The sequence below is a fragment of the Gordonia hirsuta DSM 44140 = NBRC 16056 genome, assembly GCF_000333015.1.
Taxonomy (GTDB): Bacteria; Actinomycetota; Actinomycetes; order Mycobacteriales; family Mycobacteriaceae; genus Gordonia; species Gordonia hirsuta.
The window spans coordinates 111,549-167,992 of sequence record NZ_BANT01000014.1; the positions used below are offsets into that span (position 1 = coordinate 111,549).

57 protein-coding genes (2 of these 57 cut by a window edge) are annotated in these 56,444 nt (G+C 68.1%); 38 read left to right on the forward strand and 19 right to left on the reverse strand.

The features are described from left to right. The 12 genes from GOHSU_RS05625 to GOHSU_RS05680 all read left to right on the forward strand — a co-directional run. Positions 1-37 carry the 3' end of a carboxymuconolactone decarboxylase family protein gene (locus GOHSU_RS05625; protein ID WP_005938159.1) on the forward strand. Its footprint begins 497 nt before the window's first position, so only the last 37 of its 534 coding nucleotides appear in the window; its start codon lies off the left edge, out of view; it ends in the stop codon at positions 35-37. Positions 38-49: 12 nt separating this feature from the next. Then, positions 50-697 carry a class I SAM-dependent methyltransferase gene (locus tag GOHSU_RS05630; RefSeq protein ID WP_005938161.1) on the forward strand — a complete coding sequence of 216 codons (648 nt, stop codon included), beginning with the start codon at positions 50-52 and terminating at the stop codon, positions 695-697. Positions 698-923: 226 nt separating this feature from the next. Beyond that, positions 924-1,736, forward strand: a complete 813-nt coding sequence (locus tag GOHSU_RS05635) for a methyltransferase domain-containing protein (protein ID WP_005938164.1) — start codon at positions 924-926, stop codon at positions 1,734-1,736. Between the two features lie 72 nt (positions 1,737-1,808). Further along, positions 1,809-2,054 (forward strand): cupin domain-containing protein, encoded by a 246-nt coding sequence (locus tag GOHSU_RS05640; protein WP_005938166.1) that lies wholly within the window; start codon positions 1,809-1,811, stop codon positions 2,052-2,054. Beyond that, complete coding sequence (locus GOHSU_RS05645; RefSeq protein ID WP_005938168.1) at positions 2,051-2,710, forward strand: helix-turn-helix domain-containing protein; 660 nt, start codon at positions 2,051-2,053, stop codon at positions 2,708-2,710. The genes GOHSU_RS05640 and GOHSU_RS05645 overlap by 4 nt, the downstream gene beginning before the upstream one ends. 39 nt (positions 2,711-2,749) lie before the next feature. Then, a complete protein-coding gene (locus GOHSU_RS05650; RefSeq protein WP_005938170.1) occupies positions 2,750-3,223 on the forward strand; it encodes an MTB12 C-terminal domain-containing protein in 474 nt (157 codons plus the stop codon). Positions 3,224-3,242: 19 nt separating this feature from the next. Further along, entirely contained in the window at positions 3,243-3,989 is a 747-nt protein-coding gene (locus GOHSU_RS05655; RefSeq protein WP_005938172.1) for an ABC transporter ATP-binding protein, read from the forward strand. Beyond that, positions 3,986-4,807 carry a hypothetical protein gene (locus tag GOHSU_RS05660; protein ID WP_005938174.1) on the forward strand — a complete coding sequence of 274 codons (822 nt, stop codon included), beginning with the start codon at positions 3,986-3,988 and terminating at the stop codon, positions 4,805-4,807. Before GOHSU_RS05655 ends, GOHSU_RS05660 begins: the two co-directional genes overlap by 4 nt. A 12-nt stretch (positions 4,808-4,819) precedes the next feature. Further along, a complete protein-coding gene (locus tag GOHSU_RS16225) occupies positions 4,820-5,452 on the forward strand; it encodes a hypothetical protein (protein WP_005938176.1) in 633 nt (210 codons plus the stop codon). A 23-nt stretch (positions 5,453-5,475) separates the two neighbouring features. Further along, a complete protein-coding gene (locus tag GOHSU_RS05670; RefSeq protein WP_005938178.1) occupies positions 5,476-6,846 on the forward strand; it encodes an FAD-binding oxidoreductase in 1,371 nt (456 codons plus the stop codon). 176 nt (positions 6,847-7,022) lie between these two features. After that, positions 7,023-8,141: a linear amide C-N hydrolase gene (locus GOHSU_RS05675; RefSeq protein WP_005938180.1), complete on the forward strand. Its 1,119-nt coding sequence runs from the start codon at positions 7,023-7,025 to the stop codon at positions 8,139-8,141. Positions 8,142-8,267: 126 nt separating this feature from the next. Next, a complete protein-coding gene (locus GOHSU_RS05680) occupies positions 8,268-9,515 on the forward strand; it encodes a threonine/serine exporter family protein (protein ID WP_005938182.1) in 1,248 nt (415 codons plus the stop codon). A 7-nt stretch (positions 9,516-9,522) separates the two neighbouring features. On the opposite strand, the gene GOHSU_RS05685 is transcribed toward GOHSU_RS05680, so the two are convergent. Both GOHSU_RS05685 and lpdA read right to left on the reverse strand, forming a co-directional pair. Then, positions 9,523-10,824 (reverse strand): wax ester/triacylglycerol synthase family O-acyltransferase, encoded by a 1,302-nt coding sequence (locus GOHSU_RS05685; RefSeq protein ID WP_005938185.1) that lies wholly within the window; start codon positions 10,822-10,824, stop codon positions 9,523-9,525. Positions 10,825-11,015: 191 nt separating this feature from the next. Continuing rightward, positions 11,016-12,401 carry a dihydrolipoyl dehydrogenase gene (gene lpdA / locus GOHSU_RS05690; RefSeq protein WP_005938187.1) on the reverse strand — a complete coding sequence of 462 codons (1,386 nt, stop codon included), beginning with the start codon at positions 12,399-12,401 and terminating at the stop codon, positions 11,016-11,018. Between the two features lie 312 nt (positions 12,402-12,713). Between lpdA and GOHSU_RS05695 the strand changes: the two genes are divergently transcribed. The 4 genes from GOHSU_RS05695 to GOHSU_RS05710 all read left to right on the forward strand — a co-directional run bounded on the left by GOHSU_RS05695 (position 12,714) and on the right by GOHSU_RS05710 (position 18,176). Beyond that, on the forward strand, positions 12,714-14,090 hold the full coding sequence (locus tag GOHSU_RS05695) for an MFS transporter (RefSeq protein ID WP_051139542.1): 1,377 nt from the start codon (positions 12,714-12,716) through the stop codon (positions 14,088-14,090). A gap of 86 nt (positions 14,091-14,176) precedes the next feature. After that, a complete protein-coding gene (locus GOHSU_RS05700; protein ID WP_345917303.1) occupies positions 14,177-14,830 on the forward strand; it encodes a TetR/AcrR family transcriptional regulator in 654 nt (217 codons plus the stop codon). After that, positions 14,827-16,080, forward strand: coding sequence for an NADH:flavin oxidoreductase (locus GOHSU_RS05705; RefSeq protein WP_005938196.1), 1,254 nt, complete (start codon positions 14,827-14,829; stop codon positions 16,078-16,080). The genes GOHSU_RS05700 and GOHSU_RS05705 overlap by 4 nt, the downstream gene beginning before the upstream one ends. A 17-nt stretch (positions 16,081-16,097) precedes the next feature. Further along, positions 16,098-18,176 carry a prolyl oligopeptidase family serine peptidase gene (locus GOHSU_RS05710; protein WP_005938199.1) on the forward strand — a complete coding sequence of 693 codons (2,079 nt, stop codon included), beginning with the start codon at positions 16,098-16,100 and terminating at the stop codon, positions 18,174-18,176. On the opposite strand, the gene GOHSU_RS05715 is transcribed toward GOHSU_RS05710, so the two are convergent. From GOHSU_RS05715 to GOHSU_RS05760, 10 genes are all read right to left on the reverse strand, one after another. After that, complete coding sequence (locus GOHSU_RS05715; RefSeq protein WP_005938202.1) at positions 18,131-19,087, reverse strand: DMT family transporter; 957 nt, start codon at positions 19,085-19,087, stop codon at positions 18,131-18,133. The two genes, GOHSU_RS05710 and GOHSU_RS05715, sit on opposite strands and share 46 nt — an antisense overlap. A gap of 2 nt (positions 19,088-19,089) precedes the next feature. Next, on the reverse strand, positions 19,090-20,043 hold the full coding sequence (ppk2, locus tag GOHSU_RS05720) for a polyphosphate kinase 2 (protein WP_005938205.1): 954 nt from the start codon (positions 20,041-20,043) through the stop codon (positions 19,090-19,092). Positions 20,044-20,112: 69 nt separating this feature from the next. Continuing rightward, the gene (locus tag GOHSU_RS05725) at positions 20,113-20,556 is read right to left on the reverse strand and encodes an SRPBCC family protein (protein WP_005938208.1); all 444 of its coding nucleotides are present in this window, start codon (positions 20,554-20,556) and stop codon (positions 20,113-20,115) included. A gap of 25 nt (positions 20,557-20,581) precedes the next feature. Then, positions 20,582-21,394 (reverse strand): tyrosine-protein phosphatase, encoded by an 813-nt coding sequence (locus GOHSU_RS05730; protein ID WP_005938211.1) that lies wholly within the window; start codon positions 21,392-21,394, stop codon positions 20,582-20,584. Beyond that, a complete protein-coding gene (locus GOHSU_RS05735; protein ID WP_005938214.1) occupies positions 21,391-22,200 on the reverse strand; it encodes a tyrosine-protein phosphatase in 810 nt (269 codons plus the stop codon). The genes GOHSU_RS05730 and GOHSU_RS05735 overlap by 4 nt, the downstream gene beginning before the upstream one ends. 100 nt (positions 22,201-22,300) lie before the next feature. Next, positions 22,301-23,923: a chaperonin GroEL gene (gene groL / locus GOHSU_RS05740; protein ID WP_005938217.1), complete on the reverse strand. Its 1,623-nt coding sequence runs from the start codon at positions 23,921-23,923 to the stop codon at positions 22,301-22,303. Positions 23,924-24,169: 246 nt separating this feature from the next. Further along, positions 24,170-25,060, reverse strand: a complete 891-nt coding sequence (locus GOHSU_RS05745; RefSeq protein ID WP_005938220.1) for a polyphosphate kinase 2 family protein — start codon at positions 25,058-25,060, stop codon at positions 24,170-24,172. 188 nt (positions 25,061-25,248) lie between these two features. After that, positions 25,249-26,919 (reverse strand): class I adenylate-forming enzyme family protein, encoded by a 1,671-nt coding sequence (locus GOHSU_RS05750; protein ID WP_005938223.1) that lies wholly within the window; start codon positions 26,917-26,919, stop codon positions 25,249-25,251. Further along, positions 26,916-27,872, reverse strand: coding sequence for a cyclase family protein (locus GOHSU_RS05755; protein ID WP_005938226.1), 957 nt, complete (start codon positions 27,870-27,872; stop codon positions 26,916-26,918). Before GOHSU_RS05755 ends, GOHSU_RS05750 begins: the two co-directional genes overlap by 4 nt. A 163-nt stretch (positions 27,873-28,035) precedes the next feature. After that, entirely contained in the window at positions 28,036-28,875 is an 840-nt protein-coding gene (locus GOHSU_RS05760; RefSeq protein ID WP_005938228.1) for a TetR family transcriptional regulator, read from the reverse strand. A 53-nt stretch (positions 28,876-28,928) separates the two neighbouring features. Between GOHSU_RS05760 and GOHSU_RS05765 the strand changes: the two genes are divergently transcribed. The 9 genes from GOHSU_RS05765 to GOHSU_RS05805 all read left to right on the forward strand — a co-directional run bounded on the left by GOHSU_RS05765 (position 28,929) and on the right by GOHSU_RS05805 (position 38,562). Then, positions 28,929-30,593, forward strand: coding sequence for a class I adenylate-forming enzyme family protein (locus GOHSU_RS05765; RefSeq protein ID WP_005938230.1), 1,665 nt, complete (start codon positions 28,929-28,931; stop codon positions 30,591-30,593). An 85-nt stretch (positions 30,594-30,678) separates the two neighbouring features. Continuing rightward, complete coding sequence (locus GOHSU_RS05770; RefSeq protein WP_005938232.1) at positions 30,679-31,908, forward strand: sensor histidine kinase; 1,230 nt, start codon at positions 30,679-30,681, stop codon at positions 31,906-31,908. Further along, on the forward strand, positions 31,905-32,705 hold the full coding sequence (locus tag GOHSU_RS05775) for a LytR/AlgR family response regulator transcription factor (RefSeq protein ID WP_005938234.1): 801 nt from the start codon (positions 31,905-31,907) through the stop codon (positions 32,703-32,705). Before GOHSU_RS05770 ends, GOHSU_RS05775 begins: the two co-directional genes overlap by 4 nt. A gap of 15 nt (positions 32,706-32,720) precedes the next feature. Further along, positions 32,721-33,104: a hypothetical protein gene (locus tag GOHSU_RS05780; protein WP_005938236.1), complete on the forward strand. Its 384-nt coding sequence runs from the start codon at positions 32,721-32,723 to the stop codon at positions 33,102-33,104. Then, the gene (locus GOHSU_RS05785) at positions 33,098-34,831 is read left to right on the forward strand and encodes a sodium/solute symporter (RefSeq protein ID WP_005938239.1); all 1,734 of its coding nucleotides are present in this window, start codon (positions 33,098-33,100) and stop codon (positions 34,829-34,831) included. The genes GOHSU_RS05780 and GOHSU_RS05785 overlap by 7 nt, the downstream gene beginning before the upstream one ends. A 56-nt stretch (positions 34,832-34,887) precedes the next feature. Beyond that, positions 34,888-35,502, forward strand: a complete 615-nt coding sequence (locus tag GOHSU_RS16230) for a DivIVA domain-containing protein (protein WP_005938242.1) — start codon at positions 34,888-34,890, stop codon at positions 35,500-35,502. A 237-nt stretch (positions 35,503-35,739) separates the two neighbouring features. Continuing rightward, on the forward strand, positions 35,740-36,120 hold the full coding sequence (locus GOHSU_RS05795) for a DUF485 domain-containing protein (protein ID WP_029759992.1): 381 nt from the start codon (positions 35,740-35,742) through the stop codon (positions 36,118-36,120). 59 nt (positions 36,121-36,179) lie between these two features. Next, positions 36,180-37,808 carry a monocarboxylic acid transporter gene (locus GOHSU_RS05800; RefSeq protein WP_081597730.1) on the forward strand — a complete coding sequence of 543 codons (1,629 nt, stop codon included), beginning with the start codon at positions 36,180-36,182 and terminating at the stop codon, positions 37,806-37,808. 439 nt (positions 37,809-38,247) lie between these two features. Beyond that, positions 38,248-38,562, forward strand: coding sequence for a hypothetical protein (locus tag GOHSU_RS05805; RefSeq protein ID WP_005938251.1), 315 nt, complete (start codon positions 38,248-38,250; stop codon positions 38,560-38,562). Positions 38,563-38,589: 27 nt separating this feature from the next. Here GOHSU_RS05805 and GOHSU_RS05810 read toward each other — a convergent pair whose 3' ends face one another. Next, positions 38,590-39,996, reverse strand: a complete 1,407-nt coding sequence (locus GOHSU_RS05810; protein WP_024332820.1) for an amidase — start codon at positions 39,994-39,996, stop codon at positions 38,590-38,592. Positions 39,997-40,054: 58 nt separating this feature from the next. On the opposite strand from GOHSU_RS05810, the gene GOHSU_RS05815 reads away from it, so the two are divergent. The 6 genes from GOHSU_RS05815 (at position 40,055) to GOHSU_RS05840 (ending at position 45,155) form a co-directional block, all read left to right on the forward strand. After that, complete coding sequence (locus GOHSU_RS05815; protein WP_005938258.1) at positions 40,055-41,218, forward strand: acyl-CoA dehydrogenase family protein; 1,164 nt, start codon at positions 40,055-40,057, stop codon at positions 41,216-41,218. Between the two features lie 32 nt (positions 41,219-41,250). After that, on the forward strand, positions 41,251-42,369 hold the full coding sequence (locus tag GOHSU_RS05820) for an acyl-CoA dehydrogenase family protein (RefSeq protein WP_005938261.1): 1,119 nt from the start codon (positions 41,251-41,253) through the stop codon (positions 42,367-42,369). 62 nt (positions 42,370-42,431) lie between these two features. Further along, complete coding sequence (locus tag GOHSU_RS05825; protein ID WP_005938263.1) at positions 42,432-42,887, forward strand: DUF350 domain-containing protein; 456 nt, start codon at positions 42,432-42,434, stop codon at positions 42,885-42,887. 102 nt (positions 42,888-42,989) lie between these two features. Beyond that, positions 42,990-43,448, forward strand: a complete 459-nt coding sequence (locus GOHSU_RS05830) for an SRPBCC family protein (RefSeq protein WP_005938266.1) — start codon at positions 42,990-42,992, stop codon at positions 43,446-43,448. A gap of 7 nt (positions 43,449-43,455) precedes the next feature. Next, a complete protein-coding gene (locus GOHSU_RS05835; RefSeq protein WP_005938269.1) occupies positions 43,456-44,166 on the forward strand; it encodes a phosphatidylserine decarboxylase in 711 nt (236 codons plus the stop codon). After that, positions 44,163-45,155: a CDP-alcohol phosphatidyltransferase family protein gene (locus GOHSU_RS05840; RefSeq protein ID WP_005938273.1), complete on the forward strand. Its 993-nt coding sequence runs from the start codon at positions 44,163-44,165 to the stop codon at positions 45,153-45,155. Before GOHSU_RS05835 ends, GOHSU_RS05840 begins: the two co-directional genes overlap by 4 nt. 36 nt (positions 45,156-45,191) lie before the next feature. On the opposite strand, the gene GOHSU_RS05845 is transcribed toward GOHSU_RS05840, so the two are convergent. Together GOHSU_RS05845 and GOHSU_RS05850 are read right to left on the reverse strand one after the other, a co-directional pair. Next, a complete protein-coding gene (locus GOHSU_RS05845) occupies positions 45,192-45,554 on the reverse strand; it encodes a hypothetical protein (RefSeq protein WP_005938276.1) in 363 nt (120 codons plus the stop codon). Positions 45,555-45,810: 256 nt separating this feature from the next. Beyond that, the gene (locus tag GOHSU_RS05850) at positions 45,811-46,215 is read right to left on the reverse strand and encodes a hypothetical protein (protein WP_005938280.1); all 405 of its coding nucleotides are present in this window, start codon (positions 46,213-46,215) and stop codon (positions 45,811-45,813) included. Between the two features lie 93 nt (positions 46,216-46,308). Between GOHSU_RS05850 and GOHSU_RS05855 the strand changes: the two genes are divergently transcribed. From GOHSU_RS05855 to mnhG, 6 genes are read left to right on the forward strand one after another with little or no spacing between them, the layout of a single operon-like run. Beyond that, on the forward strand, positions 46,309-49,215 hold the full coding sequence (locus GOHSU_RS05855) for a Na+/H+ antiporter subunit A (protein ID WP_005938283.1): 2,907 nt from the start codon (positions 46,309-46,311) through the stop codon (positions 49,213-49,215). Continuing rightward, positions 49,212-50,141, forward strand: a complete 930-nt coding sequence (locus tag GOHSU_RS17410) for a Na(+)/H(+) antiporter subunit C (protein ID WP_005938286.1) — start codon at positions 49,212-49,214, stop codon at positions 50,139-50,141. Before GOHSU_RS05855 ends, GOHSU_RS17410 begins: the two co-directional genes overlap by 4 nt. Continuing rightward, entirely contained in the window at positions 50,138-51,760 is a 1,623-nt protein-coding gene (locus GOHSU_RS05865) for a Na+/H+ antiporter subunit D (RefSeq protein WP_005938289.1), read from the forward strand. The genes GOHSU_RS17410 and GOHSU_RS05865 overlap by 4 nt, the downstream gene beginning before the upstream one ends. Continuing rightward, positions 51,757-52,569 carry a Na+/H+ antiporter subunit E gene (locus tag GOHSU_RS05870; protein ID WP_005938293.1) on the forward strand — a complete coding sequence of 271 codons (813 nt, stop codon included), beginning with the start codon at positions 51,757-51,759 and terminating at the stop codon, positions 52,567-52,569. The genes GOHSU_RS05865 and GOHSU_RS05870 overlap by 4 nt, the downstream gene beginning before the upstream one ends. Beyond that, the gene (locus GOHSU_RS05875) at positions 52,566-52,826 is read left to right on the forward strand and encodes a monovalent cation/H+ antiporter complex subunit F (RefSeq protein ID WP_005938296.1); all 261 of its coding nucleotides are present in this window, start codon (positions 52,566-52,568) and stop codon (positions 52,824-52,826) included. Before GOHSU_RS05870 ends, GOHSU_RS05875 begins: the two co-directional genes overlap by 4 nt. Further along, positions 52,823-53,173: a monovalent cation/H(+) antiporter subunit G gene (gene mnhG, locus GOHSU_RS05880; protein WP_005938299.1), complete on the forward strand. Its 351-nt coding sequence runs from the start codon at positions 52,823-52,825 to the stop codon at positions 53,171-53,173. Before GOHSU_RS05875 ends, mnhG begins: the two co-directional genes overlap by 4 nt. A 35-nt stretch (positions 53,174-53,208) precedes the next feature. Here mnhG and GOHSU_RS05885 read toward each other — a convergent pair whose 3' ends face one another. From GOHSU_RS05885 to napA, 4 genes are all read right to left on the reverse strand, one after another. Continuing rightward, positions 53,209-54,348: a glutamate--cysteine ligase gene (locus GOHSU_RS05885; RefSeq protein WP_005938302.1), complete on the reverse strand. Its 1,140-nt coding sequence runs from the start codon at positions 54,346-54,348 to the stop codon at positions 53,209-53,211. A gap of 14 nt (positions 54,349-54,362) precedes the next feature. Beyond that, a complete protein-coding gene (locus tag GOHSU_RS05890) occupies positions 54,363-54,965 on the reverse strand; it encodes a hypothetical protein (RefSeq protein WP_005938305.1) in 603 nt (200 codons plus the stop codon). A 63-nt stretch (positions 54,966-55,028) separates the two neighbouring features. Further along, positions 55,029-55,544, reverse strand: a complete 516-nt coding sequence (locus GOHSU_RS05895; protein ID WP_005938309.1) for a LytR C-terminal domain-containing protein — start codon at positions 55,542-55,544, stop codon at positions 55,029-55,031. Between the two features lie 45 nt (positions 55,545-55,589). Further along, positions 55,590-55,907, reverse strand: coding sequence for a nucleoid-associated protein NapA (gene napA / locus GOHSU_RS05900; RefSeq protein WP_005938312.1), 318 nt, complete (start codon positions 55,905-55,907; stop codon positions 55,590-55,592). A 194-nt stretch (positions 55,908-56,101) separates the two neighbouring features. Between napA and GOHSU_RS05905 the strand changes: the two genes are divergently transcribed. After that, positions 56,102-56,444, forward strand: partial view of a peptide deformylase gene (locus GOHSU_RS05905; RefSeq protein ID WP_005938314.1) — the 5' portion only. 248 nt of this gene lie beyond the right edge of the window; the window shows 343 of its 591 coding nt (coding positions 1-343); the start codon lies at positions 56,102-56,104; the stop codon falls past the right edge of the window.

The following is a 56,444-nucleotide window of genomic DNA, read 5'->3' on the forward strand; positions in this document are numbered from 1 at the left end:
GATCTCGACCTTGCGTGTCGAGCGCGACACCTTCTAGGACGCCGCCGCCATGGCCTCGATCGCCGAACAGCTGATGCACAACCGACACTTCTCGCAGGTCTACCAACACCTGTGGCGCCCGGTGTTCACCCGGGGCTTCAGTCTCGGCGCCTCGGAAACCGTCGACTACGACCGTGCTCTGCGCGCCTATCTGCGTCGTCCCGGCGCCCGGCGAATACTCGACGTGGCCTGCGGTCCGGGCAACTACGCCGCCGACGCCGCCGCCGGCCTGACCGGCGACGGCTGCTATGTGGGCCTGGACTTCTCGCAGGCGATGCTCGCCCAGGCCGATCGCAGCAACCGCGTCGAACGCGCTACCTTCGTCCGGGGCGATGCCCACCACCTGCCGTTCCGGTCGGGATCGTTCGACACCGTCACCTGTCTGGCCGCGCTCTACCTGATCCCCGACCCGCTGTCGGCGATCGACGAGATGGTGCGCGTCCTGGCTCCCGGCGGGGAACTGATCCTCTTCACCTCGGTGCGCGCGAGCATCGCGGCCCTGCCCGGAGCCGCCGGGCTGGCCGGCCTGGCCGGCCTGCGGCTGTTCGGCCGCACCGAACTGACCCGCCATCTGCAGGCGCACGATCTGATCGAGGTGGAGCAGACCATTACCGGCGTCGGTCAGTACGTGCACGCCCGCAGGGCCCGGCCGCGCTGAGAGACTCCAGCTGCACTGGGCACGTCCCGCCCGCATCCACCGCCGCGAAAATCCGGCCGCACCCCGGCCGCGCAATCCCCGCTGCGGTATCGACCGCCACCGGCCCGTCACGACGATTCGGGTCCATGGGCCCTGCCGGCAACAATTTAGGTAAGGGTAGGCTATTTTAGGGACCGGGTTTGAACGGAACTCGATCCGCCCGATCCGCCCACCGAATGGAGTCGCCATGTCCGAACCCGCCACCGCCGACCTACCTCTGGCCGCCCGCAAAGACCAGGACCTGCCCGGCCACTGGCTGCTGGCCCGGATGGGCAAGCGCGTCCTGCGACCCGGTGGCCTGGAGCTGACCAACCAGATGCTCGCCGACGCCGCACTGCCCGGCGCCGATGTCGTCGAACTGGCACCGGGCCTGGGCAAGACCGCCGCCGACATCCTGGCCACCGGCCCGAAGAGCTACGTGGGCGTGGAAGCCGATCCCGATGCGGTCACGCTGACCCAGAAGGTCGTCGGCAGCCGCGGACGTCTGGTCGAGGCCGATGCGGCCGCCACCGGACTGGCGGCCGACAGCGGTGATGTGGTGGTCGGCGAGGCGATGCTGACCATGCAGTCCGAACGCGGTAAGGACGCCATCATCAGCGAAGCCTTCCGCGTGCTGCGCCCCGGTGGCCGCTACGCGATCCACGAGTTGGCCCTGGAGCCCGACAGCCTGAGCGACGAGCAGAAGACCGAGATCCGGCAGGCCCTGGCGCGCTCCATCAAGGTGAACGCCCGCCCACTGACCGAGGCCGAGTGGCGCGAACGACTCACCGCCAACGGCTTCGAGATCGAGAAGGTCGGCTTCGCCCGCATGGCACTGCTGGAGCCGCGCCGGGTGATCGCCGACGAGGGGGCGCTGCGCGCCCTGAAGATCGTCGGCAACGTCCTGCGCAACGGCGACGCCCGGCGGCGTATCCTGGGGATGCGCAGCGTTTTCCGCAAGTACCGCAATGAGCTCGCTGCGATCGAGATCATCGCCCGAAAGCCGGTGGACAATGAGTGACGACGACACCCCGACCTGGAACTACCTGACCGGTCTGAACGATCCCAATATCGACGGCGACCGAAGATCAAAGTGCTCCACCGCGGGGACAGCGAGACGATCATCCTGGCCTTCCGGGCCGGCCAGAAGATGACCGAGCACACCGCGGCCCACCCGATCGTTGTCCTCGGCCAGGTCGGCGCGATCGACTTCACTGTCGGCGGCCAGACCAGTGAGCTCACCGGGGGCACCGCGATCCGCGTGGACACCCGGGTCCCGCACTCGCTGCTGGCGCGCACCGACGGTACCGCCACCCTCATCGTGGTGCATGGCCGATGACTCCACGCCAGCGCGACAAGGTCCGCTCACTCGTTGCCGAATCCGGGGCGCCGATCGACGCTCAGACGATCGCCGCCGCTCTCGACGTCCACGTCACCACCGCACGATTCCATCTGAACAACCTCGTCTCGGAGGGTTCGGCGGTCACCGTCACCCTTCCACCGGACGGCGTCGGACGACCGCGGGTGGGTTACCAGGTGGTGATTCCACCGCCCATCGACGACCTGCTGATCATGCTGATCACCCGGATCGGCACCACTCCGGAGGCCCGCGAAGAGCTGGCCGCCGAGGTAGGCCGGGCCTGGGCGAGCAAGCACCTGCCCGTGACGGTCCAGCCCTCCGATGCCGACAGGCTGCCGGATCCGGTGGTACTCGCCGAGACCATCCTCACCCGACTGGGTTTCCGTATCACCGAGGTACTCAGCGCCTTCGGCGATCATGAGATCACCATCGGCGGCTGCCCGCTGCAAGAACTGGAGGCCGACCTGCCGGAGGTGGCCCGAGGTGTGGTCCGAGGCATGCTCGAAGCAGCACTGAGCGCCGGTTCCGCGACCCTGGGTTCCAGCTATGCCGTCACCGTCCAGCCCGACAGCCGGGCCGGAGCATGTGAACTGCATCTCCAGCTGGCCCGCGTCCCCGCCACATCACACAAGTAAGGCTTGCCTCAGCTATCTTACTGGGGTTAGGTTCACATCATGATCAATCGCATGCGTCTGCTGCTCCTGGCCGCACTGGCCTCCGTCGCCACCCTGGCAGGACTCACTCTCACCGCACCCGCGGCGCAGGCCCTGCCGGCTGATTTCACACTCACCGAGGAGAACCCGACCGCCGAGGGCCTGAGCCAGGTCGTCGAGTTCCTGGTTGCCACACCCGCCTCCGATGCCGCCAAGGCCCGGAATCTCGAGGGCGGAATGGACGCGGTGATCGTGCCGAAGACCGTCTACAACCTCGGCCTGTTCCGCGCGCCGCGCGGCTCCAGCTCGATCACCGAGGTCACCGGGCGCAGCGGTAACTCCGTCCACGCCAAACTGCAGGCGGCGTCGGCAGGACGTCCGACCGTCAACATGACGATCGAGTTCAAGAAGATCGACGGCAACTGGCGTCTGGCCAACAACTCACTGTGCCAGGGCGTCAAGACCGTCGGACTGAACATCTACTGCAACGTCTGATCGCCACCGCCTCGCTTCCATGAGCCGCATCCAGGTGCGTGACCTGCGCATCGAACTCAGCGGCCGCACCATACTGCACGACGTCGACTTGTCCGCCGAACCCGGCGAGCTGATCTATCTGCTCGGCCGCAACGGTGCGGGCAAGTCGACGTTGCTTCGCAGTATCTGCGGCATGATCACCCCGGCCTCCGGCGAGGTTCTGATCGACGGCACACCGGTGCGCCGACTGCCCTCGCCGGCCCGCTCCCTGGGCATGCATCTGGGTACCGAACCGGTCCACCCGGGGCACACCGCACGACGTCATCTGCGCTGGATCGCCGCCGCCGCCGGAGTCGGCGGCGACCGGATCGACCAGGTTCTGGCGCGCACCGGCGTCGACGCCTACGGCAACCGGCGCATCGGCGACTACTCGCTGGGGATGCGGCAGCGGCTGGGCATCGCCACCGCGCTGCTGCCGGTCCTCGACGGCGGCGACGGGGCCGGGGCCCTGGTCTTCGACGAGCCCCTCAACGGTCTGGACGTCGAGGGCATCGTCTGGTTGCGCAACCTGCTCGGCGCCCTGGCCGCCGACGGTCACGCCGTCCTGGTGGCCTCACACCTGCTCGCCGAGGTGGCGCGCAGTGCCGACCGGATCGTGCTGATCGACCGGCAGACCGCGTCCCCGGCCGTTCCCGTCGCCGAGTTCCAGGGCCGCCACGACGATCTGGAATCGGCGTATCTGGCAGCGATCGGGGTCCGGGCGGATTCCTCGCAGGTGCCCGGATGAGCCCGGCTTCCACCGCCGCCGGGGCGGCCGCACAAACCCTGCGCGGAGTGCGTGCCGAACACGTTCGCGCCGGAGGTCTGCGCAGTTTCCTGCTGCTGGGTGCCTTTCCCGCCGGTGTGGTGCTCCCGCTGCTCATCACCTTCGGGATCGCCTTCGTCGCCGAACGGATTTCCCGCCTCAACAGCACCCAGATCTCGGTGAACGCGGCGACGTCGTCGAACTCGGTGTACTGGATCATCACCTTCACAGCGGTGGTCGGTGCGCTGGCCGCTGCCTATGCGCAGGCCACCGCGATGCGCGGTGCCGCACGCGACACCGACCGCTATCTGTATCCGCGTGCGGCCACCTCAGCACTGTCCCGGTGGGTCTACTACGGATTGCTGACCGCGCTGGTCAGCGCCGTGGCGGTCGCCGTGGTGATGAGTGTGCTGCCGGTGGCCTTCCCCAACGTCTACAGCGAGGTGAACCTCTTCGATGCGGCCGGGATCCGCTTCTTGATCACCGTGCCGATCTATGCCTTCTTCACCTGTGGTCTGGGCGTCGGGCTGGCCGGGGTAGTCGGCCACCCCGCCGGGTCCCTGGCGATACTGCTGTTCTGGGTGTTCGTCCTCGAGGACGCCATCGTCTTCTTCCCCAACGGAACCAAGATCCAGGCGTTCATGCCGTTCCTCAACGGTGTCTGGGGTACCGGACAGGACCTGGTGATCAGCCCGCCGTGGGGGATCGACGGAGCCCTGGTCTATTTCGCGCTGGTGACGACGGGGGTGTTCCTTCTCGGTGCTTTCGCGCTGGCGGTACGGCGCCGGCGACCGCGCTAATACGCTGGCCGCATGAGCGCCACGTCCCGGTCTTCCCCCGCCCGCCCGCGTCCAGCGGTGATCCTGCTCGTCGCGATGCTGGCCGCAGCGGGCCTGATCGGCGGCGCCTGGGGGACCTGGACGCAGCAGGACTATCGCGTTTCGGCCGCCGGGACCACACCGGTGGCCGCCCACGTCGATGTCACCGGGCTCGGCGAGGTCGCGGTGCACTGGCCCCGGCCGGACTCGAACACTCCGGAGGGCGCCGCCATACTTGAGCTGTGGACCGATGCCGCCTCCGTCACGATCGAACGTGAACTGTCTCCGGCGGCCTCCGACACCGGATTGTGGACGCTGGCCTTCGGGGTGGTGGTCGCCGCCGGTGCGGTGGCGACCGTGTTCTCGCGCCGCTACGGCGGTCTGGCCATGATCGCCGCCGGGCTGATGTCGACCGTCACCGCGGCCGTCGCCGTCGCCGACCCGGGCCGCATGCTCGACGACACCGGCAGCGGGCTCGACCTGTTCCCCGACTCGACGGCGAGCGTGGGCGCGGGCCTGTGGCTCACCCTGGCCGGGGCCGTCCTGGCGCTCGTCGTCGGCGCCGTGACCTTGCTGACGTCGTTTCCGGTCCGCACCGCATCGACCGGAACACCGCACCGACGCTGATCGCTTCTTGAGACAATCCCGCTATGAGCCCATTGCTGGAAGAACTCGCCGCCATCGTCGGACCTGCTCATGTGCTGACCGCACCGGAGCTGGTGGCAGGACAGGTCACCGACTGGACCGGCTACTGGACCGGACACACCACGGCGGTGGTGCGGCCGGCCGACACCGCACAGGTCGCGGCCGTCCTGGCAGCCTGCCACCGTGCGGGACAACCGGTGGTCCCCCAGGGCGGCAACACGGGTCTGGTCGGCGGGTCCATCCCCCTCGAGGGTGAGCTCGTGCTGAGCACCCTGCGACTCAATCGCATCGAACAGGTCGACCCCCTCGGCCGCACGCTGGCCGCCGGCGCCGGAGTGACCGTCGCCGCCGCCCAGCAGGCGGCCGCCGAACACGGCCTGCTGCTTGGTACCGACCTGGCCTCCCGGGATTCGGCGACCCTCGGCGGCATCGTGGCCACCAATGCCGGCGGAGTCGCGATGGTCAAATACGGCAGCACCCGGTCGCGAGTACTCGGGGTCGAAGCGGCCCTGGCCGACGGCCGGGTATTGACCCGGTGGATCCCGCTGGTCAAAGACAACATCGGCTATGACCTGCCGGGACTGTTGACCGGTTCGGAGGGAACGCTCGCGGTGATCACCCGGGTCCTCCTGCGCCTGGTGGTGCCGGCCCGGCACACCGCGACGGTGCTGGCCGGAGTCGACTCGGTGGTCACCGCACTGGCGCTGCGCGATGCGGTCAATCGTGCCGGACTGACACTGGAGGCGGCCGAGCTGCTCACCGCCGCCGGGCTGGATCTGGTCTGCACCCGGCAGGGTCTGCGCCACCCGTTCTCTGAGCCGACGCCGTACGCGGTGCTGATGGAGGTCTCCGGTCCGGCCGAGGTCGCCGAGATCCTCGCCGAGGCCCTCACCTCGGTCGACGGTCTGGCCGATGCCGCCCTGGAGGAGGGACATTCGGCGCGGCTGTGGCACTACCGGGAAAGTCACACCGAGACGATCGCCGCCTCGTCGTCGACCCCGGCGGTCAAACTCGACGTCGCCGTCCCGCTGGGACATCAGGAAGAATTCCTGGGCCGGCTCGGCCCGTTGCTCGGCGAGCGCTTCCCGACGGCCCGGCCGATCTGCTTCGGTCACTTCGCTGATGGCAACATCCACGTGAACGTGCTGGACGTGAGCGCCGACGAGCGGGATGCGGTCAGCGACGCCGTCTTCACTCTGGTGCGCAGGTATGGCGGCAGCATCAGTGCCGAACACGGCATCGGCCGCGCCAAGAACCGCTGGATCGGTCTGGGCCGTAGCCCCGCGGACCGGGCGGCGATGGCCGCGATCCGCACCGCTCTGGATCCGGCGGGGTTGCTGAACCCGGCCGTCCTGCGGTTCGACACCGACCGGTGAGCACCAGAAGGTCCACAGCGGACAATCCGTGCCGACGTGCGAGGCGGCTTGCGCCAAGCTTGACGATGCGGGTGCGAGGGTGACATAGGCTGAAGCCAGAGGGCTGCCCGCCACCTGCCCACAGCGCAGTCGATCGCACCCGGGCCCTCCCATCGAAGAGAAAGTGAACCGCATATATGTGCACTCGTGTGATGTGGCCGGACGCTAACGGAACCGTCGTCGTCGGACGCAACATGGACTTCCACCAGGACCTGCACACCAACCTGTGGAAGCTCCCCCGGGGCGTCAAGCGCAACGACCGCGTCGAAGGCAAGCTCGAGTGGACCGCCAAATACGGCAGCGTCGTCTCCGGCGTCTACGACATCCTCTCCGCGGACGGCATGAACGAGAAGGGGCTGGCCGGTCACATCCTGTGGCTCGCCGAATCGGAGTACGGCACCCCGGACCCGGAACGGCCGCAGCTGGCGATGTCGGTGTGGCTGCAGTACTACCTGGACAACTTCGCCTCCGTCGGCGAGGCCGTCGCCTGGACCGAGAAGAACAACCCGCAGGTGGTCCCGATGGCCGACCCGACCGGCGGCAGCCATCCGGCCCTGCACCTGGCGCTCGACGATGCCAGCGGCGACTCGGTGATCTTCGAGTACATCGACGGCAAACTGGACATCTACCACAGCCGTGACTACCTGGTGATGACCAATTCGCCGACCTACGATAAGCAGTTGGAACTGGTCAAGAAGTACAAGGGTCTCGGCGGCGACGATGCTCTGCCCGGCACCTGCGATGCCGCCGATCGCTTCGCCCGCGCCCTCTACTACGTCGAACATCAGGAGCAGCCGAAGAACAATCTGCAGGCCATCGCCGCGATGTTCAGCATCATCCGCAACGCCGCGCAGCCCTTCCGGACCCCGGAGCCCGGCAAGCCCGATGCTTCCCAGACCCTGTGGCAGACCGTCAGCGACCTGACCAACCTGCGCTACGTCTTCGAATCGTCCACCCGCCCCAACATCGTGTGGGTCGATCTGCCCGAACTCGACTTCAGCGAGGGCTCAGGCGAAGCCAAGCTCGACCTGATCAACGACCTGGCGGTCGAGGACGGGCTGTCGGGCAACGTCACCCACAAGTTCAAGAAGCACCGCAAGTTCCACATCGTCTCGATCGAGCAGGCCAAACTGATCGGTGAGGTCGTCGCCAAGGCAAGTGCTGCGATCGGCAAGACCAAGCCGGCCGAGGGCGTCGCGCACAAGATCCAGGAGAGTGTGAACGCCAAGCTCACCGAGTTCGTCGACGCCGAGTAGCAGTTCCCGACGCACAGACGACGAAGCGGTCCCGGCCTTCGATAAGGGCCGGGACCGCTCTTCGTCACAGCGCTGCCGACCTCACGCTGCCGCATACGGTTCGATACTGAAAACGAAGGTTGAGGAATGACCGAAGCCCAACAAGACGCGTCCGGCAGCAGCGACGACAACGATGTCCTGACGCTGATCACCGAGGTCAGCGAATCGATGAGTCGGTCGATGTATCCGGTCTCACAGACCAAACACATCGTCGACGAGATCGATGCCGCCTACGGCAACCAGATCTCCACCGAGATCTTCGCCACGTACATGATCGCGCTGGACCGACCGACCGGTCAGGTCGCGGTGGCCAACACCGGATCGACATACCGCTTCGACCAGATCGCCGACACCGAATCACTGGTATCGAAACTGACGAAGGGTGCGGTTCCGCCGGCCAAAGCGATCAAAGAACTGCGGGCGATCGCCGACACTCCGCCGCCGATGTCACTACTTCTGCGGGTCCTCGGCTTCATGCTGCAAGCGCTGGGCTTCGCGCTGTGTTTCCGGATGAGCCTGTCGGCCACGATCCTGGCCGTGGTGATCTCGGCGCCGATCGCCGTGGTCCTGCTCTGGCGCAGCGTCCCGGACATGCTGGCATCACTGATGCCTTTCTTGTTGACCTTCGCGTCGGCACTGGTCATCGCCCTCTGGGCCGTCCACTCCCACCTCGACGATCCGGTCCGGCTGGCCGTCATCCCGGTGGTGACACTGATTCCCGGCGCCGGATTAACCATCGCCCTGATCGAACTCACCGCCGGCGATATGATCGCCGGCGCCTCCCGACTGGTGTTCACCCTGGTGATCCTGCTGTCGATGGCCTTCGGTCTGGCGCTGGCTCTGGACATCGTGGGGCTGTCAGCGGACCGGCTGAAGGATGTGACCGCCGATCTGGCGCCGACCTGGGTGCTGTGGATCGCTGCGCCGATCTTCGCCATCGGCAACATCCTGTACGCCTGTATCCCCAAACGCATGTGGTTGTGGACCATCATCTTCGCGTTCGGCACGTTCTGGCTCACCCAGGTGCTGCAGATGACGATGAACGCGGCTTTCGCCGCCGGGCTCGCCATGGGCCTTTGCCTGCTTCTGGCCTTCATCGCCAACACGTACGCGAAGAGCCATCCCAGCGTCCTGGTGATCTTTCTGCCGACCTTCTGGCTGATGGTCCCCGGTTCGATGGGCTTCGTCGCCATCAGTGGAGCCATCACCGCCGACCGCCAGCTCGGCGACCTCGGCAGCAGCACCGCCCTGTCGCTGCTGAGCATGGCGATGTGCATGATGATCGCCAGTGTGCTGGCCCCTTACGTCACGCGCAAACCGATGCACCGGAAGTGAGGTCCGGTTACCGCGCTGCCGATCCCTCGGCGCGCAACTCGGCCAGTCCGGCCAGCCAGCCATCGGTGACCTCCCACGCATCGGGCACGTTGTCCGGACACGCGGTCACGCCGAGGCCGAACCGCCCGGCGTAGGAGATCGCCGTGAGGTTCAGGTTCATATCGGCGAACAGCGGCCCCATCGGGTAGATCCCCTCCAGTCGGGCTCCGTCGAGCCACAACTCCTCCCGCGGCCCGGGCACATTGGAGCAGGCCGCATGGAAGAGCGGCGGCCGCAGACCGTTCAGTTGTTTCGAGACGTAGGCCGACGCCGCGGCCCCGAGCAACCGCGGCGGGACCAACTGAATCACGTCGGCGAAGTCGACCGACGGTCCGCGCCCGGCTCGGCCCGTCTTGACCCTGTTGGTGGCAGCCGTGATGAGCTCCAGCCGGGTCACCGGATCGTCGACGAAGACTGGTAATCGGACCAGGGCCAGGCTCCAGCTATTGGGCACCTCATCGTCGACATCGCGCGTGCTGATCGGCACGAACGCCTGCAGCGGACCGTCGGGCAGGGTGTCGTGCCGCTGCAGCCAGTCCCGCATCGCCGACAGCGCAGCGGCCAGGAACACGTCGTTCACACTCGCCCCGAAACCAGTGCCCAGTTCTTTGAGCTCGGCCAGCGGAACCGACACGTAGGCGGTGTTGCGGCGCTCGGTGATGGGACTGTTCAGGCCTGTCCGCACCGGAGCGTTCTGCAGGCGCCGCTGCCAGTACGACGGCATCGGACCCACCGGCCGGCGCAGCGGCGCCGTCGCCGTCGTCCACAGCAGCCCCGCGGCCCCGCGCACCAGCGCCCGAGTCCCCGAGCTCACCACCTTGACCGCTCCGGCGACGTTGCCCGCGGTCTCCTTGACCACGTCCACCAGCAGATCCGCGCGGCCGGGCAGCTCCGGCGGCGGCCCCGACGGCGGGTAATCGACGTCGCGCGCGGGGTCGGTGGACAGGATCGTCGGCAGGATTCTGGTGACCGCCCCCACCCCGTCGGACAGGGTGTGGGAGAACTTCACGGCCACCGCCAGACGGCCGTCGGCCAGCCCCTCCAGAATCCAGGCCTCCCAGAGCGGTTTATCGTGCGAGAGTCGGTGCCGGTGGATCTGGTCGAGTTGCTCGGCCACCTGCCGCGGGCCGCCCGGCGACGGCACCCCAACGCGGTGCAGGTGCCGCCGTACGTCGAAGTCGGGATCGTTGACGAAGAGCGGTTGCCCGATCCGCAGCGGCTTGTGCACGAGCCGCTGCGGATCGCCGGGTTCACCGGCAGTCGACGGCACAGGTATCGGTACAGATGTGCGGCGTCGTAGTGGCTTCCGGACGGGGCCGGGTCGATCACCAACAACGCGGTGATGTGGATGTTCATGACCCCCGCCTCCGCGTTGACCGCCAAGGCATCGAGTCCGCTCAACCGCTGCATGGTCCCCCTCGTCCACACCTCGGCCGCTCTCGCCGCGGGCGCCGGCGGCAGCTACAGGTTGATCATGTGCCCGATCGCACCGTGGAAGGTCTCCTGCATCGCCTCGCTCATCGTCGGATGCGTGTGCACGTTGCGCGCCAGTTCCTTGGCGGTCAGGTCCCATTTCTGAGCCAGCGTCATCTCCGGCAGCATCTCCGAGACGTTGTCGCCGACCAGATGACCACCGAGCAGTTCGTCGGTGTCGGCGTTGGTGACCAGTTTGGCGAAGCCCGCGGTGGCTCCCATGCCTAGCGCCTTGCCGTTCGCCGAGAACGGGAACTTGCTGACCTTGACGTTCGGGTACTCCTCCTTGGCCTGTGCCTCGGTGAGTCCGAAGGACGCCACTTGCGGCTGGCAGAAGGTGGCCCGTGGCATGTTGCGGTAGTCACCCAGGGTCATCGTCTCGGCTCCGGCGATGGTCTCGGCGGCCACCACGCCCTGCGCCTCGGCGACGTGGGCCAGCATCAGCTTGGCGGTGACGTCGCCGATCGCGTAGACACCCGGCACGTTGGTGCGCATGTGGTCGTCGATCGCGATGGCGCCGCGGTCGGTGAGCGCCACCCCGGTCGTCTCCAGCCCGTAGCCCTCGGTGCGCGGGGCAAAGCCCACCGACATGAGGACCTTGTCAACGGTGATGCTGCCGTCGTTGCCTTTGTCATCCCGATACGTCACGACGACCTGTGAACCCTGGTCGTCGACCGTCTGGACCGCGGTTCCGGTCAGGATCGTGATACCCAGCTTCTTGTAGGCCTTGGCGATCTCCTTGGAGACGTCTTCATCCTCGTTGGGCAGCACCCGCGGCAGGTACTCGATGATGGTGACGTCCACACCGTAGTTGGCCAGAACGTAACCGAACTCCATCCCGATCGCGCCGGCGCCGACGATGACGATCGAGCCGGGCAGCTCGCGGGTCAGGATCTGCTTCTCGTAGGTGACGACGTTGTCCGACAGCTCCACCCCCGGCAGCAAGCGCACCTGCGAGCCGGTGTCGATGATGACGTTGTCGAAGGTGATCACCCGATCGTCGACCTGAATCGTCTTGGCATCGGTGAACACGCCGTAACCGTCGATCTCGGTGATGCCGTTCTTCTTCATCAGGAAGTGAACGCCCTTGACGATGCCGTCGGAGACCTTGCGACTGCGGTCGAAGGCAGCACCGAAGTCGAACGAGACCTCACCGGAGATACCGAAGGTCTTGGCGTCGTGGTTGAACACGTGCGCCAGCTCCGCGTTGCGCAACAGCGCCTTGGACGGGATGCAGCCCACGTTCAGACACACACCTCCCCACCACTTCTCCTCGATGACGGCGGTTTTCATGCCGAGCTGGGCGCACCGGATCGCGGCTACATACCCACCTGGACCGGCTCCAAGGACAACGGTGTCGAAGTGTTCAGTCACGGCGTCCAGCGTAGTCCGCACCGCCGGACTCCGCAGGCGCGTTGCCGGCCAGCTCGGCCCCCGGCCGCACACACCGACACCCCGGAAGAAAACACACGTTCGAAGCCCCGTTGGCGGATCTCGCTAGATCCGTCAACGCCGCAGGTCAGTGACGCCATCGACGACGTCCGACAACACCGAAGAGCGGCTGCCGGCGGGATTTCACCGCCGGACCCGAGTAGAGGTCGATGAGTCAGTCAGACGAACGGGAGCACTTTGTCCACACCGAAACCCGAACGCGAGTCGGCCACGGGTCCGGCCTACACCCGCGAGATCCACCAGCTGCCGGACGCGGCGCCGCCGCCGGTCCCGCCGCAGGTGATCCGCAAGGCCATCGCCGCCTCCGCGGTCGGCAACGCCACCGAATGGTACGACTACGGCGTCTACGCGGCCACCGCCACCTACCTGACGCAGGCCTTCTTCCCCGGGTCGCTCGGCGCCATCGGCACCATGCTCGGCTTCGCGATCTCGTTCGTGCTGCGCCCGCTGGGCGGCTTCGTCTGGGGCCCGCTCGGTGACCGGGTCGGCCGCAAACACGTGTTGGCGATCACCATTCTGCTGATCGCGCTGGCCACGAGCCTCATCGGCGTCCTGCCGACCCATGCGGTCGCCGGTGTCTGGGCGCCGATCATGCTCATCGCCCTGCGCGTGATCCAGGGTTTCTCCACCGGCGGCGAATACGGCGGCGCGGCGACCTTCATGGCCGAATACTCCCCGGACACCAAACGCGGCCGATTCGGCAGCTTCCTGGAGTTCGGCACCCTGGCCGGATTCGCCAGCGGTACCGCGCTGGTGCTGCTGCTGAACCTGGCCCTCGACGACGACCAGATGTACTCCTGGGGCTGGCGCATCCCGTTCCTGCTGGCCCTGCCGCTGGGACTGGTGGGCCTATACCTGCGCTCACAGCTGGAGGACTCCCCGGTCTTCAGCGAGGTGGAGGAGCATCTGAGCGAGGAGGTCTCGATCTCCAACACCGCCAAGCTCAAACAGACCGTCGTGGAGTACTGGCAGCCGATCGCGATCATGTTCGGCATGGTGGTCGCCCTGAACGTCGCCAACTACACACTGCTGGCCTTCCAGCCCGAGTACCTGAAGAACACCATCGGCCTGTCCGAAGACTCCGGCTCCATCGTGGTCCTGATCGGGCAGGTCGCGATGATGGCGCTGATCCCGTTCTTCGGCCGCTGGTCCGACCGGACCGGGCGCAAACCGATGTGGTGGGCCTCCCTGATCGGCCTGTTCGCACTCTCCCTGCCCATGTACTGGCTGATGGGACAGGGCTTCGGCTGGGCGATCGTGGGCTTCGTGGTCCTGGGCGTCCTCTACATCCCCCAGCTGGCCACCATTTCGGCCACCTTCCCGGCCATGTTCCCCACCCACGTGCGCTACGCCGGCTTCGCGATCTCGTACAACATGTCCACCGCACTGTTCGGCGGCACCGCGCCACTGGTGAACGAGGCCGTGGTCAGCACCACCGGCTGGAACCTGTTTCCGGCGGTCTACCTGATGGGCGCCTGCCTCATCGGCATGGTCGCGCTGGCGTTCCTGCGCGAGACGGCCGGCTGTTCGCTGCGCGGCACCGCGATCCCCGGCGAGGATCCGCACGACGCGGAGAACCTGGCCGATCTGGCCGGACTCGCCGGCCGCTGAATCCAGTCCCGGGGGGCGACCCCTCGATTCCTGGGCCCTCCCGGTTTTCAATCACTGATTGAAACAATGATGGGCACTGTGGTCGAATGGGATTCATGCCTCCGGCCCGCACCGCGCGCGACACCCGTGAGCGGCTCCTGGATGCCGCCGAGGAACTGCTGTCCCGGTCCGGGTACGACGAGGTGTCCGTGCGGGGCATCTGCGCCCACGCCCAAGCCAATCCGGCGGCTGTGCACTACCACTTCGGCTCCAAGGAGCAGTTGGTGGCGGCGCTGCTCGAGTCGCGGCTGGCACCGATGTGGACCGACCGGCTCGACCGCGTCCGGGCCGATCCGAGTGTCGCCGGACTGGTCGATGCGACCCTGGCACCGCTGAACCGGCTGCTGGCAGATCCGGTCGGGGCCATGCGCCTGTCCCTGCTGGCCCGCTTCGCCCTCGCCCACCCCCAGACCCGCTGGCAGGCCCCCTGGTTCAGTCTGGACGAGTGGACCGCCGTACTGTGCGCCGCGATCCCCGGACTCGATGCCCAGACGGCACGACGCCGCTGCCGGCTCGCCTTCGCACTGCTGCTGCCGCAACTGGCCCCCGGCAGCCCGCTCTCCCCCGCCGCGGCCGGGGCGCTGCGTGACTTCCTCATCGCCGGGCTGACCGGGACCGGAGAACCCGCGCCCCGACTCGCCGAAATCCCCACTCCCACATCTCCCAGTCCCACATTCCCCAGCCCAGGAGACAGCCTGTGAACACCACCGGATCCGATATCAGCGGCCACGGAGTACCCGATCCGCTGGCTCCGGCACGGCTGGGTCCGCTGACCCTGCGCAACCGGTTGATCAAATCCGCCACCTTCGAGGGGATGACCCCCGATGCGCTGGTCACCGACGAGCTGATCGAGTTCCACCGTGAGCACGCCGCCGGCGGGGTGGCGATCAGCACCGTCGCCTACTGCGCGATCTCGCCGGAGGGCCGTACCGATCGGCATCAGATCTGGATGCGCGAAGAGGCCGTCCCGGGCCTGCGCCGGCTCACCGACGCGATCCACGCCGAGGGGGCCCTGGCGGCCGCGCAGCTCGGTCACGCCGGCGCCGTCGCCAATTCCGCGTCGAACGGGGCCAAGGCCTTGGGCCCGAGCGTCATTCCCGCACCGATGGGGATGTCCCTGACCCACAAGGTTGCCGTCGAGGAGATCCCCACGCTGCGCCGGACGTTCGCCGACGCTGCGCGCCGGGCGGTCGACTCCGGTTTCGATGCACTCGAGATCCACTGCGGGCACAACTATCTGATCAGCTCCTTCCTGTCTCCGCTGCTCAATCGTCGCCGCGATGCCTACGGCGGTTCGCTGGTGAACCGGGCACGGCTGGCCCGCGAGGTGCTCGAATCGGTGCGCGAGGCGGTGGGGCCGCAGATCGCTGTCTGGGCCAAACTCAACATGTACGACGGCGTCGGCCGGCCCGGGCCCGGCCGCGGTCCGCGGCCGTGGCGTGGGTTCAACGTCGACGAGGCCTGCGAGACCGCCCGGCTGTTCGAGGCCGACGGCTTCCTCGATGCGATCGAACCCACCGCCGGCAGTTCCCTGCTGAACCCGATGTACCTGTTCCACGGTGAGGCCCCGCGCAAGGCCTTCGCCCAGGCTTTCTCCGGTGTGATGAAGACCGGACTGCAGGTGGGCGGGCCGTTGTTCCTCAAGCACTACCCCTACCACGACGCCTACCTGCTGCCGCTGGCCCAGGAGCTGCGCAAGTCCGTCGGACTGCCGATCATCCTGTTGGGCGGCATCACCGACCGGGCCGGCATGGAGCTGGCGATGGAATCGGGATTCGAGTACGTGGCGATGGCCCGGTCACTGCTGCGGGAGCCGGATCTGCCGCGTCGTATCCTGGCCGATCCGGCCACCCGGAGCCGGTGCGTGCACTGCAATCTGTGTATGCCGACCATCTATTCGCAGACCCGCTGCCCCATCCGCACCGGTGAGGTTCCCGACCCGCTGGGCTGACCCGATAGCCTGGGCCTGTGGAGCACATCGAGACCGCGGCCGGCCCGCACGACGACCCCCATCTCTGGCTCGAAGACGTCACCGGCGAGGCGGCACTGGACTGGGTCCGCGACCATAACCAGCCGACCGTCGACGAGTTGACCGGTTCCCCGCGTTTCGAGGATCTGCGCACCGGCGCCCTGGAGGTCCTCGACACCGAGGCGAAGATCCCGTACGTGCGCCGGCGCGGCGACTATCTCTACAACTTCTGGCGGGACGCCCGCAATCCGAAGGGCCTGTGGCGGCGGACGACCCTGGAGTCCTATCGCACCGATGTCCCCGACTGGGATGTCCTGATCGATGTCGACGCCCTGGCCGCGGCCGAGGACGAGAACTGGGTGTGGGCCGGGGTCGGCCTGCGCTACCCGGATTACGACCGTGCCCTGGTCTCGCTGTCTCGCGGCGGCGCCGATGCCTCGGTCATCCGCGAATTCGATATGACCACCCGCGACTGGGTGGCGCCCGAAGACGGCGGCTTCGTCCTGCCCGAGGCCAAGAGCTCGATGAGCTGGATCGACCGGGACACCGTCTACGTCGGAACCGACTTCTCCTCGACCCCCGACGGCGAACCGGCACTGACCACCTCGGGGTATCCGCGGACCGCCCGCCGCTGGACGCGCGGCACGCCGCTCGACCAGGCCCCGACGGTCTTCGCCGGTGCCGTCACCGATGTCGCGGCCGGTGCCAGCTACGATCACACGCCCGGTTTCGAGCGTCATTTCGTGTCGCGTTCGACCGACTTCTTCAACGCCCTGGAGTACCAACTCGTCGACGGCGAACCGGTCCTGATCGACGTGCCCACCGACTCGGTGGCGGCGGTGCACCGCGATCACCTGCTGGTGATGCCGCGATCACCGTGGACCGTCGACGGTCAGAGTCACCGGCCCGGCTCCCTGCTGCTGTTCGACTACCCGGCCTACCTCGCCGGCGACCGCTCGGCCCGGGTGCTGTTCGCCCCCGACGATCACACCAGCCTGCAGGATTACGCCTTCACCAAATCGCGGTTGGTGCTGGTGACTCTGCACGACGTCGCCACCCGGGTCGAGTTCCTGCGCCTGGACGACTGGACACCGGCCCCGATCACCGGTCTGCCCGAACTGGCGACCCTGGCGGTGATCGGTACCGATCCGGAGGAGAGCGACGAGATCTGGCTCACCGCGAGCTCGTTCACGCAGGCGCCGAGTCTGCTGCACGGGGATGCGACCACCGGTGTGCAGGTCATCAAGTCCACTCCGGAGTTCTTCGACGCCGACGGGGTGAGCACCGAGCAGTTCTTCGCCACCTCCGACGACGGCACCCAGATCCCCTACTTCGTGGTGAGGCGGACCGGTCCAGGCGGCACCGACGGCCCCCGCCCGACGCTGCTGTACGGCTACGGCGGCTTCGGCAATTCGCTGCTTCCGGGATATTCGGCGATCGCCGGACGCAGCTGGATCAGCCGCGGCGGCATCTACGTGATCGCCAATATCCGCGGCGGCGGCGAGTACGGCCCGCACTGGCACACACAGTCGCAGAAGGCCGGCCGGCACCTGGTGTACGAGGACTTCGCGGCAGTGGCCCGTGATCTGGTGGACCGGGGCCTGACCACCGTCGACCAGCTGGCGGCCCAGGGCGGGTCCAACGGTGGACTGCTGATGGGGGTTATGGCCACCAGCTATCCGGAACTGTTCGGGGCGCTGGTCTGTCAGGTTCCGCTGATCGACATGCGCCGCTACCACCTGTTGCTGGCCGGCGCCTCCTGGATGGCCGAGTACGGCGATCCCGATGATCCCGAGGAATGGGAGTTCATCAGCGCCTACTCCCCGTATCAGCGCCTGCGCGCCCAGGTCCGGTATCCGGAGCTGCTGGTCACTACCTCGACCCGCGACGATCGGGTCCACCCCGGACACGCCCGCAAACTCGTGGCCCGGCTCGAGGAGCTGGGGCATCGGCCCGCGTACTACGAGAACATCGAGGGCGGGCACGGGGGCGCCGCCGACAATGCCCAGGCGGCGTTCAAATCGGCGCTGGCCTACGAATTCCTGTGGCGCACCGTGGGGTCGGCTGCCGGGAACTGAACCGTCGGGTCGTCCGGGGACCAACCGCCGCGGCCGCCCGGATACCCGGGCCCGGAGCCGGGCGCGCTCGGATAGGCCGGGCCGGCCGGTGCCTGCGGTCCCGGCCGGCGACTCAGGATCAGCGCGGCGAAGGTGCCGAGAACGGCCACCACCACGCCGACGATGCCGACGATCATCGAGGTCCGGGTCAATCCGTCGAGGACGTCGGCGGTGACCACCTTGACGGTCGTCTGCGTCGGCGCGTCACTGCCGGTGACACTGCGGGACACCTGGTCCACGGCGACCACCGACAGTACCCAGCCGACCAGGCCGGCCAGCGCCGCACCCACCCCGAGCCAGGCCAGGACCCCTGCCCGGTTGCGTCCGGCGGTCAACGCCAGGACTCCGGCGAGCACCGCCACCACCAGTGCGACCCAGCCGACGACGGTGACCTGCTTCCCCGGTGCCTCCAGTGAACCGGCGGTCAGATGATTCTGGTCGACCGGCACGGTGACCTGCTGTGCCACGTCGACCGGGATGGGCGCCTTCCCGAGGACGTTGTTCACCATCGGGGTGATGTCCAACTCCATCTGGTGCCGGCTCACTCCGGGTCCGGGCGCGGTGAACAGCCAGTCGTGCTGCTGCCGGGCGATCAGCGTGAAATCGGTGACGAAGTCCTGACTGCGCGTATACCGCTCGGCGAGCGGTTTGACGATGTCGCCGGCGAGTGGAACCGACGTCGACGAGGCGACCTCGTCGGAGATCTGCTGGGCGAAGAACTCCTGCACCTCTGGTTGTTCGGCGGCGTCGGCAGCCGAATCGGCGAAACCGCTGGGGGACACGACGTTGAGCGAGACCCACAGCGAGGGCAGTGCGACCACCATCGCGATCGCCGCGATGACGACCAGCAGGCCGGCAGAAAGCGATCGCACAATCAGTCGCCGATGGTGTCGCGTGCGCGCGCCACGATCAACGGATCGGGTTCACCGACCAGTTCGTGGTCCTTGCCGTCGTATTCGTGCAGACTCAGCACGTACCGCATCGCGTTCAGTCGGGCGCGCTTCTTATCGTTGCTCTTGACCACGGTCCACGGCGCCCAGTCGGTGTCGGTGTGGGCGAACATGTTCTCCTTGGCATCGGAGTAGGAGTTCCACCGGTCCAGCGATGCCAGGTCCATCGGCGAGAGCTTCCACTGCCGCACCGGATCGATCTGCCGGATCGCGAATCGGGTGCGCTGTTCCAGCGGGCTCACCGAGAACCAGAACTTGACCAGGTTGATACCGTCGTCGACCAGCATCTTCTCGAATGCCGGTGCCTGAGCCAGGAACTGCTCGTACTGGTCGGGGGTGCAGAAGCTCATCACCCGTTCCACGCCGGCCCGGTTGTACCAGGAGCGGTCGAAGAAGACCATCTCCCCGGCCGCGGGCAGGTGCTGGACGTACCGCTGGAAGTACCATTCGGTCGCTTCGCGCGCGGTCGGCTTCTCCAGCGCGACGGTGTGCGCACCGCGCGGGTTGAGGTGCTCGTTGAAGCGTTTGATGGTGCCGCCCTTGCCGGCGGCGTCTCGGCCCTCGAACACCAGCAGATGGCGGATGCCGTTCTGCTTGGTCCACTTCTGCAATTTGAGCAGTTCCACCTGCAGCAACCGCTTCTGCGACTCGTAGTCGGCGCGGTCCATCCGCTCCTCGTACGGATAGTCCTCGCGCCAAGTGTCGACCACATTGCGCTGGGGCAGGGTCAGCAGGATGGGGTCGTCGTCGTCGTCATCGACGACGACGAAACCGCGGGTGTCGGTCAGGTCGACGATACCCTGCAGGGCCTTGCGCCCGGAGACCTTGCTCAGGTCTTCACCGATCTCGACGTTCTTGGGGGAGAGATAGTCGTCCACGGCTCTAGCCTATCGGGCCGCCCACCGCGTCGTGCGAGGAAGCCCGATAGCGCGAGATGCCCCACACCGTCACTGGGCGAAACGGCGCTCGGCTTCGGCGGTCAGTCCCTTCTTCGCGGTTTCGGCGGCGGACTTCTGCCCCTTCTTCACCAGGAAACCGGGGAGCTTGATCTTCAGGTCGATCTCCAGATCGAACTTCACGTGGGTCTTGTCGGGCGCGACCTCGGTCAGGGTGTACGTGCCGGTCTGCTCGGCCAGCTGCGAGCTCTCCAGCAGGCTCCACGAGCAGACGGTGTCGGTCCAGGTGTACTTCAGCTTCTGGGTGTCGTTGATCCCGACCATGCCGACGGTGATGCTGACCTCGTCCGGGGTGCCGTCGGGGTACTCGGTGAGTACCTCGGCCGCACTGTGCGGGCCCGACCAGTCGGGCAGGGCCGGAACGTCCTGCAGGACCTCCATGACGACCGAGAGGGGAGCGTTGATGTCGAATTCGTTGGATACCGAGACAGCCATGAGAAGAACCTACCCCGCGGCCGGATCAGCCGAGCAGGTATCCGTCGCGCAGCCGCCCCTGGGCGTCGGCATCGATCCCCAGGCCGCGGGCGAAGTATCCGGTCACGTTCCCGTAGGTCGAGGCCATCTCGTCGAAGGCCGCGTCCAGGTAGTCGCGCTGCACCCCCAGCAGGGGTCGCAGCACCTCCGGATCGCCGCCGGCGGCCGCGAAAGCGTCGAACACCGGGGTCAGGGCGGGCAGCAGGCGCTCGTTGGTCTCCAGGTAGTCGCGGTAGACGTCGTCGCGGTCCACTCCCATCAGGCTCAGGAAACTGGCGGCGGCCCAGCCCGTGCGGTCCTTGCCGGTGGTGCAGTGGAACAGGGCCGGCCCGCGGTCCGCGCCGAGCAATCCCAGGTACAGGCGCCGGTAGGCGCTGCGGGCGCTGTCGGTGCTGACGAACCTGCGGTACACCCCGGCCATCAGATCGGCGGCCTTGCCGCCGGCATCGGCATCGAGGTGCGCGACCACTGCGGGGTCGGCGAACAGCTGGAGGAAATCGGCCGGAATGGCGTCCCGGTCATCGGCCAGCACGTCCAGCGCGATACCGGCGACGCCGTCGAGGGCCGGATCGGGCAGTGCCTGGCGTTCGGCGGCCGATCGCAGATCGTAGATGGTGCGCAGCCCCAGCCGGCTCAGCTGCTGCTGCGCCTGGCCGTCTACCGCGCGGAAGTCGGTGGACCGGAACACCCGGCCCGGGCGCACCGGCCTGCCGTCGGCGCCGGCCCACCCGCCCAGGTCACGCAGATTCGGCAGCGCGGCGATCGGGCTGGGAGCCGGCAGCAGCAGGGCGTCGGTCATGCCGGATCGATCAGGTAGCGGTCGCGCAGTGCCTGCTGTCCGGCGGCATCGATGCCCAGACCGGCGGCGAAGTAGTTCTCCAGAGTCCCCCACCGCTGGGTCAGTGCGGCGAAGGCCTCGTCCAGGTAGCTCGCGTCCACCCCGAGCACCAGGGTGAGGGCCTCCTTGTCGGCGCCGGCGGCGGTCAGTTTGTCCAGGATCGGGGCCAGCGCGGGAAGCAGCCGCGCATTGGTCAGCAGATAGTCGGCGTAGACGTCCTCTGCGGACACCCCCATCAGGCTGAGGAACCCGGCGGCCAGCCAGCCCGTGCGGTCCTTTCCGGTGGTGCAGTGGAATGCCGTCGGCGTCACATCGTCGTCGAGCAGCAGGATGTAGAACTCGCGGTACCGCTTCAGCGCGCTGTCGGAGGTGACCAGTTCGCGGTAGGTCTGGATCATCACCTTCCGGGCGAAATCGACCGTGAGGCTCTTGATGGCGGCGGGATCGCTGATGAACTGGGCCGGATTGGCTCCGCCCATCTCCGGGGAGTCTTCCAGGATGTTGAGCCACAGCGGACCGATCCCGGGGTAGACCGGATCCGGGCACGCGGCCCGTTCTCCGGTGGTGCGCAGATCGACGATGGTCGCCAGTCCGAGTTCGCCGACGGCTTTGATGTCCTCGTCGCTGGTGTGCAGGAACTCGGTGGTCCGGTAGATCATCTCGGGCCGGACGATCTTGCCGTCGGCGGCCGGCCAGTAACCCAGGTCGCGCCAGTTCGGCAGGGATCGGAACGGACTGGGAGCACCGGGGGTCGCGGTTGCGGTCATGGGCCTCACTGTAGGACAACGACGACACGAGCCGGTCACCCGTACGGGTGACCGGCTCGTGTCTTGTCTACTGCGCTGGGCAGCGCCTCCGATCAGTCGATCAGAAGCCCATCCCGCCCATCTCGTCTCCGCCGGGAAGCGCCGGGGCGTTCTTCTCCGGCTGGTCGGCGACGACGGCCTCGGTGGTCAGGAACAGCGCCGCGATCGAGGCTGCGTTCTGCAGCGCCGAGCGGGTCACCTTCACCGGGTCGTTGATGCCGGCCGCCAGGAGGTCCTCGTAGACCTCGGTCGCCGCGTTCAGGCCGGTGCCCTTCGGCGAGTTGCGGATCTTCTCCGCCACGACGCCGGGCTCCAGACCCGCGTTGACCGCGATCTGCTTGGCCGGAGCGGCCAGAGCGACCTTGACGATCTGTGCGCCGGTGGCTTCATCGCCGGCCAGCTCCAGGCCGTCGATGGCCGACTCGGACTGCAGCAGGGCTGCGCCGCCGCCGGCGACGATGCCCTCTTCCACGGCAGCCTTGGCGTTACGCACGGCATCTTCGATGCGGTGCTTGCGCTCCTTGAGTTCGACCTCGGTGGCGGCGCCGGCCTTGATCACCGCAACACCGCCGGCCAGCTTGGCCAGACGCTCCTGCAGCTTCTCGCGGTCGTAGTCGCTGTCGCTGTTCTCGATCTCCTTGCGGATCTGAGCGACCCGCCCGGCGATCTGCTCGGCGTCGCCGGCACCGTCGACGATGGTGGTCTCGTCCTTGGTGACGACCACCTTGCGGGCGGTACCCAGGGACTCCAGGCCAGCGGTCTCCAGGCTCAGGCCGACCTCTTCGCTGATGACCTCGCCACCGGTGAGGATGGCGATGTCGGCGAGCATGGCCTTGCGGCGGTCACCGAAGCCCGGTGCCTTGACGGCGACGGACTTGAAGGTGCCGCGCAGCTTGTTCACCACGAGGGTCGACAGGGCCTCGCCCTCGACGTCTTCGGCGATGATCAGCAGCGAGCGACCGGCCTGCATGACCTTCTCCAGCAGCGGGACCAGGTCCTTGACGGTGGAGATCTTGCCCGACAGGGTCAGGATGTACGGATCCTCCAGGACGGCTTCCTGACGGTCCACATCGGTGACGAAGTAGCCCGAGATGTAGCCCTTGTCGAAGCGCATGCCCTCGGTGAGCTCGAGCTGCAGGCCGAAGGTGTTCGACTCCTCGACGGTGATGACACCCTCGTTGCCGACCTTGTCCATAGCCTCGGCGATCAGGTCGCCGATGGTCTGGTCACCGGCGGAGATACCAGCGGTCGCAGCGATCTGCTCCTTGGTCTCGATCTCGGTGGCCGAGCCCAGCAGTGCGCTGGAGACGGCTTCGACAGCCGTCTCGATGCCACGCTTGAGGCCCATCGGGTTGGAGCCGGCGGCAACATTGCGCAGGCCCTCGCGGACCAGTGCCTGGGCCAGCACGGTGGCGGTGGTGGTGCCGTCACCGGCGACGTCGTCGGTCTTCTTGGCGACTTCCTTGACCAGCTCGGCGCCGATCTTCTCGTACGGGTCCTCCAGCTCGATCTCCTTGGCGATGGACACGCCATCGTTGGTGATCGTGGGGGCGCCCCACTTCTTCTCCAGGACGACGTTGCGACCCTTGGGGCCGAGCGTCACCTTGACGGTGTCGGCGAGGACGTTCAGACCCCGCTCGAGGCCGCGCCGGGCCTCTTCATCGAAAGCAATCTGCTTCGCCATTGTTGAGTGATCCTCCGGTAGGGGGTGACACTGAAGTTTTATCCGGCCGGACTCGGTGCCCGCGACGGACGACCGGGGTGTCTGTGGACCGGCCTCACCGTCCCGACCTGGCAGTCGCGTACCGCGAGTGCCAACCTTGTTTTTAGCACTCTCAGACATCGAGTGCAAGGTGCGCCCGGACTCCCGGGCCGGCAACGGCGCGCCGGCGGCGATGCCGTGGAAGCCGCCGGCGCCGGCGCCGGAAAGTCAGTCGCTGAGCTGGGCGATCAACCGCTGGCGATAGGTGCTCAGATCAGCCCGTTCGGCTGCCGAGACCGCCGGATACTGGGGATCGATGCGCTTGATCGCCTCCAGCAGCACCGCGAAGGTCGCCAGGTGCCCGGCCCATTTGTGATCGGCAGGGATCACATGCCAGGGCGCGTGCGGGGTGCTGGTGTGGCTCAGCATATCGCCGAAGGCGCGCTGGTAGTCCGGCCACAGATCCCGCTCGGCCATATCGGTCTTGGAGAACTTCCAGTTCTTGGTCTCGGTATCGATCCGCGCCAGAAAGCGGCGGGCCTGCTCGTCCGGGGAGACGTTGAGGAACAGTTTGACCACGACGGTGCCGTTGTCGGTGAGGTACTTCTCCCAGGCGTTGATGTCCTTGTAACGCTGCTTCCAGATGCCCTCGGTCGGCAGCGCCGACGTCTTAGGCCAGAGCAGTTCCGGATGCACGCGGGTCACCAGAACGTTCTCGTAATGGGAGCGGTTGAAGATGCCGATCCGGCCCAGCGGCGGTACTGCTTTCTGGTGCCGCCACAGGTAGCCGTGCTCACGCTCTTCCGCCGAGGGCTGTTTGAACGAGTGCACATCCACGCCCTCGGGATTGATCCCGGACATGACGTGCTTGATGGTGCCGTCCTTCCCCGCCGCGTCGATCGCCTGCAGCACGATCAGTACCGAGCGATCGCCCTGCGCATACAACTTGTCCTGCAGGTCGAACAGCTCGAGCTTGCCCGCCTCCAGTTGTTTGAGGCCGTCCTTCTTGTCCATCCCCCGCGGCCGCGCATCGGCGGCGAAGTCGGCGAGCCGGACGGCGCTCCCGGCCTCGACCCGCGTCGACTCTGCCAGTTTCTTCCACTTGACTGTGGCCCCCATGCCATCCTCCCTGTCTCAGACGCCGTCGTATCGCCGACACCGCCGGTACGTTGCCTGCCTGATACCTCCACTGTGCCTGATCGGTCGGATGACCTCGGCTCCTTCCCCGAAAACACCGAACACCTGCGACATCTCGACACGTCGGAAGACGCCGCAGGTGTTCGGCGGGGCGAGCTGTGGGAGGGGGATCAGCTCGCCGCATCGCGCAGTTGCCTGCGCAGGATCTTTCCGGTGACGGTCTTGGGCAGTTCGTCGACGATCTCGACGCTGCGCGGATACTTGTAGGCGGCCATCTGCTCCTTGGCGAAGGAGATCAGTTCCTCCGGACCGACCTGCACATCCGGGTGCAAGGACACGAACGCCTTGACCGTCTCGCCGCGGTACTCGTCGGGCACACCGATCACCGCGGCCTCCCGCACCGCCGGATGGGTGTAGAGCACGTCCTCGACCTCCCGGGGCCACACCTTGTAGCCGGAAGCGTTGATCATGTCCTTCTTCCGGTCGACGACGTAGTACCAGCCGTCGGTGTCCATGAATCCCACGTCCCCGGTGTGCAGTTCCCCGCCGGGGATCGAGGAGGCCGTGGCCTCGGGTTTGTTCCAGTAACCCGGAACCACCTGCGGACCGGAGGTGACGAACTCGCCGACCTCACCGGGCGGCAGATCGTTCCCGTCGGCACCGACCACCCGCACCATCGTGTTGAACACCGGGACACCGACCGACAGCGCTCCCGAATCCGGGTCGACCGGTGCGCGCACCCCCAGCGGCACCGCGTGCGAGGGGGAGTTGGTCTCGGTCAGCCCGTAGATGTTGTGGATGTAGGCACCCAGGGTCTCCTGGAGCCGGTCCCCGACTGCCGGGGCGATCGGCGCGCCGCCGGAGTAGAGGACCCGCAGGCTGGCGAAGTCCTCCGGAGTCGCCCCCGGCGCCGCTGCCAGCGCACCGAAGGCGGTGATCGCGCCGATGGTGAACACCGGCCGGTACTCGCGGATCGCATCGAGCATCACCGACGGCTCGAAGCGGTGCGCCAGCACCAGCGGCGACCGGATCAGCATGGCAGCCATGATGTGACCGACCAGTCCGGTGATGTGGAACAGCGGAGCGATCCCGAGGATCCCTTCGCCGGGCTGCAGCCCCGTCCAGTCGCGGTAGACCTGCGCGTTGAAGGCGAAGTTCCCGTGGGTGTTCATCGCCCCCTTCGGATCACCGGTGGTTCCCGAGGTGTAGGCGAGCACCGCCACGTCGTCGGGCCCCAGTGCCGGGTCGGGCAGCTCGGCCCCGGCCTGTTCCCCGGCGGCGGCGATCAGCTCGGCCAGATCCAGGGTTCCGTCGGTGCGGATGCGTTCCAGCCCGTCGAACAGCCGCGGATCGTTCCGGTCCTGCATGTCCAGCGCCGAGCAGGTGACCACGGTCTGCACCTGGGTCTGTCCCGACTCGACCACCGGCGCACCGATCTGCGCGTACAGATCGTCCAGTGCCAGCAGCGCGGTCGCGCCGGAGTCCTTGAGCAGGTAGGTCAGCTCGCGTTCCTTGTTCATCGGATTGATGGCCACCGCGACGCCACCCAGACGCCAGGCCGCGATCATGCCGATGATGAAGGCCGGGTTGTTCTGCACATACAGTGCCAGCCGGTCACCGGCGCCGAATCCGCGTTCGGCGAGTGCAACCGCCAGGGCCCGTGCGGCCCGGTCGACCTCGGCGAAGGTCTGCGAGGTGCCGAAGTACTGCAGGAACTCCGCCTGCGGCACGGCCTCGACGGCCGCATCGAAGACCGCCAGGGCCGAGGGGTACTCGGCGGTGATGTCAGCCGGCGTCCCCTCGGGGTAGCGGGCCAGCCACGGCCGGTCTGCGTAGCTCACTTGATGACCACCGGGTTCACCGGGGAGCCGGAGGCCCGGTGGATCTTCAGCGGCGCGGCGACGTAGAAGAAGTCGTAGACCCCGTCCTGGGCGCAGTCGGCCGCGAGCTTCTCCAGGTCGCAGATCTCGGTGAAGGCGACACCCAGATTGCGCATCAGCGCGTTGTGCAGCACCAGCGCGGCCCCGCTTTCGGGGTCATAGGTGACCTCGTTGGCGATGGTGTCGGTGACCAGGTTCGGAATCTCCATATCGGCGAACCACTGCACCAGTTCCGGCGAGTAGGTCAGGCCCGGCTCACCGAAGTCGGCGTAGAAGCCGTCGGCATCGACGAAGAACAGCGCCAGGTGGTTGGTGCGCAGGATCAGGATGTCCCGCGGACGCAGCTCCACACCCTGCGCCTTCGCGCACTCCTGCAGGTCGTTGTGGTCGAAGGACTCCTTGGGCCCGAGTGCGTCCACGCCGCGCCAGCGGGCCAGGTCCAGCAGCACGGCACGGCCGGCCACCCCACGTTCGGCGATGGGCTCGACGCTGGCCTTCTCCAGGCCGCCGATGGTGGTCCGTGCGTCGTAGCCGTTCCAGATCTGGCCGCCGTACCAGACATGGCCGAGGGCGTCGTACTGCGTGGATCCCTGCAGGAATGCCTCGAGTTTGTCATCGGCGTAGTGCAATCCGCCGGGGAAGGCCGGACCTTCGCCGCCCTCGTCCCAGTCGGACTCGTCGTAGACCATCTCCTTGGTGGCCGGGCTGCGGCCGGGCCACACCGGGTCGCCGTTGGGATCGCCGATGAGCCGCTGAAGGGTGAACAGTTCCCCGCGCTTGATCAGCGAAACACCCTTGAGGACCTGTTCGGCGGTCAGATAGTTCAGGCTGCCGACCTCATCGTCGGCACCCCACTTGCCCCAGTTGCTGGGCGAGTCGGCGAGCAGTTCGGTGAGTTCAGGTACTTCAGTCATCTCGATGAGCCTTTCCTTGAGATTCGTCGCGCCGGGGTGAACGAGCGTTTACTCGACGGCTTGGGATGAGAATCACAGAAGAAAGTTTCAACGTCAAGAGTTGAACGAAATCGTTACTACCTGCAGGTATTCGAACGATGGAGGCCGTATCCACTGTTCAGTTTCACTGAACAACCGCCCCCATCATCGCCAAAGCCAGTGCCGCGTACTCGTCGGCAAGCACATCGGCGGCGGGCGGAACCTCCCCGTCGAGGCGGAAGGGGACGGCCAGACACAGCGAGACCACCGCCCGCGCGCCCGCCGCCGGCGCCTCGGTACCGAACTCCCCCGCATCGACCGCCGCCTGCGCCATATCGACGAAACGCCGCTGAACCCCGCGCCGGATCGCACCGATCCGGCCGCGGTCGGGCTCGTCCAGGCTGCGCAGTTCGGTCTCGACGATGAAAGCCAGTTCCCGTCGCTGCACCTGGCCGCGCACCAGGACGCGGACCAGTTCGGCGAACGCCCGGCCGGGCGAGTCCGCGGATCCGGCGGCAGCCTCGATGCGCCAGAGCAGATCGTCGAACCAGGCGTCGATCAAGGCCACCAGAAGCCGCTGCTTGCTGCGGTGATAGCGGTAGATGCCGGCGACGCTGAGATCCGCGGCGGCCGCGACCAGGCGCATGGTCGCACCGTGGTAGCCCGTATCGGCGAAGACGTCGACGGTGGCGGCGAGCACCGGGTCCAGCGGCAGCGGCGGATAGGTCCGCCAGTCGGGGCCGCCGACGGGTGTCGGCGCGGCGATAGGCACACTCAGCGGATCCACCAGATCGGCGACCGGAACACCCAGCACCGCCGAGACCTCGTTGAGCCGCCCCACGGTGACGGCCACCTTGCCGTTCTCGATCGCACTCATGGTGCCGGGACTGACACCGAGTTCGGCCGCCAGCGCGCGCAGGGTCAACCCGCGCGCCCGGCGGACGGCGCGGACCGTCGTTCCCAGTCCGACGCTTTGTTCAGTCATACTGAACACTCTAGTCGGCCGTCCTGCAGCCGGCTCGCGCTTAGACTGGCCGGGTGACCGGCTACGACGAACGGCCCTGGCTCGCGGCGTATCCCCCGGGACGGCGGCCCCACCTGCGCCGCGAGTTCGCCACGGCACTCGACCTGTTCGAATCGGCCGCCGCGACCGCACCGGACGGCCCGGCCTTGCACTACTTCGATCAGACTCTGACGTGGTCGCAGGTCGACGCCGCGGCCGCCGCGTTGGCGGCTCTCCTGGTGGCCCGGGGTTTTGCTCCCGGGGACCGGCTGGCGCTGTGTCTGCAGAACGATCCGGCCTTTGTGATCGGTCTGGTCGCTGCGTGGAAGGCGGGCGGCACCGCGGCCCCGCTGAGCCCGATGTCGACCACCGGTGAGCTGGCGCGCAGCTTCGGCAACGTGGAACCGTCGGCGCTGCTGGTCCTTGAGGACCTCTACCTGGACCGGATCCGGCCGGTCCTGGCGACCGGAACCACCTCGGTCCGGGTGGTGGTGACGGTCAGCCCGCTCGACGGCCAGCACACCGCCGACCCGCGGATCTTCGCCGGGAGCACCCGTCTGCGGCCCGCCGATACCGTCGATCTGACCGAATTGATCGCCGCCTACACCAGCGCACCACCCCTGCCGGACTCCCCCGAGCGCCGTGTCGGTCCGTCGGATGTGGCCGTCCTGGCAGCCACGTCCGGGACGTCCGGTCCGTCGAAGGATGCCCAGATCACCCATGCGAACCTCGCGTTCAGTGCGCAGGTGTACCGAGACTGGACCGGACTGTCGGCCGGAGAACCGATCCTTGCCCTGGCACCGGTCTTTCATGTGACCGGCCTGGTCGGCGGGGTGGTCCTGGCCATGCTGACCGCCTCGCCACTGGTGCTGACCCACCGCTTCCACGCCGGTGTGATCGCCGAGGCCACCCGCCGGCACCGGCCCGTCTTCTGCGCTGCGGTCATCACCGCCTACATCGCCCTGGCCGAGGACCCCGATGTCCGCGCCGCCGATCTGGAGTCGCTGCGGCTGCGCTACTCCGGCGGAGCGCCGATCGACCCCGAGATCGCCGACCGGCTGGAAGAGCAGCTCGGCGGCTACATTCACAACATCTACGGGCAGACCGAGACCAGCTCTCCCTCGCATGCGGTGCCACCGGGCACGCGCTCCCCGGTCGACCCCGAATCCGGGGTGATGTCGGTGGGCGTCCCCGTCTTCGACACCGACGTGCGGGTGGTCGACGACGACGGCAACGACCTGCCGGTCGGCGAGATCGGCGAACTGGTCACCATGGGCCCCCAGGTGATCCCCGGTTATTGGCGTGATCCGATCGCCACCGCCGAAACCTTCTCCGGCGGTGCGCTGCACACCGGCGATGTCGGCTTCATGGACGCCGACGGCTGGTTCTACGTCGTCGACCGGAAGAAGGATCAGATCAATGCCGCCGGCTACAAGGTCTGGCCGTCGGAGGTCGAACGGGTTCTGGCCACCCATCCCGATATCGAGGAGGCGGCGGTGATCGGGATCCCGGACGAATACCGCGGGGAGACGGTGAAGGCCTTCGTCGTCCCGGCAGCCGGCGTCGACCTGGCCCCGGCCGAGGTGATCGCCTACTGCCGGGACCGGCTGGCGGCCTACAAGTATCCACGCGAAGTGGAGGTCCTCACCGCCCTGCCCCGCACCGCCACCGGCAAGATCCTGCGACGCAAGCTGCGCTGACCGGGCCGGCGGCCCGGCACGGGGGCGGCACCTGCGAGGAAGCCGCTCGGGCGGCCCGGAACACCCGGTAGGTTCGGCAGACAAGATGACCGGAGAACTCGTCGCGATCGTGGTGCTGGGTGCGGCACTGGCACTGGTGCTGTTCGTCGTCGCCCTGCGCACCCGCGTGGTGATCTCCACCCCGCACGAACGCGCCGTGCACGACACGCTGGCGGCGGCCGCGGCCGCCGCCCATCCGCTGCGCGACGGGTTGACCGTCGCCTCGGCCGGCGAAGCCGCCGGTCCGCTGCGCGCACTCACCGGGGCCGAGGGCGTCGCCCTGTTCGATGCCGACGGCACCCTGCTCGCCCGCGACGGCGAACCCGATATCTGGACCTCGACGGTGCTGACATCGGCCGCTGCCCTGGCCCGCGAGACCCTCGACAGCCGGCGGCGCGCGCTGACCGACGATCCGGCCGGCAGCGGCGGCGCGGTCCGCAGACTGGTCGCCGCCCCGCTGGTGACCGACGGCGTCAGTTCCGGGGTGCTGGTGGTGGCGACCATCGGCCGTCCCGGGCCGGGACAGATCGGCGCCATCACCGAAGTCGCCAACTATGCGGCCACCCAGCTGCAGCTGGCCGAACTGGACGCCTCCCGCGCCCGCCTGGACCGGGCCGAGGTGCTGGCTCTGCGCGCCCAGATCGATCCGCATTTCATCTACAACGCCCTGGGCACCATCGCCTCGTTCGTGCGTACCGACCCGGCCCGGGCCCGCGAGCTGATCCTGGACTTCGCCGATTTCACCCGCTATTCGTTCCGCGCCGCCGGTCAGTACACCGCGTTGGCCGACGAACTGCGCAACATCGACCGCTACCTGACCCTCGAACGCGCTCGCTTCGGTGCGGGCCTGGACGTGCGCCTGCAGGTGGATCCGGAGGTCTTGGGGGTGGTGGTGCCGTTCCTGGCGCTGCAACCGCTGGTGGAGAACGCGGTGCGGCACGGTCTGGCCGGCCGGCGCAGCGGACTGATCACCATCACCGCTCGCAGCGCCGGGACCGCCTGCGAGATCAGCGTCGAAGACGACGGCGTCGGCATGGACCCGGAGCTGCTGCGGACCGGCGCCATCGACGCGCTCAGTCCCCCGGACATCCTCGCCAGTGACAGCGACGGTGCACATGTGGGCCTGACCAATGTGGATCAACGCCTGCGCTCGGCCTTCGGGAACGACTACGGTTTGGTCGTCGAGACGGGCATCGGCGCGGGCACCCGAGTCAGCATGCGGGTGCCGAAGTTCGCCGCGGGGATCCGCGCCGGCCAGGAAGGACCGCAGCGATGAGCGCAGACCTGCTGCGGGTGCTGGCCGTCGACGACGAGGCACCCGCACTCGATGAGCTGGTCTATCTGCTCGGCGAGCACCGTGCCGTCGGCGACGTGGTGGCCGCCGGCGATGCGACCGAGGCGCTGCGGCTGTTGTCCGAGCAGGCCGTCGACGCCGCTTTCCTCGACATCTCGATGCCCGGGCTGACCGGGATGGAGCTGGCCGCGGTCCTGACCCGCTACGCCAGCCCGCCGGCGCTGGTGTTCGTCACCGCCCACGACGACCGCGCCGTCGACGCCTTCGATGTCGGCGCCGTGGACTATGTGCTCAAACCGCTGCGTGCCGAACGTCTGGCGCAGGCCATCGAACGCGTTCTCGCCGCCCGCGGTGCGGTCTCGCCTCCGCCGGAGGAGACCGCCCACGCCGCCGAGATCGGCGCCGCCGAGGTGATTCCGGTCGAACGCGGCGGAGTCACCTCGTTGATCCGCCGCGATTCGATCTCCTGGGTCGAAGCCGTCGGCGACTACGCCCGCCTGCACAGCGACTCCGGCTCCTATCTGGTGCGCGTGACCCTGTCCACCCTCGAATCACACTGGGCAGCCGCCGGGTTCGCGCGCGTTCACCGGTCGTATCTGGTCGCCCTGCCGATGGTAACCGGGCTGCGCTCGGCGGGAACGGCCACCAAGGTGCTGGTGCGGGCCAACGGCCAGACCCCCGAAGTGGAGTTGCCGGTGAGCCGGCGCCAGGTCCGTGAACTCAAAGATCGTCTGGTGCGCGATCCGCTGCGGTCGTTCCGCTCGGCCCGGACCGATTAGACGGGATCTTCTGCGATGTCCCCGGACTCTCCGCGCCGCGAGCGCGTCGTCCTGTCACAGCGGCGCGGTGCCCGGCCGGTCCGCACCCGCGCCGAAGTGGCCGAGCAGACCCGGTTCGGGGAACACCTGGTGCGCAGCCTGGTCCGGGCCCAGCTCGGGCTCGCCCTGCGCATCGGGCTGGCCGTGGTGGTGGTCCTGCTGGCGATCCCCGTAGCGGGATCGGCGATCGACGGTTTCGCCTCGGCGACCCTGTTCGGCATCACCCTCAACTGGATCGTGCTGGCACTGCTGCCCTATCCGGTGCTGTACCTGGCCGGACGGATCTACATCCGGCTGGCCGAACAGGCCGAACGTGACTTCATAAAGCTCATGGACGACGAGGAGCAGCGCCGATGCTGACCGGCACCGGGGCTGCACTGGTGATCGCCGCCGTCGTGCTGGCCACCGTCGGCACCGTGGCGATCGGCGCCTACGGCGGGCGCGGGGCCCGGTCCACCTCGGACTTCCTGGTCGCCTCCCGCAGCATCGGCGCCAGTTGGAATGCCGCGGCCATCGCCGGGGAATACCTGTCGGCCGCCTCGTTTCTGGGCGTGGCCGGTCTGGTCGCCAAATACGGGGCCGACGCCCTCTGGTACCCGATCGGGTTCACCGCCGGATACCTGGCGTTGCTGCTGTTCGTCGCCGCCCCGCTGCGACGTTCGGGGGCCTACACGGTGCCCGATTTCGCCGAGTTCCGGCTCGACTCGCTGCGGGCCCGGCGGGTGGCGATGGTCGTGGTGGTGCTGGTCTGCGTGCTCTATCTGGTGCCGCAGTTGCAGGGCGCCGGTTTGACGCTGAACATCCTGCTGGGACTGCCGGGCTGGGTCGGCGTCGTCGTCGTCGGCACCGCGTTGATCGTCAACGTGGTCGGCGGCGGTATGCGTTCGGTGACCTTCGCCCAGGCCGTCCAGTACTGGCTCAAACTCACCGCCATCGCCGTACCCGCACTGGTGGCCGTCCTCCACTTCACCGGGCAGCCGGCCGATCTGGGTGAGCCGCTGCCCGCCCGGGTACCGGTGGCCACCACCATCTCGGTGCCCACCGAGGTCTCGGTGACGGTCACCGACCCGGTCGGTGTGCACGTCTCGGGAACCGTCGACGGCGCACCGGTTCGCGCTGCCCCACTGGCACCGGGCACGGTGGTCGTGGGCGAGGGCTCGACGCTGACGCTGGCCGCCGGTGCAGCCACTCCGGTGGTCTCCGACGCCCCGCAGACCGGGGCGGCCTGGTCCCGCTCGGGCGGCGGACTCGGCGGCGGCCACCCGCTGTATCAGGTGCTGTCGCTGATGATCGCCACCTTCCTGGGTGCGCTCGGTCTGCCGCATGTTCTGGTCCGCTTCTACACCAACCGCACCGGCGCCGATGCCCGGCGGACCGCGCTGACGGTGATCGTGCTGCTGGCCGCGTTCTATCTGTTTCCCACGGTGCTGGGCGTGCTGTCCCGGATCTACGTCCCGCAGGTGCTGGCCACCGGAACCTCCGATGCCGCCGTGCTGCTGATCCCGACGGCCCTGGCCGGTGGGCTGGGCGGGGAACTGCTGGCCGCCCTGGTCGCCGCGGGTGCGATCGCCGCGTTCCTGGCGACCTCCTCGGGACTGCTCATCAGCATCGCGGGCGTGGTGTCCACCGATCTGCTCACCGCCGGGGTACGCAGCTTCCGGATCTGCGCGCTGATCGGCGGACTGATCCCCATCGGGCTGGCGCTGGCCGCCGGCACCCTGGAGCTGTCGCGGTCGGTCGGGCTGGTCTTCGCCGTCTCCGCAGCGACCCTGTGCCCGCTGCTGGTGCTGGGCATCTGGTGGCGCGGATTGACCGCCACGGGGGCGATCACCGGGATGGCAGTCGGCGCGTTCACCTCCGGTTTCGCCGTCCTGGCCGGGGCCTTCTGGCTCTCCGGTGACGGCTGGGCCACCGCGATCGTCACCTTTCCGGCCGCGATCACCGTGCCGCTCACCTTCGCCACCATGATCACGGTGTCGCTACTGACTCGCCGCACCCTGCGCAGCGATGTGGCCACCGTCTTCGCCCGCATGCACGTTCCCGAACGCTTCGGCCTGGTCCTCGAGCGCACGCCGCCGGGAGATTGAGACCGGACCGCGCGCCGCACCGATGGGTCGCCGGATCGACGGGCAAGATACTTCCCATGCCAGATCGCCCCCGTCTGACCGCCGAGGACATCCACGATGCCGTCTTCCACACACCACCGTTCGGCAAGCGCGGCTACAACGAGGATCAGGTCGACGAGTTCCTCGACGCCCTCGAAGCGAAGTTCACCGACCCGGGGTCACCGCAGCTGGCCTGGTTGACTCCCGAGGCGGTGTCCGGCCGCACTTTCGGGACCCCGCCGATCGGCAAGCGCGGCTACAACAAAGACGACGTCGACACGCTGTTGCGTCTGGCCGCCGCCGATCTGGCCCGACTGCTGCACGCGCAGCCCGCCCGGGACGCGTTGCCGATGACACCACCGCCGCCGGGTGCAGCGATGGCCGCGGAGATCGCCCGTGTGCACTTCGCCAAGCCGCCGTTCCTCCGGCGCGGATACCGCGAGACCCAGGTCGACGACTACCTCGACGCCTTGGCCGCCAAGTTCCGTGATCCGCAGGACCCGGCCGTGGCCTGGCTGACCCCCGAGGCCCTCGGTGAGGCGAGTTTCGCTCCGGCCCCGCGCGGTTCGGCCGGTTACCGGATCGACGACGTCGACCGGTTCCTGGTGCACTGCCGCGAGGAACTCACCCGCCTCCTGCGTGATCTGCCCTGACCGTTCACCGGCCCAGAGCCTGAGCGAACGACCCGCGCGGACGCGGGAGGCGCGCCCGCCCCGTCACCGTTTGTCGGTGCCGACGAACCGTTCATCGCACAGCATCCAGTCCTCGTCGCCTGGCTCACAGATTCCATTGTCTGTGAGTTAGGTCTCCGTGGAGAGTTCTCGGCAAGGCCGCGTCTCGCGGCATCGCACCGAGGAGGTCCCGTGTCCGCCAACCTAGATCACCCGGCGATGAAACTGTCGTCGCCGTCGGCCGAGGAGTTCATCGCGGCTCAGCAGAGCCCCGAGTATCAGCGCCTGCGCCACACGCTGCGCGGCTTCGTCTTCCCGATGACCGCGTTCTTCCTGGCCTGGTACCTGCTGTACCTGTGCCTCGGCGTCTTCGCCGACGGCTTCATGGGCACCCCCGTGTGGGGCAACATCAACGTCGGCCTGATCCTGGGCCTGCTGCAGTTCGTGACCACCTTCGCCATCACCGGGGCCTATATCTACTTCGCCAATCACCGGCTCGATCCGCAGGCGCAGGCCGTCCGGGACGGCTTCACCGACGGTGAATACGCCCGCGAGGCCGCGGTCCTCAGCGAAAGCACCCCGAAGGTAGGCCAGCTGTGAAACATCTCCTCCTGGCCGAGAGCGACTCGGTCGACACCGGCAACTCGACCCTCAACATCATGATCTTCGTGGCCTTCGTGGTCGTGACCCTGGTCGTGGTGGTCAAGGTGAGCAAGGTCGGCACCAGCAGCGCCTCCGAATTCTTTACCGGCAGCGGCGGCTTCTCCGGCACGCAGAACGGGATCGCGATCGCCGGCGACTACCTGTCGGCAGCCAGCTTCCTGGGTATCGCCGGGGCCATCGCGATCTACGGATACGACGGCTTCCTCTACTCGATCGGCTTCCTGGTCGCCTGGCTGGTGGCCCTGCTACTCGTCGCCGAGCTCTTGCGCAATACCGGAAAATTCACCATGGCCGACGTCCTGAGCTTCCGGCTCAAGCAGCGACCGGTGCGCCTGGCCGCATCGATCAGCACCCTGACGGTGTCGATCTTCTACCTGCTGGCCCAGATGGCCGGAGCCGGAGCATTGGTGGCCCTGCTGCTGAACATCAAGAGCGACGCCGGTCAGGCGACCGTCATCACGATCGTCGGCCTGCTGATGATCGCCTACGTCCTGATCGGCGGCATGAAGGGCACCACCTGGGTGCAGATCATCAAGGCGGTGCTGCTGATCAGCGGTGTCCTGGTGATGACCCTGTGGGTGCTGCTGCAGCCGGAGGTGCTGTTCAACTTCTCGAACCTGCTGGGGATGGCCCAGGATGCGGTCAACAACGCCGTCCACGGCGGACAGCTCTCGGAGAAGGGCCAGGCGATGCTGGCCAATGCCGACGGCACCCCGCACAACATCATGGCTCCCGGCGCCCAGTACGGCGCGAACACGACGTCCAAGGTCAACATGATCTCGCTGGGTCTGGCGCTGGTGCTGGGCACCGCCGGTCTGCCGCACGTGCTCATGCGCTTCTACACCGTCCCCACCGCCAAGGAGGCCCGCAAGTCCGTGGTCTGGGCGATCGCCCTGATCGGCGCCTTCTACCTGTTCACACTGGTGCTGGGTTACGGTGCTGCCGCACTGGTCGGACCGGAGAAGATCCTCAGCGCCCCCGGCGGCGTGAACTCCGCGGCGCCGCTGCTCGCCCTGGAACTCGGCGGCGAGATCCTGCTGGGACTGATCGCCGGCGTGGCGTTTGCGACCATCCTCGCGGTGGTGGCAGGTTTGGCGATCACCGCCTCGGCGTCGTTCGCCCACGACATCTACGCCAGCGTGATCAAGAAGAACGGCGCCTCCGAGGAGGAGCAGGTCAGGGTCTCGCGGATCACCGTTGTGGTCCTGGGCGTGATCGGCATCGTGCTGGGAATCCTCGCCAAGGACCAGAACATCGCCTTCCTGGTGGCACTGGCCTTCGCGATCGCCGCCTCGGCCAACCTGCCGACCATCCTGTACTCGCTGTTCTGGCGGCGGTTCAACACCCGCGGCGCCCTGTTCAGCATGTACGGCGGCCTGGCCATCACCCTGACCCTGATCGTCTTCTCCCCGGCGGTCTCCGGTAAGCCGACCTCGATGCTGCCCGACGCGGACTTCGCATGGTTCCCGCTGGCCAACCCCGGTCTGGTCTCGATTCCCGCAGCCTTCCTGCTGGGCATCATCGGCACGCTGACCTCGCGGGAGAAGCCCGATGTGGCCCGGCGCGCCGAGATGGAGGTGCGTTCGCTCACCGGCGTCGGTGCCGAGCAGGCACTCGTGCACTGAAGCCTGTACGGCCGCAGGACGGGCCCGGTGGATCCTCGTCGATCCGCCGGGCCCGTCCGGTTCTGGCCGCAGCACCGGGCCCGGCCCGCCGATGGTTCGGCGGGTTCGGCGGCGCTGCTAGCCTCGACCACCATGGACCTTCGCCACCGCTCTGCCCGCCCCTGCTCGCCGCCGGGACCGTGGTACTGGGAGTCGGACTGCTGGTCGGCTGCTCGAGCACCGACGACACCGACTCCCACCAGACCGCCGCACCGGGTTGCGCCTCGGTCGACGAGCCGCTGATCCAGGCCGGCGGCGCCGCCGACCAGCCCACGGTTCGCGTCCCGCAGCCGTCGGGCTGGGACCGGGTCGGGGACGCCGAGCAGGCCCCGTCACCCTGGCGCTGGCCAACCGGAACCTCGCCGTCGACGGCTTCGCACCGAATCTGGTCGTCACCGAGGTGCCCTCCCAGGGAAGCTTCGATGCCATCATCGAGAACGAGATGCAGCAGCTGCGCAGCATGACCCCCACCGTGCCCACCGGCCAGAAGGGCGCGCTCTGCGGATCCGACTCCTACACCGTGACCTACCCGGGGCCGCCGCAGGAGAACGTGCCCGCACGCGAGGTCACCTCACGGCTGGTCGTCGTTCCCACCGCCGGGGACTCCTCGACCACCGTGGTGATGACCGTCCAGGCCATCAACGCGCAGGACCAGACCTACCGCGCCGACACCGCAAAGATGCTCGACGGAGTGCAGATCAGCCCCGCACAGTAGCCGGGGCCTCAGCTGCCCTGATTCAGCTCAGCGGTCCTGAATCCGGACGAACGGCCGGGCCGCTTCCAGCTCGTAGGACAGCTCCAGCAGCGTGCGTTCGCCGCCGAGATCGGCCGAGAAGTGCACGCCGATCGGCAACCCGTCGGCCGAGGTGCCCAGCGGCAGCGACACCGCAGGTGCGCCCGAGGTGTTGTTGGCGGGGGTATAGGCGACGTACTTGATCAACCGATCGAGAACCTCGTCGAAGTCGCCGGCCGGATCCAGGTACCCCAGTTTCGGGGTGGTGTGCGCCAGCGTCGGCGACATGATCACGTCGAACGACGACATCGCCTCCCGGAAGTGTGCGGTGGCACGTTTGAGCCCGACGATCGAGGCCGGTGCCCGATAGAAGCCGCGGCCGAAGCGCCGGCCGAGCGAGTGGGTGAACGGATCGAGTTTGCTCCGGTCGAAACCGGGACCGGTCAGCCGACCGCCGAAGTGATCGAGGAAGTAGGCGAGCATCGCCCAGTAGTCGACGAACTGCCGGATATAGGCCGGACTGATCGGGATGGGCACCTCTTCGACGTGGTGCCCGAGTTCGCTGAGCAGATCCACGGTCCCGGTCAGCGCGCTGCGGGTGTCGGCATCGATGGGCTGTCCGGTGATCGAGTCGGTGACCAGGCCGATGCGCAGCCGGCGCTGCGCCGGCCCCTCCACCAGGCCGATCGGTTCGAGTTTCACCGACCGCTGGCGTTCCAGGTCCGCCAGGAAATAGGCGGTGTCGCGCACCGACCGGGAGACGATGCCGTTGCACACCAGATCGATCGGCGCCGTCTTGGCCATCGGCGAGGGCGCCGTGCGCCCGCGGGTCGGCTTGAGCCCCACCAGTCCGCACGCCGCCGCCGGGATCCGGATGGAGCCGCCGCCGTCGTTGGCATGCGCGATCGGCACCGCCCCCGCAGCGACCAGCGCGGCTGAACCACCGGACGAGGCGCCCGCCGAATATTCGGTGTCCCACGGATTCCGGGTCGGTTCGCGGTCGACGAACTCGGTCGTCGCGGTCAGGCCGAACGGCGGCAGCGTAGAGGCACCGAGCAGATTGACTCCGGTCCCGAGAAACTCGTCGGTGAAAGGCTCGTTTCTGGCCGCCGGGCGGTCGCCGACGGCCGCCGACCCCTGGCGGGTCGGCACGCCGGCGAAGGCCGTGTTGTTCTTGATCAGCGCCGGCACCCCGGCGAACACGCCGCTGAAACCGTTCCCTCCGGCCCGCAGCCGGGCGCGCTCGCGGTCGTCGAAGGCGACGGCGCCCAGCGTGCCGTTGACCGCATCGATCCGGGCCAGAGCGGCCTCGGTGGCTTCGGCGGCAGTGAAGTCCCCGGCCGCGATCGCCCGGGCCACACCGACGGCATCGAGTTCGCCCATAACGTCTCCGGCAAAGGAATGAACGTGTTTCATAAATGACAAACTACTCCGCCCACTTCTAAGCAAGCGCTCGATCATGTAGGAATGAACCATGCAACTGCGATTCACCCCCGACGAGGAAGCCTTCCGCGAAGAGATCCGGAAAACGCTCCTGGCCGCCGTCCCCGAAGACATCCGTCACCGCAACGAGGCGGGCGAACTCAACTATCCCGACGACGTGGTGGCCACCACCCGGGCGCTCAACGCCGAGGGGCTGGCCGTGACGCACTGGCCGGTGGAGTGGGGCGGTAAGGACTGGACCCCGGTTCAGCGCCATATCTTCAGCGAGGAGATGGCGCTGAACTTCATCCCCGATCTGCTGCCGTTCAACGCCGGCATGGTCGGGCCGGTGATCGCCCACTTCGGCACCGAGGAGCAGAAGCAGCAGTTCCTGCCCGCGACCGCCAACCTCGACATCTGGTGGTGCCAGGGATTCTCCGAACCCGAAGCCGGCAGCGACCTGGCCTCCCTGAAGACCCGCGCGGTGCGCGACGGCGACGAGTACGTCATCAACGGCCAGAAGACCTGGACCACCCTGGGCCAGTACGCCGACTGGATCTTCGCCCTGGTGCGCACCGACCCGGACGTCAAGAAGCAGGCGGGCATCAGCTTCGTCCTGTTCCCGATGGACACCCCGGGAGTGGAGCTGCGCCCGATCGAACTGATCGACGGCGGTTTCGAGGTCAACGAGGTGTTCTTCAACAACGTCCGCGTCCCGGTGTCCAGCCTGGTCGGCGAGGAGAATCAGGGCTGGACCATCGCCAAATTCCTGCTGGGCAACGAGCGCACCGGCATAGCCCGCGTCGGCTGGACCAAGACCAAACTGGCCAAGGCCAAGAAGCTCGCCGCCCAGACCCCCGCACCCGGTGGCGGGGTGATGCTCGACGAACCACTGTTCACCGCCCGGTTGGCCGGCCTGGAGAACGAACTGCTCGCGCTGGAGCTGACCCAGCTGCGGGTGGTCGCCTCCTCGGCCGACGGCAAACCGAACCCGGCCTCGTCGTTGCTCAAACTGCGCGGCTCCCAGCTGCAGCAGGAGGCGCTGGAGCTGCTGGCAGATCTGGCCGGCCCCCAGTCGCTGCCCGTGGATGCCGCCGGCGCCGACTGGACCAATGCGACCGTGCCGGACTACCTGAACTACCGCAAGGTGACCATTTACGGCGGCTCCTCCGAGGTGCAGCGCCAGATCATCGACAAGGCCGTCCTCGGGCTCTGACCTGAGCACGAACGACGAAGAAAGAAGCGAACATGGATTTCGACCTCTCCGACGAACAGGTCATGCTCCGCGACACCGTGCGCGGGGCGCTCACCCGCGCCTACGACATCGAGACCCTGCGGCAGGTCACCGACACCCCGCTGGGCTGGAGCAAGCAGGTGTGGACCTCCCTGGCCGAGATCGGCATTCTCGGCCTGGTCTTCGCCGAGGAGTACGGCGGCATGGGTGCCGGCCCCGAGGAGCTCTCGGCTGTGATGGGCGAGTTCGGTGCCGCCCTGGCGCCCGAGCCCTTCCTGGATTCGGTGGTGGTGCCCGGACTGTTGGTCGAACGCTCGACCGCCGAGGACACGACGAAAGCCGAATTCCTGGGTCCGCTGGCCGAGGGGCAGCGGTTGGCCGCCTTCGCGCACCTGGAGGCTGGGGACCGCTGGCCGAGTTCCACCGTCGCCTCGACGGTCACCGGGGGCAGGCTGACCGGGACCAAACCGTTGGTCCCGCACGGCGACTGCGCCGACGTCTTCGTGGTCTCCGCCCGCGACGAGACCGGCACCGTCGGCCTCTACCTGGTCGACGCCGACGCCGAGGGCGTGACCCGCACCGGCTATCGCACCCATGACCGCCGACGCGGCGCCCAGGTCGCGTTCGACGGCGTCGCGGCCACCCGGTTGGGCGGCGGCGATGCCTCCGCGGTGATCGCGGAGGTCGAACTGGTCGAGCAGAGCGCACTGTGCGCCGAAGCGGTCGGTGCGATGACCAAGTCCCTGCACATGACCGTCGACTACCTCAAACAGCGCAAGCAGTTCGGGGTGCCCCTGGCCAGCTTCCAGGCGCTGACCCACCGCGCGGCCGATATGTACTCCGATCTGGAGCTGGCCTCGAGTATGAGCCTGTATCTGACCGCCGCGCTGGCCGACGGGACCGCCGATACCGTGGCCGGTTCACGCGCCAAACTGCAGATCTGCCGCAGCGGGCGGCACATCGGCCAGGAGGCCATCCAGATGCACGGCGGCATCGGCGTCACCGCCGAATATCCGATCGGCCACTACGTCAGCCGGCTCACCGCGATCAGCCACACTCTCGGCGATGCGGATGCGCACCTGGCGGCGCTGTCCGGGCGGCTGCGCGACTGGGACATGGTCACGGTCGGCTGATCTCCGGTGCGGGCCCGGCGTAACACCCCGGTCCCCGCATCGGGGCGCACTACAGTGGGCCCATGGATTCCCTGACGACGCTGCGCGACAACCTCGCCGACCTCACCTCGTACGGGCTGGTGTCCGTGGCCGTGCTGATCATCGGCTTCATCGGGCTGGACCTGGTGACCCCCGGCAGCCTGCGCACCCTGATCTGGCGGGAGAACAACCGGACGGCGACCGTGCTCGCGGTGGCCCAGGCCCTGGGGCTGATGATCGCTCTGGCCGCCGGCATCGGTGCCGCGCCGGGTCTGGAGCTGTGGCGCGGTGTGCTGTACACGGCGGTCTACGGCGTCATCACCGTGGCGTTGATGATGTTCTCGTTCGTGCTGGTGGACGCGCTCACACCGGGGCGGCTCGGCTCGCTGTTGCTCGATCACAAGACACCGGGCGGCGGCGCAGCGCATCCGGCGGTCTGGCTCAACGCGGTCCTGTTCGTGGCGATCGGCGTCTTCGTCTACTCCGCACTCGGACTGTAGGTCCGACGACGGACCCACAGGTTCTCCCGGGCAGCGGTTTCGCATAGGGTTTGGACCAGCAACCACCGACCGCACCGGTCGGTCACCCGAAGGAGTCACCTCATGGCCGCACCCGTCATCGAAGAATCCATCCAGATCGCCGGCACCCCCGAACAGGTCTGGTCGGTGGTCTCGGACCTGGGCCGCATGGGCGAGTGGAGCCCGCAGTGCAAGAAGATGTTCATCTTCTCCGGACCGGTCAAACTGGGCACCCGGACCCTCAACATCAACCGCCGCGGCCTGCTGGTGTGGCCGACCCAGTCCAAGGTGGTGGCGTTCACGCCCAACCGGGAGATCGCCTGGCGGATCGCCGAGAACAACACCGTCTGGGGTTTCGAGATCGCCGAGACCGACGGCGGCGTCACCTTGACTCAGGCCCGCAAGGCCGCCGGCGGCCAGACCAGCAAGGTCTCGTCGTTCCTGGTGGACAAGGTCTTCGGCGGCAACGACGATTTCGAGACCGAGCTGGCCACCGGGATGCGCGACACCCTGGGCAAGATCAAGAACGCCGTCGAGGGCTGACGCGCTCGTGGCACGACGCCCCGCCCAGCCCGGTGACCGCACCGGGCCGGCGCACCTGCTCGATCTGATCGGCCAGACGGTTCCGCCGATCCACCCCAAGGGACTGCCGTTCGTCATCGCGCCGGCCGCCGTCGCGTTGCTCGGGCGCCGCAGACCGTGGCTGTTCCGCCCGGCCGCGACTCTTGCCGCGGCCAGCGCCTTCTTCTTCCGGCATCCGCGCCGGGTGCCGCCCACCGCACCCGGGGCGGTCGCCGCACCCGCCGACGGCACCGTCGCCCTGGTCGATACGGCCGTCCCCCCGCCCGAACTGGGCCTGGGCACCGAGCCGTTGCCCCGGGTCAGTACCTTCCTATCCGTCTTCGACGTGCACGTGCAACGCATCCCGCTCGCCGGGACCGTCGAATCGGTGCAGCACACTCCCGGCGAGTTCCTGTCCGCCGATCTCCCGGAGGCCAGCGACCGCAACGAACGCACCTGCCTGCGGCTGCGCACCGAGGCCGGAGACGCGGTCGGCGTGGTGCAGATCGCCGGTCTGATCGCCCGCCGCATCGTGTGCGAGGTGAGCCCTGGTGACACGGTCACTCGAGGCCAGACCTACGGCCTGATCCGTTTCGGCTCCCGCGTCGACGTCTATCTTCCGGCCGGAACCCCGGTTCGCGTCGCCGTCGGCCAACACACCATCGGTGCCGAGACGGTACTGGCGGAGTTGCCCCGATGACCACGCTCCGGCCGGTACCACGACGCCGCTCAGTGGCCGGCCGGGGACGAGTGCGCCGTACCGGCCCTGACCACCGGAACGACCGTCCCACCCGGCCCGGGCTGCTCTTCGTCCCCTCGGCGCTGACCATCCTGGCCATCTGCGCCGCCCTGACGGCGATGCGGATGGCCGACGCCGACCGCGTGGACCTAGCGTTGCTGCTGCTGGTGGTCGCCGCCGTGCTCGACGGCCTCGACGGCCGCGTCGCCCGCATGATGGGCGTCAGCAGCAGACTCGGTGCCGAACTGGATTCGTTGGCCGATGCGATCAACTTCGGTGTCGTCCCGGCGATCATGGTCTACACCGTGCTGCTGCGGGACGAGTCGGACTCGCTGCAGGGCATCGGCTGGGTCCTGACGTTGATCTACTGTTCGGCGATCGTCCTGCGGTTGGCCCGGTTCAACACCCTGCTCGACGACGACTCGGCGCCCGGCTACACCAGAGACTTCTTCGTCGGCGTGCCCGCACCGGCCGCGGCGGTGATGGTGCTGTTACCGATCGGTCTGCGCGAACAGTTCGGCGAAGGCTGGTGGACCGGACCGGTGTTCGTCGGCTGCTGGCTGGTGTTCATCGCGGCATTGGCGGTCTGCCGGGTCCCCACACTCAGCTTCAAATCGACGCGGCTCCGGGCGCGGGCGCTGGCTCCGATCCTGATCCTGGTTGCCGCCATGGCGGCGCTGCTGTTCACGTTCCCGTACGTGTTGATGATCATCCTGGTCGCCGCCTACCTGATCCACATCCCCTTCGCCTGGCGCATGCAGTACTGGGTGCGCACCCGCCCCGAGTACTGGGAGACCGCGCCGCGCGATCGCCGGCATGCGCGACGCGACACCCGGCGGGCGGAGGTGGCCGCCGGCACCCGGCGCCGGGTGATCCCGGTCCGCAAGTCGTCGGCGCGCCTGGGGCTCCGGCAGCCCGCGGCCGCCGCCGAACCGCGACCTCGCGACTGAACCCGGCGCGCGGACCTCTCAGTTGGCCGGAGCCTGTCAGCTGACCGGAGCCTGCGGAGGCGGTTCCGGTGCCGGCTCGCCCGGGGTCGGATCGGTCGGGGTCGGATCGGTCGGGGTCGGATCGGTCGGGGTCGGATCGGTCGGGGTGGCGGGGCCCCCGTACCGCTGACCGTGACCGGGGCCGAGGTTGTCGTGGAACGGCCCCCGATTGTCCTGGAATCGGCCGTGCCCGTGTCGGCCGTAGTCGCCTCCCGGGCCACCGCCGTGGGTCCCGGGGCGGTGCAGTTCGGTATAGCGTCCCCGTTCACCGTGGTTCCCGACCTGGTCCCCGGTGACGTAGCCGACGCCGAAGCCGATCAGGAACAGGGCCAGGCCCCCGGCCACCGCCGCCCAGATCATCCAGGTCTTGGCACCGGTCCCGGCGGTGCGGGCAGCCGGCGCGGCGGCTGCGCGGGACCGTCCGGATCACGGCCCGGATCCGGATTCTCCGCGTCCTGGTCGGTCATCGAAGATCCTCCCTCTCCCGGTAGGCGCCGGCACCGCCGTAGGGCACGACACCTGCACCGAGCTTCCTCTGACGTCCAGGATGACCCAGATTCCTGATCCCGGCCAGTCCGCCGGACCGTCGTGAATCCGGTGGCTGCGCTTTCTGCGGCTAGTCGGCGGTCACCAGGTATAACAGGGTCGTTCGTGCCGCGGAGGCCGAGGCCGAGATCCCCACGGTGACCCAATAGGTGGTCCCGTCGTCGGTCTTGGACAGCACCACCGACTTCTCGGTCCCGGTCTCGCTGCGGCTGGCCTCGGTATACCCGGCCCCGGTCAGCAGGGTCACCGCCTCCTCGAAGGCGTTGGCCTCGGTCGCCGGGGCCTGGACCGTCACCTGCCACTGCGTGCCTCCGCCGTCGGCGGACTGGATCGCCCCGTCGATCAGCGGAACCTGAGCGACTGGAAAGTCCTTCGGAAGCGCCCCAGTGTCTTCTTCGCTACCGCAGGCACCCAGCGTGACCAGCACGAAAACCGTCACGAACAAGACGAACAGGACTCTGCCGAAGGACCTCATACCCCCAAACGGTAAAGTAATCCCCGGCGGAACGCTTTCCGCCGCCCCCATAGCACCGCCACCCCGCCCGTACCCGACCGACGGAGTGCCCTCGTGATCCAGGTCCTGCTTGCGCTGGGGATCGGTGCGCTGCTGGCGCCGCCCATCATGCGCGCGCTGGGGACCCGCGGGTTCTACGTCCTGGCGCTGATGCCCGCCGGCGCGCTGGTCTGGCTGATCCTGAACTGGCCGTCCGCGGAAGCGCCGCTCACCCAGAACGTCTCCTGGGTTCCGAGTCTGCAGATGGATCTGACACTGCGGATGGACACCCTCTCGGCGGTGATGTCGGTGCTGATCCTGGGCGTGGGCGCACTGGTCCTGGTCTACTGCGCCAATTACTTCGACGAGATGCGCCGTCGGGTCGAGGTCTTCGGCGGTGAACTGGTCGCCTTCGCTGCGGCCATGTTCGGCCTGGTGGTCAGCGACAACATGCTGGTGCTGTACGTGTTCTGGGAGGCCACGACGGTCCTGTCGTTCATGCTGGTGGGCTTCTTCGGCTTCCGGGCCACCGCTCGCCGGGCAGCCACTCAGGCGCTGCTGGTCACCACCTTCGGCGGGCTGGCGATGCTGGTGGGCATCATCATGCTCGGCGAACGGACCGGCAGCTACCTGCTCTCGGAGGTGATCGCGCACCCGCCGGGCGGCACCTACGCGGCCGTGGCCGTGGCGCTGATCCTGATCGGCGCACTGAGCAAGTCGGCCATCGTGCCCTTCCACTTCTGGCTGCCCGGTGCGATGGCGGCGCCGACGCCGGTCAGCGCCTACCTGCACGCCGCGGCCATGGTGAAGGCCGGCGTCTACCTGGTGGCCCGGCTGGCACCGGCCTTTCACTCCCAGGTCGGCTGGCAGGTCATCGTCGTCAGCCTGGGCCTGTTCACCATGATCCTGGGCGGATGGCGGTCCCTGCGCGAACTGGACCTCAAACTCATCCTGGCCTTCGGCACCGTCTCCCAGCTCGGTCTGATCACCGTGCTGGTGGGGCTGGGCGACCGCAACGTCGCGCTGGCCGGCCTGGCGATGATCCTCGCGCACGGGTTGTTCAAGGCCAGCCTGTTCATGGTCGTCGGCATCATCGACCACTCCACCGGCACCCGCGACATCCGGCGCCTGGCCCGCCTGGGGAACCGGTTCCCGGTCTTGGCGGCCGTAGCCGGACTGGCTGGTGCCAGCATGGCCGGGCTCCCCTTCACCCTGGGCTTCATCGGCAAGGAGGCCGCCTTCGGTGCGGTGTGGGACACGCAAGGCTATACGCCCTGGCTGGCACACACCGTCGACCTGATTCTGGTAGTCGGCTCGATCATCACCTTCGCCTACACGACCCGATTCCTGTGGGGAGCCTTCGGACGCAAGGTCCGCTCCCTGCCCACCCGCGCGGTGGCGCAGGCGCACCGCCCCTCGGTGATGTTCCTGCTGCCACCGGCACTGCTGGCAGCCTTCGGCGTCGTCGCCTCCTTCCTGGCACCGTGGATCGGCGACCTCATCGAGCCGTACGCGCAGACCCTGCCGCCGTATGACCAGCCGATCGAGCATCTGGCCCTCTGGCACGGTTTCGGCCTGCCGGTGGTCCTGACGATCATCGTCTACCTCGCCGGCCCGGCCCTGTTCCTGATCCTGCGCCGCATCCGCGACCAGCTCTTCGACCATCCCCCGCGACTGAACGCCGACCACGCCTACGACCGCGTGCTGCGCGGTGCCGACAGCCTGTCGCTGTGGGTCACCCGCAACACCCAGCGCGGCAGCCTGCCGATTACGCAGGGGGTGATCTTGTCGACGGCGGTGCTGCTGCCGCTGGGCGCGTTGTTCCTCGGGGCCCGCGACCGTCTGGTCCCGGCCGGTTTCGACAACGTCGAGCAGGCGGTGATCGGCGTGGTCATCGTCGGTGCCGCCCTCACCGCGACCATGCTGCGCAACCGCCTGGCCGGCGCCCTGACCGTCGGGATCACCGGCTACGGCGTCGGCACCCTGTTCGCCATCTACGGAGCTCCCGATCTGGCCCTGACCCAGTTCCTGGTGGAGAGCCTGACGCTGGTGATCTTCGTGCTGGTGCTGCGTAAGCTGGCCGCTGAGCCACAGCCGCGGCACAAGACCGGATTCCGTCCCCTGCGCGCCCTGATCGCGCTGGCCTTCGGCGCGATGCTCGTGCTGATCGGGCTGTTCGCGGCGGCCGCCCGCAGCGCGCAGCCGCTGTATGTGGATCTGGGCGAAGCCGCCTACAAGTTCGGTCACGGCGGGAACACCGTCAACGTGCTGCTGGTCGACATCCGCGCCTGGGACACCCTCGGTGAGGTCTCGGTGCTGATCGTGGCGGCCACCGGTGTGGCCTCGATGGTCTTCCGCAGCCGCCGGTTCGGTGCCGCACCGCGCGTCACCGACGTGGCCCGCTCCGAGGCCGGACTCGGCAGCGGCGACATGATCCCCGACCGGACCGTGTGGCTGCGCGGCAGCGAGCTCGGCCGGCCCGAACACCGCTCGATGGTGTTGGAGGCCACCACCCGGCTGGTCTTCCCCACCCTGGTGGTGTTGTCGCTCTACTTCTTCTTCGCCGGCCACAACGCTCCCGGCGGCGGCTTCGCCGGCGGCCTGGTGATGGGTCTGGCGCTGGTGCTGCGCTATCTCGCCGGGGGCCGCTACGAGCTGGGGGAGGCGCTGCCGGTGGAGGCCGGCACCATTCTGGGCACCGGTCTGCTGGTCTCGGCGACCACCGCCGTGACCTCTCTGGCCCTGGGCGCCCCCGCCCTGTCGTCGGCGGTCTTCGAACTGCAGCTGCCGATCTTCGGCGAGGTGCACGTGGTCACCGCCATGTTCTTCGACGCCGGCATCTATCTGATCGTCGTCGGTCTGGTGCTCGATGTACTGCGCAGTCTGGGTGCCCGGCTGGATTCGGACACCCCGCAGGGCGCCGAATCGCTGCCCGAACCGGCGGCCGGCAGCTGCACCGTCGCCGAGGAGGCAGGCCGATGACGGTGAACCTGGGACTGCTGGTGGTGGTCGGCGTGCTCGGCGCCACGGGCGTTTATCTGCTGATGGAACGCAGCCTGGTCCGGATGCTGCTGGGGCTGATGCTGGTCGGCAACGGCGTCAACGTCCTGATCGTGATCCTGGCCGGAGGCCCGGGAAAACCGCCCGTGCGCGGTGCCGAATCGCTCGGCTCGACCACCGAGGCCGATCCCCTCGCCCAGGGGATGGTGCTCACCGCCATCGTGATCACGATGGGCGTGGCCGCCTTCATCCTGGCCTTGACCTACCGGCTGTTCGTCATCAACCGTCAGGACGACGATCTGGAAGACGATTCCGAGGACGTCAAACTCCGGGAAGCCACCCTCCGCGACTCCAGCGAGCGCGACCGCAGCGCCGATCCGGTGACCGGAGCGCCCACTGTCGGCGGTGACCTGTTCGACGAGGACGGCAACCCGCTGACTCCCGAGGAGTTCGTCGCGGCGCACCTCGGCGTCATCGAGACCGATCTGATGCCTGCCGATGCCGCCATCCTGGACCATCTGCCCAGTGCCAGCCCCGACGAGATGCCCGACGACGAGCCCCGGAGCGGGGACGACACCGACGGCCCCGGCGAGCGCACCGCCGCCGACGGCCGCAGCACCGTCGACCAGTCCGTCGACGTATCGGAGAGCGAGCAGACCCCGGCCGTAGAGACCCCCCATGCAGACAGCGGGGACGGCGACGACGACGACGTGATCCTGCAGGACCCGAACATCGACCTGAACCTCGACGATCCGACCGAGGACATCGACGACGAGGATCTGGACGAGGAGGAGGTCTTACGCCTGACCCTGGAGGGTCCCGACAGCCTGCCCGAGGACGACACCGACCACGACGTCGTCGACGAGGACCCTTTCGATGATGACCTGCCCGACGGGGGACAATCATGATCCCAGCCCCGTCGTGGATCACCGTGCTGATCGCCCTGCCCACCCTGGTGCCGCTGCTCGCGGCCGCCCTGACGCTGCTGCGCGGGCGCAATCCCCGATTCCAGCGGGCGGTGACCGTCGGCGCCATCAGCGTCGCGCTGATCGCCTCGGCGATGATGCTGTATCTGACCAGCCAGTACGGCACCTTCGCGGTGCGAATCGGCGGCTGGGGAGACAAGGGATACCCGAACGGGCCGCTGGGTATCACGCTGGTCGTCGACCGGCTCTCGGCCCTGATGCTCGTGGTCTCGACCATCGTCCTGTTGTGCGTGGTGATCTACGCGATCGGTCAGGGTATCCGGGACGGCACCACTCAGCAGCCGGTGTCGATCTTCCTGCCGTCGTACCTGATCCTGACCGCCGGGGTGTGCAACTCCTTCCTGGCCGGCGACCTGTTCAACATGTACGTCTCCTTCGAGGTGCTGCTGGCGGCCAGCTTCGTGCTGCTGACGCTGGGCGCCAGCGCGGACCGGGTTCGCGCGGGAGCCTCGTACGTGATGGTCTCGATGGTCTCTTCGCTGATCTTCCTGGCCGGTATCGCCTTCGCCTACTCGACCACCGGCACCCTGAACCTGGCCGAGATGGCGGTGCGGCTCGAGCACGTGCCCACCGGCACCCGCAACGCCCTGTTCGCGGTCCTGCTGGTCGCCTTCGGTATCAAAGCGGCGGTCTTCCCGCTGTCGACGTGGCTGCCGGACTCCTACCCGACCGCCCCGGCTCCGGTCACCGCCGTCTTCGCCGGTCTGCTCACCAAGGTCGGCGTGTACGCGATCATCCGCACTAATACGCTGCTGTTCCCCGGCGGCACTATGGACAATGTGCTCATGGTGGCGGGTCTGGCGACCATGCTGGTCGGTATCTTCGGTGCCATTGCGCAGTCGGACATCAAACGTCTGTTGTCGTTCACCCTGGTCAGCCACATCGGCTACATGATCTTCGGCATCGCCGTCGGATCGCAGATCTCGATGTCGGCGGCGATCTACTACGTCGCCCACCACATCCTGGTGCAGACCACCCTGTTCCTGGTGGTCGGCCTGATCGAACGACAGGCCGGTTCGGCCTCGCTGCGCCGCCTGGGCGGGCTCATCGCCAGCCCGGTGCTGGCGGCACTGTTCCTGATCCCGGCACTGAACCTGGGCGGTATCCCGCCGTTCTCCGGTTTCATCGGCAAGGTCGCCCTGCTCGAGGGCGGTGTCCGCGACGGCTCGGTCCTGGCGTGGCTGCTGGTCGCCGGTGCGGTGATCACCAGCCTGCTGACCCTGTACGTGGTCGCTCGCGTCTGGGCCAAGGCCTTCTGGCGGCCCCGCGCCGACGCACCCGAGGGCGAGCTGACCAACAGCACCGCCTCGGCCCTGGTCCCCGAGGGCGTCGACGTGCTCCTGGCCGACCGCGAAGACGTCGGCCGCATGCCGGCGACCATGGTGCTGCCGACCGCCATGATGGTGGCCGTCGGTCTGGCGTTGACCGTGTGGGCCGGGCCCATCTTCGGTTTCACCGACGACGCGGCCACCGATCTGGTCGATCGCGAGCCCGGCGTCTGCAGCCCGTACATCACCGCCGTGCTGGGATGTGAGAAATGAGCAACACTCCCTACCCGGATCGGCCGCACCCCAAACCGGTCGGCAAACGACCGATCCCCGCCTTTTTCGGGAATCTGTGGCGCCAGTCCGTGGTGGCCTTCGCCTGGCCGCTGACCTCGGCCATCGTCTGGGTCGCCAGCCGGGTGTCGATGCCCAAGTGGATGGGCAGCGATCTGCGTGAGTTCGCCGTCCGGCTGTGGAGCCTGGCCTGGCTGGCCTTCGTCTGGGTGCTGCTGTGGGGCGATGTGACGTGGGGCAATGTGGTGATCGGCATCGTCTTCGGTGTCGCGGTCCTGGCGATTCTGCCGCTGCCGCGGGTACCGGTCGAAGGCCGGCTGCATCCCCTTGCCGCCCTGAACCTGCTGATCAGCATGCTGTGGAACTTCCTGATCTCGGCCGCCCAGGTCGCCTGGGCCGCGGTGCGCCCCGGTGAGCCGCCACTGGGCTGCGTGGTCCGCGTGCACCTGGCGATCAAATCCGACCTGGTCCTGACGCTGGCGGTGGACTATCTGAACCTGGTGCCCGGGACCATGGTGGTGGAGATCGACCACGTGCATCGGATCCTGTACGTGCACGTCTTCGACGTCCGCACACAGAAGCAGGTGGATCATTTCCGCAAGCAGATGGCTTATGTGGAGCGTCAGTTCATCCGGGCTTTCGAACGCGACAGTGAATGGCATCCGAGTCCGTACCACGGGATCGACGACGACTACCACCATGTCCCGTTCGCCGACCGCCAGCGCGTGGCCGACGGCGAACGCGCTCCCCGCCGCCGTCGTCGCCGCCGGAAGGAGCGCCGTCGCTCATGAGCATCGTCTGGACCATCAGTGCCACCCTGCTGCTCTCCGCCAGTCTGCTGACCCTGTACCGGGCGCTGCGCGGGCCGACCACCCTGGACCGGCTCGTCGGCATCGATACGCTGATCGCCCTGGTGATCTGCGGGCTGGCGGTGTGGGTGGCGGCCACCTTCGACACCACCATCGTCCCGAGCATCGTGGCGTTGTCCCTGGTCAGCTTCATCGGGTCCATCTCGGTGGCCCGCTTCCGGGTGAGGGACGACGAATGATCCGCGACATCTTCACCGCCGTGTTCATCCTGACCGGCAGCCTGATCGCCTTCACCGCCGCTCTGGGCATCGTCCGCTTCCCCGACACTTTGTCGAGGATGCATGCGGCCACCAAACCGCAGACCTTCGGCATGACCCTGGTGCTGGTCGGCACACTCATCCGGATCGCCGGTCACCCCGACGCCGGAATGCTGGTCCTGACGGCGCTGTTCATGCTGATCACCGCCCCGGTGATCGCGCAGCGGGTCGGCCGACTGGTCTATCGGGAGCAGCCCGACCGTCGCCCGCCGATCGACGAGGCGGACCTGAGCGTCCTGCGGCGCAACGAAACCGGCGGGCCGCACTGACCGTCCGGGCCGCCGTCCCGGAGACCGGCTCGGTCCTACTGGAGTTCGCCAACCACCGCGTCGACCACTGCCCGCAAGTTCCCGGCCCGTTCGTGCACGGCGTGCTGGCGCTGATAGCTGGCACCGGCGGCGATGATCTCGGCGACCGAGGCCAGCTCATCGCTGCATTCCAGATCCGCGGCCACCGGCTCGAGCCGGACCAGCAGATCGGCTAGATCGTCGGTCACCAACCGCTCATCGCAGGCCGTGTTCTGGATGACGATCGCCTCCAGCCCGTAGCGGGCGGCGCGCCACTTGTTCTCCTGCACCAGCCATGGCGCCAGCTGCGGCAGCGTCTCACCCGCATCGAGCCGGCGGCTCAGATCGACCACCAGGCAGTGGGTCAGCGCCACCAGTGCAGCCAGCTCACGCCGGTTGGAGACTCCGTCGCAGATGCGTACCTCGATGGTCCCCAGGTGCGGCGACGGCCGCACATCCCAGCGGATCTCGTTGAGGTGGTCGATGATGCCGGTGGTCTTCTGGTCGTGGACGAAGGCCTCGAACTCGCTCCACTGCTGGAACTGGAAGGGCAGCCCAGCCGTCGGCAGCTGCTGGAACATCATCGCGCGGTTACTGGCATAACCGGTTTCCTGCCCTGCCCACATCGGGGAGGACGCCGAGAGCGCCAACAGGTGCGGATAGTAGTTGAGCAGACCCGACAGGATCGGCAGCACCTTGTCCTGGTGATCGATGCCCACGTGCACGTGCACGCCCCAGATCAGCATCTGACGGCCCCACCATTGGGTGCGCTCGATCAGCTCGGCGTACCGGCTGCCCGCGGTCAGCTGCTGCCCGGACCACTCGGCGAACGGGTGCGTTCCGGCCCCGTACAGGTCGATGTCCAGCTCTTCGGTGAGCTCACGGACCTGTGCCAGGGTGGCCCCCAGGTCGTCCATCGCCTCACCGGTGGTCCGGCAGATCCCGGTGACCAGCTCCACGGTGTTGCGCAGCAACTCCCGGTGGATGCGCTCGGCCCGGGACAGCCCGCGGTCGGCGATCAGCGTGAACAGCGGGTCGGCGGCGTTGCGCAGATCACGGCTGGCACGATCGACCAACGCCAGTTCCCATTCGACGCCCAGCGTCGGTTCCGCCGACGCCCGGAACTCGATCGGGGCGAACGACGACGAGCCGCTCACGGGCGAGCCCGCGATCAGTTCGCGACGATGTTGCCGCAGGCGACGGCGGTGTCACCGGTCAGGAGCACCACGATCTTGCCGTCGAGGTCGGCCACGTTGACGGTGACGGTCTGTCGGGCTGAGCCGTTGCCCTGCTCGTTGACGGCAATCCCCGGCAGCGAGCCCCCGGCGATCACGTTGCCGGTGTTGGTGAAGCCACCGACGGGTGCGGCCGTCGGCGAACCGCCCTCGACCTCGACCTCCTTCGGCGCGAAACAGCTGCTGGCCGAGCGGACCTCGACCTTGTGCGAGCCCGGAGTCATCCCGCTCACCCGCAGGTTGACCTTGGTGCTGTTGCCTTCGGTGACGAAGCTCGCCGCACCCAGGGCGTCGCCGGAGGGGCTGAGCAGGTTCGCGGTGCCCACAGCCGAGCCCGGCGCGGCCGGCACATCGTCGGCGTTCACCAGGTCACCGGGCTCCACCTGGTTGCCGGTGATCGGCGCCGGGTTGGTGCCGGGAACGTCCGAGACGTGCTCGTCCGGGGTGCAGGCCGTCAGGCCGAACCCGGCGATTCCGGCGGCGGCGAGGGTCGCAAGCACACGCTTGGTCGTGACACCGGTGATGAGGCTGGCGGTCATGGCTGTTCCTTCGGCTGTTGTGTTGACGGACTGGGCTGCATTGTTCACGGGTTCGGCTCCGGGCTACTTGCTCACCACGATGACGGCGATCTCGCCGTCGCAGCGGGTGAAAGCGGCCGGACGTTCTTCGGCCGAAGCACCGCCGGGTACCGCTTCGGCGACCTTCTTGGCCGCGTCCTCGTCGCCCTCGGCGTAGAAGACGGTGTTCTCGGTGATGCTGCTGGTCGGCAGGTTGGCCGGGTCGGTGCCGATCGGGAAGCCGGCCGACTTCAACTCCTCGGAGACCTCACCGGCCAGTCCCGGGATGCTGCCGGCGTTGAGCACGCAGATCTTGGTGTCACCGATGTTCTCCGACGGCACGGAGGAGGAGGCCGGCGATGAGCTGGGCGCGGCCGATGCGCTGGTCTCACTGGCGGCCTGCGCGCTCTGACCGGCACCGGCGAGCTTGTCCTGGGGAGACTCTTTGCCGCTGTCGGAGGCCGATTTGATGCCGAGCAGGAGGAAGACCACGGCAACGGCGAGCAGCAGCATGGCTCCTGCACGCAGCGGCAGGCGATTGGGTTCGCGGTCAGCATTCATCAGGGCAACTCTAACCCACGCGGGCCCGCGGCCCGCGCCGAGACATCAGGTCGGGTCGAAACCGAGCCGCCGCGCCGCCCGCGCCTTCTGGCGCGAGGCGCGCAGTCTACGCAGGCGCTTGACGAGCATGGGGTCGGCGGCCAGGGCTTCGGGACGGTCCACCAGCGCGTTGAGCACCTGGTAGTAGCGGGTCGACGACAAGCCGAAGAGCTCTTTGATGGCGTCTTCTTTGGAGCCGGAGTACTTCCACCACTGGCGTTCGAACCCGAGGATGTCGCGCTCCCGGCGCGTCAGTCCGTCGGCGCCGATCTCGTGCGGATCGGGCTGGACCGACTGCTGCTCTGCGGCTGCGCCGTTCGACACCGGTGGGTCCCCTTCTGTTGCGCGCGGTGGCGCCGTCGTTCACGAATCCGGCGGCCAGGCCGGTGAATGACAGCGATGTGCTTCGGTCAGTATCTAATCATGACCGGACGTGCGCGGGCGCGGTGACTCACCGGTGCGGCATCTGATTCGTGCCGGACGCGGCCGGTGCGACCGGCGGCAGTAGAGTTGCCCGCATGGCGATTCTTCCCATCTGCATCGTCGGCGAACCCGTCCTGCACCAGCCGACCAGCCCGGTCGAGCTGGACGCCGACGGGCGGCCCGCGCCGGAACTGATCGAACTGCTCGACGATATGTACGAGACGATGGATGCCGCCAACGGCGTCGGCCTGGCCGCCAACCAGGTCGGCCGGGGGCTGCGGATGTTCGTCTACGACTGCCCCGACGGCGATCGACGGCGGCGCGGCGAGGTGATCAACCCGGTACTGCAGACCTCGGAACTGCCCGAGACGATGCCCGATCCGGATTCCAACGACGAAGGCTGTCTCTCGGTTCCCGGAGAAGGCTTCCCCACCGGCC

Bases quoted from the DNA above. Each gene is read 5' to 3' on its own strand.
- GOHSU_RS05870 (WP_005938293.1), top strand. From the start codon at position 51,757: ATGAGCAACACTCCCTACCCGGATCGGCCGCACCCCAAACCGGTCGGC.
- GOHSU_RS05770 (WP_005938232.1), top strand. From the start codon at position 30,679: ATGACCGGAGAACTCGTCGCGATCGTGGTGCTGGGTGCGGCACTGGCA.
- GOHSU_RS05780 (WP_005938236.1), top strand. From the start codon at position 32,721: ATGTCCCCGGACTCTCCGCGCCGCGAGCGCGTCGTCCTGTCACAGCGG.
- GOHSU_RS05890 (WP_005938305.1), bottom strand. From the start codon at position 54,965: ATGACCGCCAGCCTCATCACCGGTGTCACGACCAAGCGTGTGCTTGCG.
- GOHSU_RS05895 (WP_005938309.1), bottom strand. From the start codon at position 55,544: ATGAATGCTGACCGCGAACCCAATCGCCTGCCGCTGCGTGCAGGAGCC.
- GOHSU_RS05785 (WP_005938239.1), top strand. From the start codon at position 33,098: ATGCTGACCGGCACCGGGGCTGCACTGGTGATCGCCGCCGTCGTGCTG.
- GOHSU_RS05755 (WP_005938226.1), bottom strand. From the start codon at position 27,872: ATGACTGAAGTACCTGAACTCACCGAACTGCTCGCCGACTCGCCCAGC.
- GOHSU_RS05815 (WP_005938258.1), top strand. From the start codon at position 40,055: ATGCAACTGCGATTCACCCCCGACGAGGAAGCCTTCCGCGAAGAGATC.
- GOHSU_RS05675 (WP_005938180.1), top strand. From the start codon at position 7,023: ATGTGCACTCGTGTGATGTGGCCGGACGCTAACGGAACCGTCGTCGTC.
- GOHSU_RS05735 (WP_005938214.1), bottom strand. From the start codon at position 22,200: ATGACCGCAACCGCGACCCCCGGTGCTCCCAGTCCGTTCCGATCCCTG.
- GOHSU_RS05825 (WP_005938263.1), top strand. From the start codon at position 42,432: ATGGATTCCCTGACGACGCTGCGCGACAACCTCGCCGACCTCACCTCG.
- groL (WP_005938217.1), bottom strand. From the start codon at position 23,923: ATGGCGAAGCAGATTGCTTTCGATGAAGAGGCCCGGCGCGGCCTCGAG.
- GOHSU_RS16230 (WP_005938242.1), top strand. From the start codon at position 34,888: ATGCCAGATCGCCCCCGTCTGACCGCCGAGGACATCCACGATGCCGTC.
- GOHSU_RS05700 (WP_345917303.1), top strand. From the start codon at position 14,177: ATGGGATTCATGCCTCCGGCCCGCACCGCGCGCGACACCCGTGAGCGG.
- GOHSU_RS17410 (WP_005938286.1), top strand. From the start codon at position 49,212: ATGACGGTGAACCTGGGACTGCTGGTGGTGGTCGGCGTGCTCGGCGCC.
- GOHSU_RS05670 (WP_005938178.1), top strand. From the start codon at position 5,476: ATGAGCCCATTGCTGGAAGAACTCGCCGCCATCGTCGGACCTGCTCAT.
- GOHSU_RS05635 (WP_005938164.1), top strand. From the start codon at position 924: ATGTCCGAACCCGCCACCGCCGACCTACCTCTGGCCGCCCGCAAAGAC.
- GOHSU_RS05800 (WP_081597730.1), top strand. From the start codon at position 36,180: ATGATCTTCGTGGCCTTCGTGGTCGTGACCCTGGTCGTGGTGGTCAAG.
- GOHSU_RS05795 (WP_029759992.1), top strand. From the start codon at position 35,740: ATGAAACTGTCGTCGCCGTCGGCCGAGGAGTTCATCGCGGCTCAGCAG.
- GOHSU_RS05810 (WP_024332820.1), bottom strand. From the start codon at position 39,996: ATGAAACACGTTCATTCCTTTGCCGGAGACGTTATGGGCGAACTCGAT.
- GOHSU_RS16225 (WP_005938176.1), top strand. From the start codon at position 4,820: ATGAGCGCCACGTCCCGGTCTTCCCCCGCCCGCCCGCGTCCAGCGGTG.
- GOHSU_RS05830 (WP_005938266.1), top strand. From the start codon at position 42,990: ATGGCCGCACCCGTCATCGAAGAATCCATCCAGATCGCCGGCACCCCC.
- GOHSU_RS05850 (WP_005938280.1), bottom strand. From the start codon at position 46,215: ATGAGGTCCTTCGGCAGAGTCCTGTTCGTCTTGTTCGTGACGGTTTTC.
- GOHSU_RS05645 (WP_005938168.1), top strand. From the start codon at position 2,051: ATGACTCCACGCCAGCGCGACAAGGTCCGCTCACTCGTTGCCGAATCC.
- GOHSU_RS05725 (WP_005938208.1), bottom strand. From the start codon at position 20,556: ATGGCTGTCTCGGTATCCAACGAATTCGACATCAACGCTCCCCTCTCG.
- GOHSU_RS05655 (WP_005938172.1), top strand. From the start codon at position 3,243: ATGAGCCGCATCCAGGTGCGTGACCTGCGCATCGAACTCAGCGGCCGC.
- GOHSU_RS05760 (WP_005938228.1), bottom strand. From the start codon at position 28,875: ATGACTGAACAAAGCGTCGGACTGGGAACGACGGTCCGCGCCGTCCGC.
- GOHSU_RS05775 (WP_005938234.1), top strand. From the start codon at position 31,905: ATGAGCGCAGACCTGCTGCGGGTGCTGGCCGTCGACGACGAGGCACCC.
- GOHSU_RS05875 (WP_005938296.1), top strand. From the start codon at position 52,566: ATGAGCATCGTCTGGACCATCAGTGCCACCCTGCTGCTCTCCGCCAGT.
- GOHSU_RS05845 (WP_005938276.1), bottom strand. From the start codon at position 45,554: ATGATCTGGGCGGCGGTGGCCGGGGGCCTGGCCCTGTTCCTGATCGGC.
- GOHSU_RS05630 (WP_005938161.1), top strand. From the start codon at position 50: ATGGCCTCGATCGCCGAACAGCTGATGCACAACCGACACTTCTCGCAG.
- GOHSU_RS05680 (WP_005938182.1), top strand. From the start codon at position 8,268: ATGACCGAAGCCCAACAAGACGCGTCCGGCAGCAGCGACGACAACGAT.
- GOHSU_RS05745 (WP_005938220.1), bottom strand. From the start codon at position 25,060: ATGGGGGCCACAGTCAAGTGGAAGAAACTGGCAGAGTCGACGCGGGTC.
- GOHSU_RS05840 (WP_005938273.1), top strand. From the start codon at position 44,163: ATGACCACGCTCCGGCCGGTACCACGACGCCGCTCAGTGGCCGGCCGG.
- GOHSU_RS05730 (WP_005938211.1), bottom strand. From the start codon at position 21,394: ATGACCGACGCCCTGCTGCTGCCGGCTCCCAGCCCGATCGCCGCGCTG.
- GOHSU_RS05660 (WP_005938174.1), top strand. From the start codon at position 3,986: ATGAGCCCGGCTTCCACCGCCGCCGGGGCGGCCGCACAAACCCTGCGC.
- GOHSU_RS05820 (WP_005938261.1), top strand. From the start codon at position 41,251: ATGGATTTCGACCTCTCCGACGAACAGGTCATGCTCCGCGACACCGTG.
- GOHSU_RS05865 (WP_005938289.1), top strand. From the start codon at position 50,138: ATGATCCCAGCCCCGTCGTGGATCACCGTGCTGATCGCCCTGCCCACC.
- GOHSU_RS05650 (WP_005938170.1), top strand. From the start codon at position 2,750: ATGATCAATCGCATGCGTCTGCTGCTCCTGGCCGCACTGGCCTCCGTC.
- mnhG (WP_005938299.1), top strand. From the start codon at position 52,823: ATGATCCGCGACATCTTCACCGCCGTGTTCATCCTGACCGGCAGCCTG.